The sequence below is a fragment of the Pseudomonas fragi genome (assembly GCF_002269505.1).
GTDB classification, from domain to species: domain Bacteria; phylum Pseudomonadota; class Gammaproteobacteria; order Pseudomonadales; family Pseudomonadaceae; genus Aquipseudomonas; species Aquipseudomonas fragi_D.
In genome coordinates, this window is the sequence record NZ_NQKQ01000003.1 from 57,672 (window position 1) to 115,342 (window position 57,671).

At 59.7% G+C, this 57,671-nt stretch carries 44 protein-coding genes and 1 pseudogene (2 of these 45 cut by a window edge); 14 read left to right on the forward strand and 31 right to left on the reverse strand.

Annotated features, from left to right (window positions below):
• The 4 genes from CJU81_RS04160 to CJU81_RS04175 all read right to left on the reverse strand — a co-directional run.
• Positions 1-564, reverse strand: the 5' portion of a protein-coding gene (locus CJU81_RS04160) for a SpvB/TcaC N-terminal domain-containing protein (RefSeq protein ID WP_095035609.1). Its footprint begins 3,894 nt before the window's first position; only the first 564 of its 4,458 coding nucleotides appear in the window; it begins with the start codon at positions 562-564; the stop codon falls past the left edge of the window.
• The gene (locus CJU81_RS04165) at positions 561-5,309 is read right to left on the reverse strand and encodes a neuraminidase-like domain-containing protein (protein ID WP_095035610.1); all 4,749 of its coding nucleotides are present in this window, start codon (positions 5,307-5,309) and stop codon (positions 561-563) included. Before CJU81_RS04165 ends, CJU81_RS04160 begins: the two co-directional genes overlap by 4 nt.
• Positions 5,310-5,348: 39 nt before the next feature.
• On the reverse strand, positions 5,349-7,994 hold the full coding sequence (locus CJU81_RS04170; protein ID WP_254924767.1) for a Tc toxin subunit A: 2,646 nt from the start codon (positions 7,992-7,994) through the stop codon (positions 5,349-5,351).
• Positions 7,995-8,178: 184 nt separating this feature from the next.
• A complete protein-coding gene (locus tag CJU81_RS04175; protein WP_095035612.1) occupies positions 8,179-10,362 on the reverse strand; it encodes a TonB-dependent siderophore receptor in 2,184 nt (727 codons plus the stop codon).
• Positions 10,363-10,629: 267 nt separating this feature from the next.
• On the opposite strand from CJU81_RS04175, the gene CJU81_RS04180 reads away from it, so the two are divergent.
• The 3 genes from CJU81_RS04180 (at position 10,630) to CJU81_RS04190 (ending at position 17,107) form a co-directional block, all read left to right on the forward strand.
• Positions 10,630-13,383 carry an RHS repeat domain-containing protein gene (locus tag CJU81_RS04180; protein ID WP_254924768.1) on the forward strand — a complete coding sequence of 918 codons (2,754 nt, stop codon included), beginning with the start codon at positions 10,630-10,632 and terminating at the stop codon, positions 13,381-13,383.
• 525 nt (positions 13,384-13,908) lie between these two features.
• Positions 13,909-16,026: a bifunctional mannitol-1-phosphate dehydrogenase/phosphatase gene (mtlD, locus tag CJU81_RS04185; RefSeq protein ID WP_095035614.1), complete on the forward strand. Its 2,118-nt coding sequence runs from the start codon at positions 13,909-13,911 to the stop codon at positions 16,024-16,026.
• 70 nt (positions 16,027-16,096) lie between these two features.
• Positions 16,097-17,107, forward strand: coding sequence for an Ldh family oxidoreductase (locus tag CJU81_RS04190; protein WP_095035615.1), 1,011 nt, complete (start codon positions 16,097-16,099; stop codon positions 17,105-17,107).
• Between the two features lie 162 nt (positions 17,108-17,269).
• Here CJU81_RS04190 and CJU81_RS04195 read toward each other — a convergent pair whose 3' ends face one another.
• The 7 genes from CJU81_RS04195 to CJU81_RS04225 form a co-directional block, all read right to left on the reverse strand.
• Complete coding sequence (locus tag CJU81_RS04195; RefSeq protein WP_095029416.1) at positions 17,270-18,187, reverse strand: dihydrodipicolinate synthase family protein; 918 nt, start codon at positions 18,185-18,187, stop codon at positions 17,270-17,272.
• A gap of 196 nt (positions 18,188-18,383) precedes the next feature.
• Positions 18,384-19,415, reverse strand: a complete 1,032-nt coding sequence (locus CJU81_RS04200; protein WP_095035616.1) for a trans-3-hydroxy-L-proline dehydratase — start codon at positions 19,413-19,415, stop codon at positions 18,384-18,386.
• 9 nt (positions 19,416-19,424) lie between these two features.
• Positions 19,425-20,147, reverse strand: a complete 723-nt coding sequence (locus CJU81_RS04205; protein WP_095035617.1) for an amino acid ABC transporter ATP-binding protein — start codon at positions 20,145-20,147, stop codon at positions 19,425-19,427.
• Positions 20,140-20,790, reverse strand: a complete 651-nt coding sequence (locus tag CJU81_RS04210) for an amino acid ABC transporter permease (protein ID WP_095035618.1) — start codon at positions 20,788-20,790, stop codon at positions 20,140-20,142. Before CJU81_RS04210 ends, CJU81_RS04205 begins: the two co-directional genes overlap by 8 nt.
• A gap of 10 nt (positions 20,791-20,800) precedes the next feature.
• Positions 20,801-21,466, reverse strand: coding sequence for an amino acid ABC transporter permease (locus CJU81_RS04215; protein ID WP_088377487.1), 666 nt, complete (start codon positions 21,464-21,466; stop codon positions 20,801-20,803).
• The gene (lhpI, locus tag CJU81_RS04220; protein WP_095035619.1) at positions 21,459-23,228 is read right to left on the reverse strand and encodes a cis-3-hydroxy-L-proline dehydratase; all 1,770 of its coding nucleotides are present in this window, start codon (positions 23,226-23,228) and stop codon (positions 21,459-21,461) included. The genes CJU81_RS04215 and lhpI overlap by 8 nt, the downstream gene beginning before the upstream one ends.
• Before the next feature lie 10 nt (positions 23,229-23,238).
• Positions 23,239-24,057, reverse strand: a complete 819-nt coding sequence (locus CJU81_RS04225) for an ABC transporter substrate-binding protein (RefSeq protein WP_095035620.1) — start codon at positions 24,055-24,057, stop codon at positions 23,239-23,241.
• Between the two features lie 311 nt (positions 24,058-24,368).
• Between CJU81_RS04225 and CJU81_RS04230 the strand changes: the two genes are divergently transcribed.
• Entirely contained in the window at positions 24,369-24,794 is a 426-nt protein-coding gene (locus CJU81_RS04230; RefSeq protein WP_176464795.1) for a hypothetical protein, read from the forward strand.
• A gap of 219 nt (positions 24,795-25,013) precedes the next feature.
• On the opposite strand, the gene CJU81_RS04235 is transcribed toward CJU81_RS04230, so the two are convergent.
• The 4 genes from CJU81_RS04235 to CJU81_RS04250 all read right to left on the reverse strand — a co-directional run bounded on the left by CJU81_RS04235 (position 25,014) and on the right by CJU81_RS04250 (position 28,705).
• A complete protein-coding gene (locus tag CJU81_RS04235; RefSeq protein ID WP_231386332.1) occupies positions 25,014-25,685 on the reverse strand; it encodes a GntR family transcriptional regulator in 672 nt (223 codons plus the stop codon).
• A gap of 95 nt (positions 25,686-25,780) precedes the next feature.
• Positions 25,781-26,482 (reverse strand): cyclase family protein, encoded by a 702-nt coding sequence (locus CJU81_RS04240; RefSeq protein ID WP_095035621.1) that lies wholly within the window; start codon positions 26,480-26,482, stop codon positions 25,781-25,783.
• A gap of 127 nt (positions 26,483-26,609) precedes the next feature.
• A complete protein-coding gene (locus tag CJU81_RS04245) occupies positions 26,610-27,998 on the reverse strand; it encodes an ATP-binding protein (RefSeq protein WP_095035622.1) in 1,389 nt (462 codons plus the stop codon).
• Positions 27,995-28,705, reverse strand: coding sequence for a response regulator (locus CJU81_RS04250; protein WP_095035623.1), 711 nt, complete (start codon positions 28,703-28,705; stop codon positions 27,995-27,997). Before CJU81_RS04250 ends, CJU81_RS04245 begins: the two co-directional genes overlap by 4 nt.
• 187 nt (positions 28,706-28,892) lie before the next feature.
• Between CJU81_RS04250 and CJU81_RS04255 the strand changes: the two genes are divergently transcribed.
• From CJU81_RS04255 to CJU81_RS04290, 8 genes are all read left to right on the forward strand, one after another.
• A complete protein-coding gene (locus CJU81_RS04255) occupies positions 28,893-31,271 on the forward strand; it encodes a TonB-dependent receptor (RefSeq protein ID WP_095035624.1) in 2,379 nt (792 codons plus the stop codon).
• Between the two features lie 24 nt (positions 31,272-31,295).
• Positions 31,296-31,976 carry a Fe2+-dependent dioxygenase gene (locus tag CJU81_RS04260; protein WP_095035625.1) on the forward strand — a complete coding sequence of 227 codons (681 nt, stop codon included), beginning with the start codon at positions 31,296-31,298 and terminating at the stop codon, positions 31,974-31,976.
• Between the two features lie 35 nt (positions 31,977-32,011).
• On the forward strand, positions 32,012-33,121 hold the full coding sequence (locus CJU81_RS04265; protein ID WP_095035752.1) for an ABC transporter substrate-binding protein: 1,110 nt from the start codon (positions 32,012-32,014) through the stop codon (positions 33,119-33,121).
• Positions 33,118-34,179 (forward strand): FecCD family ABC transporter permease, encoded by a 1,062-nt coding sequence (locus CJU81_RS04270; protein WP_095035626.1) that lies wholly within the window; start codon positions 33,118-33,120, stop codon positions 34,177-34,179. Before CJU81_RS04265 ends, CJU81_RS04270 begins: the two co-directional genes overlap by 4 nt.
• Complete coding sequence (locus CJU81_RS04275) at positions 34,176-34,946, forward strand: ABC transporter ATP-binding protein (protein ID WP_095035627.1); 771 nt, start codon at positions 34,176-34,178, stop codon at positions 34,944-34,946. Before CJU81_RS04270 ends, CJU81_RS04275 begins: the two co-directional genes overlap by 4 nt.
• Before the next feature lie 144 nt (positions 34,947-35,090).
• On the forward strand, positions 35,091-36,380 hold the full coding sequence (locus CJU81_RS04280; RefSeq protein WP_095035628.1) for an MFS transporter: 1,290 nt from the start codon (positions 35,091-35,093) through the stop codon (positions 36,378-36,380).
• Between the two features lie 13 nt (positions 36,381-36,393).
• Complete coding sequence (locus CJU81_RS04285; protein ID WP_095035629.1) at positions 36,394-37,869, forward strand: glycoside hydrolase family 32 protein; 1,476 nt, start codon at positions 36,394-36,396, stop codon at positions 37,867-37,869.
• A gap of 101 nt (positions 37,870-37,970) precedes the next feature.
• The gene (locus CJU81_RS04290; protein ID WP_095035630.1) at positions 37,971-38,969 is read left to right on the forward strand and encodes a LacI family DNA-binding transcriptional regulator; all 999 of its coding nucleotides are present in this window, start codon (positions 37,971-37,973) and stop codon (positions 38,967-38,969) included.
• A gap of 5 nt (positions 38,970-38,974) precedes the next feature.
• On the opposite strand, the gene CJU81_RS04295 is transcribed toward CJU81_RS04290, so the two are convergent.
• Complete coding sequence (locus CJU81_RS04295; RefSeq protein ID WP_095035631.1) at positions 38,975-40,009, reverse strand: D-cysteine desulfhydrase family protein; 1,035 nt, start codon at positions 40,007-40,009, stop codon at positions 38,975-38,977.
• 233 nt (positions 40,010-40,242) lie between these two features.
• Here CJU81_RS04295 and CJU81_RS04300 point away from each other — a divergent pair, with 233 nt between their 5' ends.
• Positions 40,243-41,130: a LysR family transcriptional regulator gene (locus CJU81_RS04300; RefSeq protein ID WP_176464796.1), complete on the forward strand. Its 888-nt coding sequence runs from the start codon at positions 40,243-40,245 to the stop codon at positions 41,128-41,130.
• A gap of 66 nt (positions 41,131-41,196) precedes the next feature.
• Here CJU81_RS04300 and CJU81_RS04305 read toward each other — a convergent pair whose 3' ends face one another.
• On the reverse strand, positions 41,197-43,620 hold the full coding sequence (locus tag CJU81_RS04305; RefSeq protein WP_095035633.1) for a membrane-bound PQQ-dependent dehydrogenase, glucose/quinate/shikimate family: 2,424 nt from the start codon (positions 43,618-43,620) through the stop codon (positions 41,197-41,199).
• Between the two features lie 243 nt (positions 43,621-43,863).
• On the opposite strand from CJU81_RS04305, the gene CJU81_RS04310 reads away from it, so the two are divergent.
• Positions 43,864-45,228: an MFS transporter gene (locus tag CJU81_RS04310; RefSeq protein WP_095035634.1), complete on the forward strand. Its 1,365-nt coding sequence runs from the start codon at positions 43,864-43,866 to the stop codon at positions 45,226-45,228.
• Positions 45,229-45,258: 30 nt separating this feature from the next.
• On the opposite strand, the gene CJU81_RS04315 is transcribed toward CJU81_RS04310, so the two are convergent.
• The 14 genes and pseudogenes from CJU81_RS04315 to CJU81_RS04380 form a co-directional block, all read right to left on the reverse strand.
• Entirely contained in the window at positions 45,259-46,230 is a 972-nt protein-coding gene (locus CJU81_RS04315; RefSeq protein WP_095035635.1) for an ABC transporter ATP-binding protein, read from the reverse strand.
• Positions 46,230-47,219, reverse strand: coding sequence for an ABC transporter ATP-binding protein (locus tag CJU81_RS04320; RefSeq protein ID WP_095035636.1), 990 nt, complete (start codon positions 47,217-47,219; stop codon positions 46,230-46,232). The genes CJU81_RS04315 and CJU81_RS04320 overlap by 1 nt, the downstream gene beginning before the upstream one ends.
• Before the next feature lie 2 nt (positions 47,220-47,221).
• Positions 47,222-48,101, reverse strand: a pseudogene (gene ddpC / locus CJU81_RS04325) (D,D-dipeptide ABC transporter permease).
• Between the two features lies 1 nt (position 48,102).
• Positions 48,103-49,119 (reverse strand): ABC transporter permease, encoded by a 1,017-nt coding sequence (locus tag CJU81_RS04330; RefSeq protein WP_086797274.1) that lies wholly within the window; start codon positions 49,117-49,119, stop codon positions 48,103-48,105.
• Positions 49,120-49,194: 75 nt separating this feature from the next.
• Complete coding sequence (locus CJU81_RS04335) at positions 49,195-50,775, reverse strand: ABC transporter substrate-binding protein (RefSeq protein ID WP_095035637.1); 1,581 nt, start codon at positions 50,773-50,775, stop codon at positions 49,195-49,197.
• A 148-nt stretch (positions 50,776-50,923) separates the two neighbouring features.
• On the reverse strand, positions 50,924-51,475 hold the full coding sequence (ddpX, locus tag CJU81_RS04340; RefSeq protein ID WP_095035638.1) for a D-alanyl-D-alanine dipeptidase: 552 nt from the start codon (positions 51,473-51,475) through the stop codon (positions 50,924-50,926).
• A 38-nt stretch (positions 51,476-51,513) separates the two neighbouring features.
• Positions 51,514-52,374: a MurR/RpiR family transcriptional regulator gene (locus tag CJU81_RS04345; protein WP_095030835.1), complete on the reverse strand. Its 861-nt coding sequence runs from the start codon at positions 52,372-52,374 to the stop codon at positions 51,514-51,516.
• Positions 52,375-52,546: 172 nt separating this feature from the next.
• Entirely contained in the window at positions 52,547-53,032 is a 486-nt protein-coding gene (locus CJU81_RS04350; protein WP_095035639.1) for a GNAT family N-acetyltransferase, read from the reverse strand.
• Positions 53,033-53,035: 3 nt separating this feature from the next.
• The gene (locus CJU81_RS04355) at positions 53,036-53,197 is read right to left on the reverse strand and encodes a DUF2986 domain-containing protein (protein WP_095035640.1); all 162 of its coding nucleotides are present in this window, start codon (positions 53,195-53,197) and stop codon (positions 53,036-53,038) included.
• 175 nt (positions 53,198-53,372) lie between these two features.
• Positions 53,373-53,549, reverse strand: a complete 177-nt coding sequence (locus CJU81_RS04360) for a hypothetical protein (protein WP_254924770.1) — start codon at positions 53,547-53,549, stop codon at positions 53,373-53,375.
• A 79-nt stretch (positions 53,550-53,628) separates the two neighbouring features.
• Positions 53,629-54,384 carry an ABC transporter ATP-binding protein gene (locus CJU81_RS04365; RefSeq protein WP_095035641.1) on the reverse strand — a complete coding sequence of 252 codons (756 nt, stop codon included), beginning with the start codon at positions 54,382-54,384 and terminating at the stop codon, positions 53,629-53,631.
• Complete coding sequence (locus tag CJU81_RS04370) at positions 54,378-55,439, reverse strand: FecCD family ABC transporter permease (protein ID WP_095035642.1); 1,062 nt, start codon at positions 55,437-55,439, stop codon at positions 54,378-54,380. The genes CJU81_RS04365 and CJU81_RS04370 overlap by 7 nt, the downstream gene beginning before the upstream one ends.
• Complete coding sequence (locus CJU81_RS04375) at positions 55,436-56,623, reverse strand: ABC transporter substrate-binding protein (protein WP_095035643.1); 1,188 nt, start codon at positions 56,621-56,623, stop codon at positions 55,436-55,438. The genes CJU81_RS04370 and CJU81_RS04375 overlap by 4 nt, the downstream gene beginning before the upstream one ends.
• Before the next feature lie 63 nt (positions 56,624-56,686).
• A protein-coding gene (locus CJU81_RS04380) for a TonB-dependent receptor (RefSeq protein WP_095035644.1) crosses the window boundary here: on the reverse strand, positions 56,687-57,671 show its final stretch. 1,430 nt of this gene lie beyond the right edge of the window; 985 of the gene's 2,415 nt are visible here — the last part of the coding sequence; its start codon lies off the right edge, out of view — the gene reads right to left on this strand; the stop codon is at positions 56,687-56,689.

A 57,671-nucleotide genomic window follows, 5' to 3' on the forward strand; every position in this document is an offset into this window, starting at 1 on the left:
AGGTGTCTGCGGATCGGCGATACGGGCCGAACGGGTTTTGCCAAACAGATGCAGGTTGCCGTCGGCGCCCTGGACCAGCCAGAACCCTGCAGTGTCTGACGCCGATGACCAGTGCTCAATGCGATCGAAGGCTGTTTCGTGACGAGGAAGGTAGCGCACTACAGTGTAGGAGCTGCCCAGTGGATGCCCGTTGAAGTGGTCGGCGGTTCTGACTTCCAGCACGCCTTGAACTGTGCGTTCGGGGACCAGTTCAGTACCTGACGGGCCGATAAATACATCTTCTCTGTTATAGGCGGGTACGCCCTTGAGCGTGCTGCGTGTAATCGAGCCGGCAGAGGCTGCCCAGCCGGTTCCGAACGGACCATTGCCCAGGGCACTGTTGTAACTCAGGCTGATGGCCGGGTCGAATCCGCGGCCCGGTGACAGAGGCAGGGGAACGTCGAACGAAGCCGCACCCGTCATCCCGACGGCTCCCCAACCGGTGCCGATACTGTGTATTGCGCCGCCGCCCTTGGGCAAAGATGGCGTGAGTACTTCATTTGTACCGGGTTGTTGAGTGGTCATCCTTGACCTCCTGCGCTTCTTGCGGTGTAGCGCACATGCACGATGATGTCGCTGAGGGAGTTAAGCATGGCTGACTGGGCTGCCGGGTTGGGGAATGCCAACCGCCATCTGGACACGGCACCGGTGTACTCGAACGGCAGATAGCGTTCGTCCGTGTCGAAATTGAGTGTGAACAGGCCGCTGTCATTGAGCCCTGTGGACAGTGCGACCTGCTCATTGACCCGCAGGTCGTCCAGGACATCACCGCTGTTCGGGGATCGCTGGATCTGGTTTCTGGTCTGGCTCAGGGTCGCGCGAATGTCCTGGTAAGGTCCTAGCGTGGCGGGCAGGGACACACTGACACTTTTGATCCGCCGCAGGTAATGCCCTGGGTAGTCGGCTTCATACAGCGCCTTGCTCAATTCAAAGTCTATGGTGCCCTGGTTGATCATCTGATCTCTGAGGGTGGTCCACTCCTTGTCAAGCAACGTGCGCAGGGACAGGGTTTTGCTGATTTCCAGTTCACGGCGGTTGCCTTGCATGTAAGCCGTGTTCATGCGCTGCAGATCCAGCTTGAGCGACTCCCCAGCAGCCATGCCCTTGAACTGATGGTTCCAGGGATGGGTCTGGATGAAGCGGGTAGCCCAGTCAGCATTTTCAAATTGCCAGCATGCCTGCGCGGTCAGGCACAGCGAATGGGCGGCGTCGTAGGCTTGATAGTAGAAATCAGCCAGATGACTATTGAGCCATTGATACAGCTCGGCGCTGGTAAAGCGTTTGTTGAGCATCTCGTAGGCCAGCCTGGCCTGCTCCATGGCCATTTCGGTGTGCCTGAGTTGCAGTCGCAGCATTGCGCTCTGTTGCGTGTGGGCCTTTAGTTGCAAATCAACCTGTTTGAGCTCCAGTCGGCTCTGCTCCAGAGCCTGGTTCCATTCCTGGGCACGGCGGTTGAACAGCTCCGTACGATCGAGATGAGCGGCATTGGCGCGTTTTTCATTGGCTGTGCTCTGCATAAGTGCCTGAGCCGCATAAAAGGCACCCTCATAACGCATCCCGCCGTTGGAGGTACCGAAGATGTTGGGCAGCAGCATCGCTATTCCTGCAGCCGATTCAGCCACCGAGGCTTTGGTGTCCCATTGTGCGCTTTCCAGGTATTGCTGGCTGGCCTGTGCCTCGACCGCTGAGATGCCTTCTGCGAGCAGGTTTTCGAAGTATTGCAGACGGCCCTCGATCAGGTGACGGCCGGCCAGCAAGGCTGCATGGCTGGCTTCATCAGCCCGCATGCCCTGGCGCTGCTGCTCGACGGCAATTCTGGCGAGATCCCACGCATGCTGTTGCTGCAACAGCAGATGCTCATTTTGTTCCTTGCGCTCAAACAGCAAGAGCAACGTATTGCCCAACTGCACGACATTTTCAACCAGTGTCATGGCATGGGCATAAACCACATGGAAGCGGTAATGGCCGATGTCCCCGGGTGGCTGATTTTCTGCGGACACAGCATCAACGCCGGCATTGCGGGCGTAATGGCTCAATAGCACGTGTGGTGCCGATGCAGGCGCGAACAAGGCCTGCTGCAAGGGCTTGCCACTGATACTGAGGTGATGTCGCAGGTTAAACAGGCGACTCTCGAGTTTGTCCCAGCGGGCAACCAGATCAGGGTTAAGGGGCAGGCACGGTTGGTTGTTGCTTGATGTGCCCAGGTCCTTCAGGGCTGCGGGTTGCCAGGGATCGGTGCTGGTGACTTGCGGTCGTGGTCCCAGCAGGTTCATTGCTCGTACGTACCAGAGCTTGGCCTCAGCCAGGCTGTCGGCAGTGGCTTGCCGATAAGCGCCATCGCCACGATTGAGCAGGATATCCAGATACAACATGTACAGCGCCTGGCGAAAGTAAAGCGGGGTGTCAAGTGCTATCTGGTGAGGGTCGTCCGGGTTGTATTGTTTGTAACCAGGGTCTGAGGCCTGGGTCAGGACATGCAGCTTCCAGTAGTCGGGGCGTATCTGCGGGTCGGTCGTTCTGTCAAGCGGGTCGAAGAGGTAGTGGAGCCAGGATTGGGCTTCGGCGTATCGCTGTTCCATATTCAACCGGCAGGCCACCAGCCAGGGCAGGTAGAGGAAAAACTCCCAGAAGTATTTTCCGTGCGCCCCGTGAAAATCCAGTAGATGGGATTTTGTATTGTTGCCTAGCACGGGTTCGCGCCATTGATCGGCAGTCATTGAAAACAGGTGATCCAGACTGACGCTGGCTGCAGCGCTCATTTGCCTGGCAACGGAGGTATTCATGCGGATCGGTGCCCGCGGCTTGTGCGTCGAGACATCATCGCTGTTTTGGATGGCTGAGTGGCTGAAGTCGATGTATTCGGCTGTTCCATCAACTTGCGCCGCACTGCGGCTGATTCTTGGGGCAACTGTGGTGACGAAAGCCGCGTACTCAGAGCCCAGGGTCAAGTTCAGGGCTTTAAGGGCATAACCCAGAATGGTACGGACGTTGCTGCGGGTGTTCAGTTTGAGGATCAGGACTCCGTGAATGATTGTGATCGGTCGTGGCTCGGCAGTCGCTGGATTGCTTTGCTCCCCATACGGGCGCAGGGTGTCTGATGTCAGTTGAATATGTGCATTGAAGGCGTGAGCGGCACCCAGATTTGTCGAGAACCCCTTGAGTGCGCGGCGGGATATATTAGGTTCGCCGGCTATATAGCTGTTGTTGTTATGAAGTTGAAGTGGATGAGAACTGTGCTCAAACAAAGGCATCATGACGACAGGTTTGAAAAGGCGAGTGTATAGCGTTGCTTTGACGTTATCGAATAGCCAGTTGTTCTTATTATCTACGGGGTCGTTTTGTTGTGTGTGAAAGTGGATGGCCATGCTGTAGTCGGTATTGGTATTGTCGAACAGGAAGTTGAAGGTTGCATATTCGACGTATTTGCCAGTGAGTTGCACTTCCCAAAATGCTGTTTCCTTTTTGGCCATCTGCGGTTTTGGAGTATCGGCAGGATCATCCGCGCTGCCATAGAGCAGGTTTGGAAACACCAGGGAGGTCTCGTGGCAGGTAATGGACAGAGAAACCCAATTGCACGGAATATTGCCTGAATACCTGATGATCAGCCTGGAGCCATTTTCCAGCGCCAATTTGTCTTTGCCATTAGTCGGCGTGCTCTGCAGTATCAGATCCAGCTCCAATCCGCCCCAGCCGTTGGACCCGCGCAGTGACACGGTCCGGTGCTGGGGGATGGCTCTGGTCAGCCTGGAAGTGAGTTCAAGTGCACAGGACGTTTTGTTGTAGGCAATGTCATTACGAAAGTCCGGTTCGCTGATATGACTATGCATGCCATCGAAATTCCATCCGTCAGGGACGGGATGAGGTGTGCTGCCGCGGATATTTGTCAACTGGACAATTTCGCTGGCTGAAGGCCGGAAATTGAAGTTGCAGATGTCATTGTCGGATTTGTCGGATTTGCCGGATTTATTGTTGTAAATAAACATGGATTTATAGCGATTTGCCAGTTTGGCATGCTCTTCATCTGACGGTAGATCTGCCACAGTGCCCTTTGAGTACAGCCGGGTTATGGCAAAGTCCGGATCGATCCTGACAGCCTGGTAAAAATGGTCGGAAAGCCCCTCCTTCAACGGATTGGCAGGCTGGGGGGCAGGGGCGGCCAGCCCCAGGAACAGTGAAGGCGGATGGGTGGTGGAGTCGAGTACTGCAATAGTTTGAATATCCTTTCTTAAGGCCTCTTTGCTCAGGATGTCGGGATTGGTTAAAAAAAAGTATTCGTCACTGCACTTCTGCGGCGTACTCCAGGAACCATCGAATTTCATATGGGAGATGTGAAGGCGCAACTGGGTAAATCTGCTTTTAAGGTAGCTGTCCAGGCGATCCTTATAGTCAATATCCGACTCATCTGGTTTTTTTTTATCGGAAAGCCTAATGACTCTGTTACTGATCGGGGCTGTGGGGGACGTGCACTGCGCCCAGACCACAAACAGGCGATTATTGAAATAGACCGGACGAATACTTTGTTCCGGAATGTCTTCAGATATTGGCAGGGGGATTCTTTTCCATTCGGACCAGGCACCGGACTGTGGGGCGTCCTGCTTGAAAGGTTGGGTGTGCCCGTCGCCCGGGCTCAGGGTACGGCTGGCCATGTTCAGTGAGCGCCAGAAGAGTGTGTTGTCTACATTCGAGCGGGCAACAAAGTAGTAAGTGCTCTCGGCGAAGTGGCCTTTATCGCCATCGACATAGCCATTGATGGTTCTGAGGGTAGAAATCTCCTCGAATCGGCTCAGATAGCGTTGAATGGCAGGCAGTACATCATTCGATTGAATTCGGCACTGGTTTATATCGTTTTCAAGTTGCAGGAAACTTTCGGTTTTTTGACTGCGTAGCATGGGGTTCAGGTAATTGGCCGGGAAGTTGCGCAATTGTTGAACCGCGCGCCAGATCGAATAGGCATGCAGGCTATTGCGCCAGGTGTTCTGTTGGGCTGATGTCATACCCTGTTGTTCATAACCGGGTTCCAGGCCCATTGAAATGGCATTGATATATTGCTGAAGGCTGGCAATGGCACTGGCGACACGACTGGTTGGCACAGCCTGGCCGACCTGCACATCCAGTAGCCAGTAGCTGTAGAGGTCATCGGCATTGTTGATTTTATCTTTGAATGCCGATGTTTTCAGGCTGCTGTCTTCAGGCAGTACATAGGTCAGGTAGAACGCGACCATGGCATCGCGCAGTTGCTCATTGAGTTGCTGGTGCAGTTGTTCTGGCATGATCATTCCTTCGATGGCGCAGTGGGCGCTACACTCATGTTAAGGGTGGGTGGCAAGGACGGCGCTGGCGACTTTTTGCCAGTTATCGGAGCTGGAGGTGGCCGTTAAACCGGTGGCCATCAGCAATATTTCTGCTGAAAGGCCTGTTATCCGGGCGGTGTCATGGCAGCGCATCAGCCAGTCCAGTCCGGCCATGGAGCGCACTGCATTATTTGGCAGATGCGATATCAACCGCTCTATCTCGTCGGGAATCCAGCCCATCATCCGGGCCAGTTGCTCGTGGATTGGCGAGGGGCCACTGTCCGCGGGCGGGCGATTGGCCAGTTCCAGATAATTGAGGAGCGCAGCGTGGCTGACCTCATAGAGCTGACTGAATTGGTTGAATCGCTGAATCAGGTACAGGGTGCCAAGCGTCAACTTGAGGGTTGAGCCTTCCGAGAGCTCGGCGTCAAGCCAGAGAGGGTTGAGCAGAAAGACCAGCAGGGCCTCGCGGTTGAGGGGTAGTTGCAGTTCGGCCTCGATGCCGGGAAACAACAGCAGCAGGTGTTTGAGGTTGTCACGGGGCATTTTGCTGCCAAGCGCATTGGCGAAAGCCCGCGATACCTGTCGGAATATCAAGCTCAACAGATGTGCCGCCTCACCGGCCAGAGAGGTCTCCTTGAGCAGCTGTTCTATTTCCTCCCTCAAAGGACGCAGTTGCGAGTAGGCCGCCGACAACTGTGTCTTGAGCCTCTCTTTGACCGTGGCCTTGAGCGCTTTGTCGCGCTCGATATCCTGGCTCATGGTCACTTTCTCATCGACCAGGGTTTCCACGCTCTTTGCCAGATTATCGGTGTTCGGTTGCTCTGGCAGCAGGGGTTCTGCTTTCAGCAGCGCTTTGGCCAGCAGCACGTTCCAGGCGAACGCAAGAGGCTCATCGGGTTGTGGCAAGTGCAGACCGTCGATCGCGGCCTGGTTCAGCAAGTACCGGGGCATGCTTTGTAATACTTTGTCGAGCTGTCCGATCCTTTGTTGCAAGGGCGCGGATAGAGGCAGGTCATCCGTCAACAGTTGCTGGCGTAACTGCTGAACGCTTATGCCGCTGTCCTTGAGCCAGGTGACAGCCCAGTCCAGATGCATCAGAACATCGAGAAAATCCGTCGGCTCGTTTCTGCCGGATTTGCGTAATCTCGGTTTGACCAGGTACTGACGGTAAACCTTGCCGCCCAGCAGTTGGCACAGATGATCGCAGTCCATGACGGACAGGCCGAACAGGGCCGGCAGTGTTGCCTGGCGATAAAAGCTGGAAAATGTTCTGGTATCCCTGCGGGGAGAGGTGAAATGCTGTTGCGTGCGGGTTTTGAGCAGTCCCAAAGACTGTGGCGTATCTTCAAGCCCCAATGCCCCGCAGACCCGATACAGGGTGGGCTCTGTGATTTTGAGGTCAAGCGGCTGGTTGTCGAGAGCCAGGACCGGATCGAGCCCGTGTGCGGGGTTGAATACCTGATCGAACAGAGACGGTGCCTGCCCCGATCCATGGACAGGTATCTGGTACAGCCATGCTGAAAAGATTTGCGATTTGAGACCATACCGGCGGTTCAGATAGCGAAAGACTCCCAGTGCCCGCAAGCTATTTTCGTTGATAGTGATCGGCTCGGTGGTCGGGCGGCCTTCGCAGCCCATGATGCTGTAGAGCAGGGTGTCCAGATCAGCGAAAGGCATATCGAGCCAGCGCTGCAGGCGGATCATCCTTTGTAGCCGGTCTTGACGTTGCGCGGTGGTGTTTTGCAGGTGGTTTTGCCCGGATGCATCGGTACCGAGCCCCATGGAAGGCTGTTGTCCGTTGGATTCGACATCATTGATAAAGCGCGCACCCACATTGCTGTCCCTTGCCCTCTGGGTTGCATTGGGCATTACGTTTTTGGACCGGCCGGGCCGGAAACTGCCCTGGGCTAGCAGCTCATGCAACTGCTGTGTGGTCAGGCCGGTATGCCGCATAAACTGTTGTTGCTCAGTGATCGGCTTGCTGTCGCCATAATGCTTTTTGTAAAGGTCCTCAAGCTCGGTGCCGGTAACTTTCCAGTCGCTGTTATCGGTCAGCAGGTCTTGCTGCGCCGGGCTGAGCAGGGTGAGCAGGGTGAGCAGGGACTGTGCGACATGAACACCCTGATGCACGATGCCGTATTTGCTCTCTGCCTGCGCGCTGCAGGGCAACTTGAGGCTGATGCGGTAGTTCAATTCACCCAGCCCGGGTTTGTTGCCTGCCAGTCCCAATACGCATTGTCGATGGGCAAGGTCAAAAGGCAGTTCAAAGGGGTAGCGCAGATAGGCTAGCACCTGATGGGCCGTACGCTCGCCATAAAGCGGGCGGTTCTTGTTCAGATAAACTTCGACAGGTGCTTGCAGGGCTTCATTGATCAGCGTCAGCAGGGGCAACTGGCGGGTAGTGCTTTCAGCGTCCACCACCAGGTTCTTGAGTGTCGGTCGTCGTTGTTCGAGGGTAATTTTATCCTGGGTACCTTTGCCGGTTTTCTCCACCTCCAGGGCAAAGCTGTAGAGCGCCTGCAGGTAGGTAGCGGGAGAGTCGACTGCGGCCAGGGCAGCAGGCTCGCAGCAGGCATTCAGGTTGTCCTTGAACAGGTCTGTCCAGGTGGGGCCTGAGTGGGGAGAGGGGGTGTCCGTTGGCATGTTAAAACTCCTGTTCACGCAGTGGGTGATCCACTGCGCGTGCAGAAAATTAGCATTGCCCGGCGTGATTTCTCGGCCAGCCGAAAGCGCCGAAAAGCTTGGGAATTGTCGCTGAATGAGATGCCTGCGCGTGTCTCGGACGCAGGCTTTTTATGCTGCGGGGTGAAGGCAGGGGACTACATGCCCCCGCGCTGCTGCATGATCAAAAGTTGATCGAGGCACTTAACCTTGCCGTCAGCGGCGCCCCCTGGAAGACATAGTTGTCGCCCATATATTCGCCCACATCGCGCCAGTAGCGCTTGTCGAACAGGTTGTCGACGGTCAGGCGAAACACTGTGTCGTAACCCTCGATACGGGTGCTGTAGCGGCTGCCGATATTGAATATTGCGTAGGCGTCGGCCTGTACCGAACCCACCTGGCTGGCGTACTTCTTGCCGCTGTACTGCACGCCGCCGAGCAGGGCCAGGCCATCGACCCAGGGCAGGGCGTAGTCGCCATAGAGGCTGGCGCGCAGGGTCGGCACATTGATGGCCTGGTGGCCTTCGTATTCCGGGGTACCGCTGCCGGTGACCCGGGCGCGTATGGCCGCGACACTGGCGGCGATCTGCAGACGATCAGTTGCCTGACCGTTGGCCGCCAGCTCAATGCCGGTGTTTTTCTGCTGGCCCTGTTGTACGTAAGTGAACTCGCCATTTTCGGGGCGAGCATACTGGTACGCCTGGCGGATCTGGAACAGCGTGGCGCTCAGGCTGAGGCGCTGCCAGTCGTATTTGATCCCGGCCTCGATCTGCCGCGACACGGTGGGTGGCAGGATGTCAAATTTATTGCTGGCAAACCACGGCGCTGTGCCACCCAGGGACAGGCCTTTGCTGTAGCGGGTATACAACGTCATGTTTTGCACCGGCTTGTAGATCAGTGCGGCCTGGGGCAGGAATTCATAGCGTTGGGTGTGGCGGGTGGTGTCGCCCTGATTGTCGAAGGTCTTTTCATCCAGACGCACTTCGCGCCCGCCGATCAGGGTCTGCCATTGCTCGTTGAAGCTGATCAGGTCATTGAAAAACACCCCGTACTGGCGGCTGTCCAGGCGGCGATGGCTGTCGTTGAGGGCGCCGTTGTAGCGCTCGAGGTTTTCAGGCTCGCTGTCGATATTGCCACTGCCGAGCCCATGATTGATCGCATCACGATTATTCACCACGCGCCGGAATGCACTGCTGCCCAGCGTCAGCTCATGGCCTATAGCACCGGTATCAAAGCGGCCGCTGAGCGCTGCCTGTACCTCATTATTACGCCGGGTATCGTCCGGGCTGCGGAAGTCGTAGATGTCGTACCCACCCTCGGGGGTGAAGTAGTTGCCGACATTGGGAGCCACACAGCCGACCGTGCAGCCGCCCCAGGCAAATGAGCTGTAGTCGTCGATCACCACCTTGCTGCGCGAGGCGCTGAGGCTGCCTTTCCAGTTGTCGCTGAAGCGGTACTCGAAGTTGCCGTTGATATTCAGCGAATCAATGGTCACCGGTTTTGAGCCGCTCTGGTGGGCCAGCAGTTTTTTCGGCGAAGCGTGGTGCGGCAACTCGCTGCCGCCGAGCAGTTGATAACCCGGTACCGAGCGTTGCTCTTTGTTCTGATACTCCACATCCAGTTGCAGCAGTGCGTCGGGGCTGATGTTCCAGTCGAATGCCACAGAAGCAAAATCGCGCTGGCCATTGGCGTGTTCGACGTAAGAGTGGATGTCTTCATGGGCAACGTTGGCCCGCAGGCCGAACTGCTGTTCGCTGCCGAACCAGCCGCCCACATCGGTGGCGATGTAACCGCTACCGCGATCGTCGGTAGACACCGTGACAGAGCGCACATCGGCTGCCCGCTTGGTCACGTAATTGACCGCGCCACCGGGCTCGGAGACGCCGCTTTGCAGGCCTGAAAGGCCCTTGAGCAGCTCTACCTGCTGCTTGTTTTCCAGGCCAACGTTCTGCTCGCCGGTGATGGTGCGGCCATTGATCTTGTAGCTGCTGGCCGAGTTCAGCGAAAAGCCGCGCACGACAAAATTTTCGTAGTAGCCGACTGGCGCATAGCTTTCACCGACCGATGCGTCGTTTTTCAACACATCGCTGAGCAGGCGGGCTTGCTGGTCTTCAATCAGCGCATCGGTAAACACTGAAATGGCGGCCGGAGTATCGAGCAAGGGCGCCGCCTCGAAACCACCTATCCAGGCGTTGTCGGCCTGGTAGGCACTATTGTCCCGGGCGGTCACGGCGGTGGCGGGCAGTTCGGTTTTGGCTGCGTGTGCCGCAGGCATGGCGCTGCCCAGCAGCAGGCCGAGGCTGAGCAAACTGAGAGTGAATCGCGGGGCGGACTCTCCCTCGTTGAAAGTCCGGTAAAGCATGTTCATGCACAGCTCCTGAACGATGGGCAGGCTTGAGACCCGAGCCTGTTTCTCAAGTGCGTCATCATACAGGTGACTGCGGGCTGGCAATCTATCTGCGCGTGCTCAATTTGTCACTGACGGAGCGCCCGTCAACCGTTGGACTATCAGGGTTGGTCGCCATGAATGAGAAGAGGGTTATTCAGTCAAACGAAGACATATAAGTACTGCCGACGAAACCGGCTCATTGGATTAATCTGCCAGGAGGAACATTGTGCCAATCAGGTCAAACCTATGCCTTCCTTGCATCGACACACCCCTTCACTCACGGCACTCGACCCCAGAGGGGCCAATGTGCGCGCGGTGGCTTACCACCGCTTGAGTGCTGAGGATGAACCTGTCGCCCGGGTGACGCGAAATGTGTTCGGCGCCACAGGGTTCTTGCAGCAACAGTGGGATCCGCGCCTGCATGCGCTGCGGGTGACAGATGCTCGGGTAAAACCCAATCTGAGCCATCGTTACAGCCTTTGCGGGCAGGTGTTGCACACAGGCAGTGTCGACGCCGGATGGCGTGTATCGCTATTGGGGTGCGCCGGTCAGCCGGTTCAATACTGGGACGGTCGCGGCGGGCGACAACGCCATGAATACGACCCTATGCTCAGGCCGGTTGCAGTATACGAGCAGACGCACAACGAAAGCTCGGAACGCTGCGTCGAGTATTTGACGTATGCCGAAGCGACACTCGAACACGCGGCGCTTAATTGTTGCGGTCGGCTTGTGCGTCATGAAGACCCTGCAGGCCGTGTGAGCTACGAGCATTATGGGCTTAATGGTGCCATCACGGGGCAGTCCCGGCGTATGGTAAAGGCCCAATCCTTGCTCTCCTGGCCCAAACCTGAAAAAGAACGCGAACGGTTGCTGGAGTCGGAGTCATTCACCACTGCCTGGCACTACAACGCGGTGGGTGCCTTGCTGGAGCAGGTTGATGCCAAAGGCAACAGGCGGTTTTCTCAATACGCCGTAGACGGCAAGTTGTCCCGGATGGAACTGCAATTGCGCAGTGGTATACGCAAAGTGCTGGTGGAGCACAGGGTTTATAACGCGCAGGGCAAGTTAACCTCCGAGCGCGCCGGAAACGGCACCGTCACCTTGTCCAGCTACAATGAGCGCGATGGCCGTTTACAGCGGCTCCAGGTCTATCGATCGCAGAAAATGGACAGCGTGCTGCAAGACCTTGCCTACGGCTATGACCGCATCGGCAATGTGACTCGTATTCATGACGCGGCCCAACCGAGCGTCTGGTTCAGTAACGCCAGAATCGATGCCGTCAGCCGGTTTGGGTACGACACGCTGTATCAACTGGTCAAGGCCACCGGCCGCGAGAACACTCAGAACCTGCACGGGGCAGACTTGCCGGGTGTAGTCCTGTTCGGCACAACGCAAAACGCCATCTGGGGTAATTACACCCGTCATTATCACTACGATACCGCGGGCAATTTGTTGCAGATGCAGCACGTACCCTCCGCAGGCCCGGGCTATACCCGGCGCATGAGGGTGGCGGCCCGAAGCAACCACAGCCTGCTGGAGATACCGGGGAGCGGGCCGGTACTGGCAGAAGGCTTCGATCCGTGCGGCAATCAGCAAACCCTGGCTGCGGGGCAGGCGATGAGCTGGAACTTGCGCAACCAGCTGACGCAGGTGACCCAGGTGCGGCGCGAGGACGGTGACCCCGATGAGGAAACCTACACCTACGATGGGGCCGGGCAACGCGCACTCAAACGCAGGTTGAGCAAGGCCAAAAGCCAGATCCATACCCGTGAAGTCGTGTACCTGCCGGGGCTTGAACTGCGCCGCGACCACGCCAGCGGGCAATGGCTCACGGTGCTGTCGGTCGAAACGGGTCGCAGCACCGTCAGGGTGCTGCAATGGGAGAAGGGTCGGCCAGCGAAAATAGACGATGAGCAACTGCGCTTCAGCGTGTCGGACATGACTGGCAGTAGCACACTGGAACTGGACGAGCAGGCTGCGTTGCTCAGTCAGGAGGGTTATTACCCTTATGGCGCCACGGCCTGGTGGGCGGCCAGAAGTGCGATTGAAGCCACATTCAAGACCATTCGACATTCAGGCAAGGAACTCGATGCCACAGGCTTGTATTACTATGGCTATCGCTACTACGCACCGTGGTTGCAGCGCTGGATTAACCCAGATCCCGCTGGAGTCATTGACGGGCTGAATCTATTTTGCATGGTCAGGAACAATCCAGTGAGCTTGCGCGATAGCCATGGCAGGCAGTCGCAAGAAAATGATGACGACTACTCGGAGTATGCTCCCGGCGCAATGAGTTCGGGTTATCAGCAAAGCGCGCATTCGTTCCGGCGCCGGGACATTGATGAGCATGCGGCGTCAGCTCGCCAGGCGTCTGTTGTGAGTGGCCTGTCTCACAAGGTGTATCGCACCCATACAGTTGAATCAGTCTATACGGCGCCTCTTGTACCTGGAGCATATCGTTTCAAAAATGAGTATTTGCCGGGGCGTTGGAGAATGATGGAAAACTTCCGTGCCCCCGGCGAGGGTCCCAACGCGACGGATGTGACCTGGCATCAATATGAACAGGTTTCAAGACAGAACAATTTTTTCGGCGTCCTCCCGAAAGTCATTGTGCGCTGGGACGTGATCAATAAAGAGGCGCTACGCGCCACCAACGAGCAGGATGGAATGCTGGAGCGTTTTCTGGCCAGTGAAGGTAATGGTCGGTCTACCCAGAAAATCATGAATGCATTCGGCCTGCGGGCCACCGGCATTGAAAGGCGAGAAGTTCATGATGTCCGTAAAGGGCTGGATGTCGACATCATTGCAGTGCATGTCGAGCCGGCTCCTCTGCCTCGAAGCAAGTCCCAGGATTCACTTTACAAAAAGGATTTACGCAAGGAGGTAGAGCGAGACTTGAGACGGATGAGCCGTCATCCACTCTCACGTGCCGCACATGCTGTATGGCGAGCGGTCAAGCGGGCAGTGTTGCCACATTTGCCCCGTCCTGGATTACGCTGATGCGTGGCTCAATGAGACCTCGAACTGACTCAGTGGGGCTTAATCACAGACAGAAAAATCCTGTAATCCCTGCACCCTGCGATCTGAATAAAACCTTGATCTAGACATGTTGCATGGGGTATAGCTAAAAAGGTCACTCGTAGTATTACAGGAAATTACAACGCCCTTATGGATGGAATCACACGTATCAATCGCCAGTTGGGCTCACACTTCGCATCCCTGATTGCAAGCTGTGGGCCTCACGTCAAATGCTGCATTCGTGCAGTCACAGGGTTTGTTTCCCGCCATCTCGCAGACTTCGCTTTTCCCCACCTGAGACCCTGTTTCTCGGGCAGCTGCGCCAACTGGCGCCATTGTTACGTCCCTCCGCCTGACTCTTTCTGACCACCAGCCGTTCCGGTGCACTCACGCCCCGCTGTCATTGGTGCGTTCTGCTGCCTGGAATTTGTATTTGAAACCACGTTTTTGATCCAGAGCGTTTCCGCGGGCAGCCAATAATCGCTCGCGCTACAAGGAGCTGTGTTGATGATTTATTTTCAGGGTAAAAGAATTTTCAGTGCCATCTTCGATATGGATGGCACCATGTTTGACACCGAGCGCTTGCGCTTCAAGACGCTCAAGCAGGCCGCCGAGGAAATTTACGGCACGCCGCTGAGTGAAGAAACACTGATCGGCTCATTGGGCCTGAGTGCCAAAAAAGCCGAGGCACTGGCCAGGGCCAATCACGGCGATGACTTCCCCTATGCCCAGGTTCGCCAGCGTGCCGATGAGCTGGAGCTTGCCTATGTACGCAATCACGGCGTGCCGATCAAGGATGGCCTGCTCGAAGTGCTGGAGCGCTTGCGCAAGTACGGCCTGACCATGGCCGTAGCCACGTCGAGCCGCCGCGCCATCGCCGAGGAGTACCTGATCAACGCCAATGTGCTCAAGTACTTCGACGTCACTGTGTGCGGCGATGAAGTGGACCAGGGCAAGCCCCACCCCGAAATCTTTCTCAAGGCGGCCAGCGCGCTCAATTGCCTGCCAGAGCATTGCCTGATGCTGGAAGATTCGCAAAACGGTTTGTTGTCAGCCATTCGTGCCGGCGGCCAGCCGATCCTGATCGAAGACATCAAGCCCCCGGCACCTGAAGTCGCGGCCTGTGCCCTCAAGGCCTACACCGGCATGCACGGGTTTTTGGGTGACCTCAACGAATGCATGCCCGATCTCGGCACCCCTGCGCTGACCGAGAGTTTTCCGCCCACCCTTAATCAGTTCAGCGCCGGTATTCATGGCTTTGGCGCAATGGGTGGTGGCTACCTGACGCAGATTTTCTCCCACTGGGATGGCTACACCAGACCTTGCGAGATCATCGCCGCGACCCGCTCACGCATGCTGCGCGAGACCATTCAGGCGTTTGGCCGCTTCAGTGTGCGCTACAGCGCCACGTCCTTCGACCAGACCATCGATAACCTGCGCATGATCGATATGGATGACGCCGAAGCGGTGATCCGCATGTACGACGTGGCGGAAATCGTCGGCCTGAGCCTGCCCGAAACCGCCATTCGCAAGCAGGCCGGGGTGATTGCCCGGGGCTTGATCCGCCGCTACGAGCGCCGGGGGCGTGAGCTGACCATTCTGATTGTGCTGAACAAGGTCGGCGGTGCGGACTTTGTGAGCCGCCAGGTGCAGGCGCAACTGGAACTGCTGGTCTCGCCCGAGCTGTGTCGCAAGATTCTGGACAACAGCCATTTTGTTGAGACGGTGGTCAGTCGCATCGTCTCCAAGCTGTCCAATGAAGCATTGGTGCGCCAGTTGCGGATCAAGTCGAAGATGTTTCAGAACAGCCTGAACGACGAGTCCGACGCCCCTCGGGCCGTACCGCGCACCCCAGTGCCCGAGTACGAGCGGTTGATCAGCCGCTTTCGACCTTTTGCCCAGTCGAGCAACGCCTTGAGCCAGCTGCACCTGATCCTGTTCAACAGCGAGCCGGACATGCCCCTGTATTCCCAGCGCTGCAGCAATTTGCTTGAGCGCTTGCGTCAGGTGAAGACGGTGGACGACATCACCCAGACCCAGGTGATCAAGAACCTGCTGTGGAATGGTCCGCACGCGATCATTGCCTGGTACGCCAGCCTGTTGGGGTACTCGTGGCTTGGCCAGGGCATGGGCGATCCGCGGGTCAATGAGCTGGCGCAGCGCTTGATCGGCGAGGCCGTCGGCCCGGCACTGGTGGCTGAAAACCCGCATATGGCGGATGCCGTGGCAGCGTTTTCAACCACCTTTCTGCAGCGTTGCGCGACCTCCTTCAAGGACCCTTGTGCCCGTGTCGGGCGAGATCCGCTACGCAAACTGCAGCGCAACGAGCGGATTTTTCGCAGTATCGACCTGGCCAGAAAGCACGGCATTGACAGCAGTGCCCTGGAGTTCGGCACCGCGCTGGCATTGCACTATGCACTGCGCACAGCCGACAGCAAGGATCTGGAGTGCCAGCAGATGCGCCGTGTGTATCAGGACAGTGGCAGCATCGAAGCGGTGCTGACCTGGACCGGCAACTACAACGGCCAGCCGTATCCGGGGTTGGATCCGGTGAAAGATGCCGCGTTGATCGCGTCTGTGAGCAGCCATTTCCATGGCCCGCTCTGTGCTGAATTCGTCATGTAAGCAGACTGAACCGATCAAGCTCTGAGCCCCTGGATGGTTCAGTCTGGAAGGTCTGTTCAAGGAGCTGACCATGAAACGACTGACCCTGGCCCAGGCTTATGAGCTGGCCGAATCGATCTTGTTGCACAACGGTTTCAACCTGGACCATGCCCGTGCGGTGAGTGCCACGGTACTGGCCGGGGAGCGCGATGGCTGCGCGTCCCACGGTTTGTATCGGGTACTGGGCTGTGTCAATTCACTGCGCGCGGGCAAGGTTTCGGCCGATGCCGTGCCGCGAGTGATCGACCAGGCGCCGTCGATTGTGCGTGTGGATGCGGCGGGCGGTTTTTCTCAATTGGCGTTTCAGGCGGGTTTGCCCTTATTGCAGGAAAAAACCCGGGCCAACGGTATTGCGGCGCTGGCAATCAACCACTGTGTGCATTTTTCGGCATTGTGGGTGGAGATCGAGCAACTGACCGCGGCGGGGCTGGTGGCGCTGGCCTGCAATCCGAGCCATGCCTGGGTGGCGCCGGCGGGGGGCAGCGAGCCGGTGTTTGGCACCAACCCCATTGCCTTTGGCTGGCCACGGCCTGGGCGCGACCCGTTTGTATTTGACTTTGCCACCAGTGCCATTGCCCGTGGTGATATCGAATTGCATCGCCGGGCAGGCAAGGCTATTCCTGAGGGCTGGGGGGTTGATGCGCAAGGGCAACCCAGCACCGATGCCAATGTGGTGCTCGACAGTGGCGCGATGCTAACGTTTGGCGGGCATAAAGGTTCGGCGCTGGCAGCGATGGTTGAATTGATCGCCGGGCCCTTGATCGGCGATTTGACCAGTGCCGAATCCCTGGCCTGGGACGCGGGGAGCAAATCGTCGCCGTATCATGGCGAGTTGATCATCGCGTTTGATCCGCAGCGCTTTCTGGGTGCAGCGACCGAAGAGCATCTGGCCCGTGCCGAAGTATTGTTTGCCGGTATCGAAGGGCAGGGCGCGCGGTTGCCGTCCCAGCGCAGGTATGAGGCGCGGGCGCGCAGCGAGGTGGAGGGGGTACAGATTCCGCTAGCCCTGTTCAATGACTTGCAGGCGTTGCTGAAGGGATAGGTGTGCGGGCTGGCGCTTGTTGTGGGAGCGGGCTTGCTCGCGATGGCAGCGCCGCGGTTTAACTGAAACACCGTAGCGATTCCATCGCGAGCAAGCCCGCTCCCACATGGGGGTGAATCCCCTGTTTTCGCAATCTCTATAGCGGCTACAGTGGGCAGTCGATCAAAGACCGACGTCAGGCAAGTGGGGGCGGTTGGCCAGGGCCCTGGCCATGATCTGCTCGACAAACTCACGATCCTCGCGAGGCAGGGCCAGGCGCGGCGGGCGGGTCAGGGCGCTGCCGCGACCGGCAATCGCTTCGCACAGCTTGATGCACTGCACCAGGTCGGCGCGGGCGTCCAGATGCAGGATCGGCATCAGCCACTCATAGATCGGCATGGCTTCAGCGAAGCGTCCGGCCTTGGCCAGGCGGAAGATGGTTTCGCCCTCCTTGGGGAATACGTTGGACATCCCCGAGACCCAGCCTTCGGCGCCCACGGCGAGGCTTTCCAGAACCACGTCGTCGAGCCCGGCAAACAGCACAAAGCGGTCACCGACTTGATTGCGGATATCGATAAAGCGCCGGGTATCCCCGGATGAATCTTTGAAACACACCACGTTGTCGCAGTCAGCCAGGGAAATCAGGATGTCGGGGGTGACGTCGTTTTTGTAGATCGGCGGGTTGTTGTAGACCATCAGCGGCACGTCGGCATTTTTCGCCACATAGCGATAGTGCTCGGCAGTCTCGAAGGGTTTGGAGCCATAAACCAGTGCCGGCATCAGCATCACGCCATCCACGCCGACCTTGCGTACCGCATTGGCCACTTTGGCCGCCTGCACGCTGGTGAATTCGGCCACGCCGCAAATGACCGGCACCCGGCCGCGGGAGGCGTCCACTGCCACTTCGGTTACGGCAATTTTCTCTTCGGCGCTCAGCGAGGTGTTTTCCCCCACGGAACCGCAGACCACCAGGCCTGAAACACCGTCGCGGATCACGTTGGAAATCACCTGGTGGGTCTTGTCCAGATTGATGCTGAAGTCATCGTTGAATTGAGTGGTCACCGCAGGGAAGACGCCACTCCAGTTGATGCGCTTGCTCATGTTTGTTGCCTCCGGTTGTTTAAAACGTATTTCGTATACGTTTTTTTCTAAAGAAAATTGGCTGTATCCGTAGTCGTTGCCGAGGAACGATGGCTGCGAGCTTTCGATCTTGCTGCTTCGTGTGCCAAGGGCTCGCAGCCATCGTTCCTCGGAAGCGACTACAAGGGGTGCGTGGTTTTCGGTTGTTTGCGAAAAGTCAGTTTGCACCCGGCCAGGTATCCGACAGGCGATAGCCCTGGGGCCACGGATCGCTCGGGTCGAGCAGCAACTGGTGCGTGCCGGTGATCCAGGCCCGCCCGGATATGCACGGGTAAATGGCCGTGCGCCCGGCCACTTCGGTCATGGAATCGATACGGCAATGGAATTCGGAACCGATGATCGAACGGCCAATAAAGCGCTCGCCCACCTTGAGCACGCCCTTGGCCTGCAACACTGCCATGCGTGCCGAGCAGCCGGTGCCACAGGGCGAGCGGTCGATCTTGCCCGGACGGATCACCACCGCGTTGGCGCCACTGGCCACCCCATTCTCGTATTGCACGGGTGCAGCAATCTGGCAGAAGGAAATATGCGACCAGTCCGGGTTCAGCGGGTGCACAAAACCCAGTTGCTCGTTGGCGGCACGGGTGATTTTCAGGCCGATTTCAACGATATCTCTGGCTTCATCCGGGCTGATCGAAAAGCCCAGCTCCTTGGCATCGGCGAGCACGAAGCTGTCACCGCCATAGGCCGTGTCAACTTTGAGCGAGCCCAGGCCTTCGACCTCGATCCAGGCGTCCAGGCGGTCGGCGAAGGAGGGCACGTTTTTGATCTCGACCCGTTGCACCTTGCCGTCTCGACAGTCGGCCACCGCCTCGATCAGGCCGCCGGGGGCTTCGAGCACCAGCCGGGTTTGCGGCTCGGTCATCGGCAAAATGCCGCTGTCGAGCAACACCGTGGACACGCATATCGAATTGGACCCCGACATGGGCGGGGTGTCGGCCGGCTCCATGATGATCCAGGCCATTTGCGCCCGCGGGTCCTTGGCCGGCACCAGCAGATTGACGTGGCGGAACACGCCGCCGCGAGGTTCGTTGAGCACGAAGTTGCGCAGGGTTTCATCCCTGGCGATCCAGCGCGACTGCTCCCACACCGTGGCACCCGGTGGCGGTGCCACGCCGCCGACGATCACGTCACCGACTTCGCCCTCGGCGTGACAACTGACCACATGGATGATTTTCGATGAACGCATGCTCTGCTCCTATTTGACCGACTTGAGAAAGGCCGCGGTTTCCGCGTGCACAGGGTTGCCGATGACTTGATCGGGGGAGCCGATTTCGTGCACCAGGCCGTTGCGAAAAAACGCCACGCGGTCGGAAACATCCCGCGCGAAGCGGATTTCATGGGTCACCAGAACCATGGTCATGCCGTCTTCAGCAAGCATGCGCATGGTGTCCAGTACCTCACCCACCAGTTGCGGATCGAGGGCCGAGGTGGCCTCGTCGAACAGCATGTAGTCCGGTGACATGGCCAGGGCGCGGGCAATGGCCATGCGCTGTTGCTGGCCGCCGGACAATTTGCCGGGGAAGGTCTTGAGCTTGTCGCCCAGGCCCACATGGGTCAGTTGCTGCACTGCCAGCGCCTCGGCTTCGGCTTTGCTTTTACCCAGGACTTTGCGCGGTGCCAGCATCACGTTTTCGAGCACGGTCAGGTGGGGGAAGGCGTTCCATTGCTGGAACACGATGCCGATCTTCTGCCGCAGGTGGTTGAGGTCGGTGGCGCGGTCATGGACTTCGATGCCGTCGACGCGGATATGACCTTTCTGGATCGGTTCCAGGCCGTTGATGCACATCAGCAGGGTCGACTTGCCGGAGCCGGAGCCGCCGATAATCGAAACCACTTCGCCCTTGTTCACCGTCAGGCTGACGCCCTTGACCACCTCAAGGTCGCCGAAGGATTTGTAGACGTTGTCGATCTCAATCATTTTCTTGCCACCTTTTTTCCAGGCGAGCACCAAGGCGCGCAACCACCAGGCTCATGACGTAATAGATAAGGCCCGCAATGCACAGCACCAGCATCGGTTCCTGGATGCGGGTGACGATGGTTTGCGAGGCGCGCAGCAGTTCGACGATGCCGATCCACATCACCAGCGCGGTGTCTTTCATCACGCTGAGCACCAGGTTGAGCCAGCCGGGGAAGGCTACGCGCATGGCGATGGGCAGCACGATATAGCGCAGGTCCTGCAGGTAGCTCAGGCCCAGGGAGCGACTGGCACGGCGTGTGGTAAATGGCACGGCGAGCACACCGCTGCGCACGATCTCGGTGAAATAGGCGGCGGCGTAGACCCCCAGCACGATGCAGCCGACGCTGAAGGCGCTGATGTTCAGGCCGACGATGCTCTTGAGCGAGTTGAACAGCACGAACTGGATCAGCAAGGGTACGCTGCGAAACACATCCAGCACCCACGCCAGCGGCAGGCTGGCCCGTGGCAGCAAGGCGCGCAGCAGGCCGAACAGCAGGCCGGCAACGGTGCCGAGCAAAATCGCCCAACTGGTCAGTTGCAGGGTGACCCATGCCCCCTGCAGCAAAAACAGAAAATCGTTCCAGGTAAAACTGGTGGAAAACATGGGCTAGTCCTCAGTAACGAAACAGTCGCCAGGCCATCAGCCGGGCTACTGCAACGATCGCCTTGGCAATCAGGTAATACAGCACCGCGGCAATGGCGAAGTATTCAAAGGTGCGGAACGTTTTGACGTTGTAGTCCTGGGTCACGCCGGTCAGGTCGTTGTTGAGCCCCACGATCACCCCCAGCGAAGTCATCAGCACCGCCCAGACCATCTGGTTGGTCAGCGGGTAGAACACGATGCGCAGCAACTGCGGGACGACGATCATGCGGTAGGTCTGGAAGGCGCTCATGCCCAGCGAGCGGGCGGCGCGTATCTGGGTGTCGGGCACGGCCTTGAGGCCACCACGAAAGTTCTCCGCCAGATAGCCGGCGTTGTTGAACGTGATCCCGGCCAGCAGGGCAATCCAGGAGCTGACATGCAGGCCAAGGGACCCCAGGCCGAAGTACAGGACATAGATCTGGAACAGCGAAGGCGTATTGCGGGCGATGGACACCCAGGCATTGCCGGTGCCGCGCAGCAGCGGGTTTTTGCTTTCGCGCATCACTGTCAGGGCGAGGGCGATCAAGACGCCGAAGATCATCGACAATGCCGCGGTCTCGAAGGTCACCAGGGCACCGGCGAGCATGTCCGGCAAGGCGCGCAGGGCTGAGCGCCATTGGAAGGTGTAGTCAAACATGGGTTGCGTTCTCCAGTGAGGCAGCGGGTTGCAGCCACTGTGGCAAGCGCCCGCTGGCCGTGGCGCTGCACGCCGCATCCACACACTCGCTGAGGCTGGCGAAGTGAACTGTGCGGCCCACCAGGCCGGGGGCGTAATGGGCGTATTTGCCCGAGTTGGTCATCAGGTTTCTGGCCGCCGGAGGAATCACCGGCTCACCGAGCATGCACCAGCAGGTGTCGCTGACGATCACGGCGCCGAAGGCTTCGATCACCCCGACATGCCCGGCGGTACGGGCCTGTTCCAGCACGACACGGCCACAGGTAATCGCCAGCACCACATCAGGGTGCCGCTTGCGGCCCTGGCACAGGCGCGCCAGATGGGCGAACTCGCTGAGGGAAAAGTGCGGGTTGCCCAATGACACCACATCGACTTTCGGGTCGCGGGCGCTGTTGAGTTCGTGCCAGCTGAGCAGCAAGTCTTCAAGGCTGACCTTGAGCACCGGCAGCGGGCCATCGAGCACCTGAGCCGGGTCGAGGGCTTCGGGGGTGACACCGGCGATATGAAACAGGGGCGCGGCGCTGGTGGTGGCAAAGGCGGCGCCGAATGCCTTGAGGTCGTCCAGGTCCGGATGCTGTTGCTTGAGCCCCATCACCAACGGGATCCGGCTGCCGGCCAAAGCGCCGATGTGATAGCCCAGCAGGGGGTAAAACGCGTCATCAAGGTTGCCCAGGGTTGGCAGCTCGATTTGCAGGCGGGCCTTGCGCTGGTCCTCCAGATGGCAGCCAATCAGCGGTGCCCGACCCGTGAGGGCTATGCAGATATCCAGATAGTCGGGGTACTTGAGTGTGCGTGCGCCGAGCACGCTGTTGGCGTAAACCACCGCGTTGGATTCGGCCCAGACAATTTGCTCGCCCGCCTTGGGCGCACTGTCGAGCAGATAAGGGGCACAGGTGAAGCTCAGTTGTGCACCCATGGCCATATAAGCATCGCCCAGGTCACTGGCAGGGACGCCAAGTGCCGGGTCGATACCCAGTTCGCGCCAGCGGCGCTGGTCAACGGAAATTGAATTGAGCGTGGTGGGCACCCGTACCCTGGCGCCCCATGCCACCAGTTGCTGCGCAAAGCGCAGACTTGCCGGCCCGGTATAGATGCAGCCGTCGATATGGGCCTGGGTAATGTCAACCAGCTGCGTGGCACCTTGCAGGTGGGCCATGCGCAACACGATCTGCATCGCAACCTGTGCGGCCTTGCCGTAACTGCCAGCGAGCAGTGCGCGGTCATGTTCGCTCAGTTCGACCGAGGCGTGTGTGTCTGCCGCCGGGGTGTCGTGGCGTGGTGGCGCAGTATAGTCAGGCGCTGCATCGTAGAGGCTCAGATGTGTGCCATCGACCCTGGCGAACGCCTTGCCGTGCAATTGGCCAAAGGCTTCCTTGCCGATGCACAGCACCGGCAGGGAGCGCTGGAACAGGGTCTGGGCGACCAGCACGCCAAGGGTCAGAATCTCGTCGGCTTCAGCCAGCACCAGCGCAGCGGGGGCATGGCCATTGCTGATCAGTTCCATCAGCACACTGCTGCCGGTGCAGGAGCCACGCCCGCTGGGAATCGCCAGTACGCGACCCGCCAGGCACTGCCCGCTGAGCGGGTGATGGCGGTCGATCACCTCGCCGCTGAACGGGTCGACGCCGCCCCAGAAACTCAGGCCGACATCGGCGTACAGCAACGGGGCGAAGGCAGCGCCATCGACCAGGCTGCGACCTGCAAGAGAACGAGTCCCGGACATGCTGGATACCTCAGTAGTAGACGTGAGGTACGGTCAGATCAGCCGGTGGAATCTCGGTCCCGACCCATTTGGTCCACAGCTCCTTGTAGCGTCCGGTGCGTACTTGCTGGTTAACAAACAGGTTGAGGTAGTTGAGCAGGCCGTACTCGTTGCGCTTGGCGCCAAGGGACACGTAATCAACCACGTAAGGCGCGTTACCGGCGACCTTGAGGTTTTTGTACTTGCCTGGTTTAAGGGTAGCTGCGGCCACGGTATTGGTCACCACGGTGGCTTCGATATGGCCTTGGGCGACGGCCAGCAGGGTGTCGTTTTGCGACTGATAGGCACGGAACGAGCCGCTGCCCCAGTTTTTCACGTCTTTTTCCAGGGCGATGGCTTCATAGGTGCCGCTGGTGTTGCCCAGCGCCTTGCCCTTGAGGTCGTCGAAGCTGTTGATGCCGGTGTTGTCGCGGGTCAGTACGACCATCTGGAAGGCGAAGTAAGGGATGCTCAGGCCAACGGTCTTGGCGCGTTCAAGCGTGTCGGAAGTGGAGGCCACAATGACATCGGCACGCCCGGAGACCAGTGCCGGAATCCGGTCAGGGAAGGGCGTTTCCACGATTTCAGCATCGACGCCGAGCACTTTTGCCAGGTCGTTGCAGTAGTCCACATCGAAGCCGACGGGCTTATTGGCCTCGTCGCGGGAGCCCATGGGCGGGAAGTCCAGGGTGACGGCGCAGCGCAGCTTGCCCGAACCGATAATGTCGTCGAGCTTGTCGGCCTGGGCCGTGGCGATAAAGGAGGTACTGAGAACAGCGCTGAGGGCTACGGCAAATACGGGGTTTTTCATGGAAGCCTCGGAGTCGTTGAAGTGCTGTTGAATAACGTTCTTTGGATTTCGTATACGATATTTGTTTAGCAAGTCGTATGCCGATTTTTCCTACACGGTCGCAATAAGTGAGCGAGTGAGGTGTTTACGGGCTTGCGTGATGGCACTCTGGGTTCAGAGGGGGTGTGGGGTAGCAGGGGGGTGTTACAGAAGGGAGCATTGCTGTGGGAAATGCCCCACAAAGGAACACTTGCTGGCTTTTTGGCGGTATTTGCAATGCTATGCCTTGCGGGCAGTATGGGCGGGGTACTTTTCCTGGGAGAGTGAACGCCATGCCTATCGATGATGTAAACGGGGTGTACTACATCAATACAGACCTGATGCTGACGGCCCCCGTTGACCTGGCACCCTTGGCACAAGCGATGGCGCCCGAGGATCTACCCGATGTCTCAATCAGTTGCCTGCATGACAGTCAGGCTGACGGCGATCTCTATCATTCGGTTTTTGAAGCCTTTGGCCCGCAAGGGAGTTACTCCACGCCTGATGAAAGCATCAAGGCCTTGCTTGATGTCGTTGAGCAATTGCCACAAGCACTCCAGCCGCTGTGGCGAGCCTGTACAAAAAAGACCCTGGATATTGGTTACAACAGCGGTGTGACACCCGGTTACGTCAGCCACCCGATTCCGATCGATACCCTGCTGCGTATGCAGTCATTGGGAGTCGACCTGTGCATTACGGTGTATTCGCTGGAGGAGTGAGGCAAAAATCGCGAAGCGGATGACGTGAAACGGTGTAGTTGCTGAGGAGCGCAGCGAGGCTGCGATCGATCGCGAAGCGGTCGTAAACCCTGAGCCCCGGATGTACCTGGCGCAACACATTCACCGATTTCACGACTGCTGTGTCGCAGTGGTGCACCAAACCGATCGCAGCCTCGCTGCGCTCCTCAGCGACTACAAGCTAATGCGTTCTGTACAGGCTCAATGGCTTTGTGGCAAATGCTCGAACAGGGTCTTGCAGACACCGGCAATATGCTCATCCAGCAATTTGACGGCCAGTTCCACGTCGCCGGCGCGGCAGGCGTCAAGGATTTCCCGGTGTTCGTGGTCGGCGCGGTGTTTGCCTGCCGACAGGCTCATTTGCATGCGCAGGTAGCGTTCCAGCTTGTCATTGACCGAGCGGATCAGGCTGATCATGAATGGCCGCTGCGCAGGCTCATACAGGCAGGCGTGCAGTTCCCAGTTGAGCTCGGCCCAACGGCCCACATCATCTTCGCCGACAAACTCCTGGCAAATGCGCTCGGCCCGGGCAAAGGTGTCTGCGGTCATGTTGGGAATGGCCAGGCGCAGCAGCTTGTCTTCAAGGAGCATGCGCACTTCGAACATCTGCGCCAGTTCTGCCTCGGAAATGCGCGTGACCATCGCGCCGCGGTTGCGCTGGAACATCACCAGCCCTTCAGCTTCAAGCCGCTTGAGGGCTTCGCGCACGGGGATCTTGCTGACATTGAACTGGCGGGCGATATCATCCTGGCGAATCGGTTCGTCTTCAGCGAAATGCCCGGCGACAATGGCATCGCGCAAATGCAGGGTGATGATTTCCGACGTGGAAGGTGAATTGCCCAGGTCGGGAGCATTGAGTTTTGGGTGGGCCACGGTGGTCATCGTTCGCTGGTGAAAGATATATGGTATACGAAATTTAGACGGCAAGCCTTGTGCCAATAGTGCTGGGGTTTGTTATCCGGCTCGCATCAGCCTACGAATGCCAGCACACTGACAGGTGAGCCTGAGCCCGCCTGCAAGCGCAGCACACCGATTACCAGGGTAATTCCGGTTGGCGGCAGCCGGTCGAGGTTGGCGAGGCATTCGAGGATAATACCTTCGCGCCCGAGCACCCGCTTATTGCAGGCGAAGGATGTTTCCTGGCCCGGATCAACGCCGTGGGTATCGATGCCAACCCCCGCGATAGCGCGCTGTTCAAGTAAAAAATCGCTCGCCGCGGCACCGACCCCCGGGAAGTGCAGGCCCCGGTCATCGGCATTGATATAGCGTGCAGGCTCTGACCAGCGTGATTGCCAGCCCGTATGGAAAAGCACCACAGAGCCGCTCTGCACGGGGCCGTGCACAACCTCCCAACGCTCGATATCCTCAAGGCTGATAACGTAGTCGGGGTTGTCCTGGACCCTGGTTTGAACATCAATGACCACTGCAGGCCGCACAAGCGCTTCAGGCGCGTAGCCGTCTATTCCGATTGCGCTCGCAAAAAAGCTGTTGGGAGCATTCATATGGGTGGCGCTGTGTTCACCCAGGCTGAAGCTGCGCAGGTAATAGCCGTCTGCTGGAAGTGAGGCTTGAGGGGTAAACCTCACAGGAGGGTCATTGGGCCAAACCGGGATGTCGGGGGTAATCAGATGGCTGAGGTCGACAATTCGATCAAACTGGATGTTTCGCATGCTTGATTTCCTGTTCAGGATGTTCCCGGCATGGTGCCAAAAAAATAGATGATCAGGCACCGCGCAATTGAGACCTGATATGAGCACTCGGCGGCGCTGTTCAATATTGCCCGGTGCCGTATGCACCTCAATCAACTGCCGTGTTCAGTTTGAGCACGGCATCCAGTCCGCCTTCGGGCCGGTTGTGCAGTTGCAGTGTACCGCCATGGGCGGCCGCGACGGTGTGGGCGATGCTTAGCCCCAGACCGTAGCCCCCCGTGCTGCTGTTACGCGATGACTCCAGCCGGTAGAACGGTTCCAGCACCTGGGTCAGTTGCCCGGGTGCAATTCCCGGGCCGCTGTCCCTGACCGTGATGACCAGCACGCCGGGCTGTTCGTCGACAATCACCTGTACGTCCCGGGCATAGCGCAGGGCATTTTCCAGCAGGTTCTGCACGCAGCGTTTCAGGCTGCGGGCATAGCCCGAGAAGGGCCGGGTAGCGTGACCGCTGAGGCTGACAGGTGCGCCGATATCTTCCAGATCGGCTTGCAGGCTTTGCAGCAGGGCGTTGATATCGATGTTCTGGCGCGGCTCGTTGATTTCGCCGCTGCTGACAAAGTCCAGGGTGGTAGCAACCAGTCCCTCCATATCGCTCAAGTCCTTGCGAAAGCGCTCTTTGAGTGCTTCGTTGTCGAGCATTTCGGCACGCAGCCGCAGGCGCGTGATAGGCGAGCGCAGGTCATGGGACACGGCCGCCAGAAAGCGCGTGCGCTCAGCCAGACTGGCCAGCAGGCGCTGCTGCATCAGGTTGAATGCCTGGGCCGCACGCTGCACTTCCAGCGGCCCTTTAATCGACAGTGGTTGGCGGCGGATATCCTGGCCCAGTGCCTGCGCGGCTTGCGCCAGTTGATTGAGCGGACGAACGGCCAGGCGTACCGCGAGCAATACGATGATTGCCACCACGATGATGCGCACCAGATAGATGCGCAAAAAGTAATCGAGCAGCACATCGGCCGGCGCCATGCTGGTCCAGCCCTGATCCTCGGTGGCTTGCACGTGCAGCCAACGGCCGTCGGCCAGGCGCAGCTCAAGGGTAAATTGCCCGGCGGCCGGGCTGGAACCGAACAGGGTATCCACCCCGGCCTTGTGCCCCTGGCTGTCGAGCAGGGTGAGGTTGAGCAGGTTCAGGGCCGTGCGCGACGCGGTTTTTTCATCGACCAGGCTGCGCAGCAGCGATTCAGTGGCCTGGTCCTGGAGGGGCAGTGTGCCGCGCTGCATATCGGCGGCGTTGCGCAGTTCGAGGTTGAAGGCCGGGGTGCTGAGGTTGTGCAAAAAAAGCTCGATGTGCTGCGGATCAGTGCGGGCAACCCGCACGATATCGGCCAGGCGGCTGGCAATCAGGCGCGTGGGGATTTCCAGGACCTGACTGTGGCGTACGTCATACCAGATGCTGCTGGTCAGCACCTGGGCGGCGAGCATGCCCGTGATCAGGATCACCACCAGCCGCCCGTAGAGGGTACGCGGCAACAGCGTCATGATTCGCTCGTCACGCAGGCGCAAGTGAGCATGTAGCCTTCATTGCGTACGGTCTTGATCAGGCCGGGGGCCAGTTGCTGACGCAAACGGCTGACGCACACATCAATGGAGCGGTCGAAGGGCGTGCTGTCCTTGTCGAACACATGGTTGAGCAAAAAGTCCCGGCTCAACGGCCGGTTCGGGTGCTGCAACAGCAGGCGCAGCACGCGGTAGTCGGAGTTGCCCAAGGTGATTACCAGGCCTTCGGCGGACAGCACCTGGCGGGCGCGGGTGTCGAGGCGCCACTGATCGAAGCGGACAAAGGGCGCCTCATCGACACGGGCGCGCTCAGGGAAACTCTGCGCCCGACGCAACACCACCTTGATGCGCACCAGCAATTCACGCGGATCAAAGGGCTTGGGCAGGTAGTCATCGGCGCCGATCTCCAGGCCGACGATGCGGTCGATCAGGCTGGCGCGTGCGGTGAGCATGATCACCGGGATATTGGAGCTGGCGCGCAGGGTTCGGCACAGGCTCAGGCCGTCTTCGCCGGGGAGCATCAGGTCGAGCACGATCAGGTCGATCACGTTCAGTTCCAGGCGCCGGCGCATTTCCTTGCCGTCGCAGGCGGTGGAAGTCTGGTAGCCGGCGTCGCGCAGGTAGTCGGCCAGCAACTGGCGGATTTCAGGGTCGTCATCGACGATGAGTACATGGTCTTGCTTGGACATGGGCTTCGGGTACGCCTTGGGGCTCGCAGCAATAGCGGATTTAACGGGGTGGAGCCAAACGAAATGTAATGAAATGTTGTAGGCGCCGGATTCGTGCAGCAGCAATACAAAGTCGGACCATCCGCGGCAATGACGCTCTTTAGAATGGCGAATCTAAATGCGAGTCATTGTAATTAAGGAAGGCCCGATGTCATCGTCACCCGATGCGGCAGTAGTTCGCAATACCCCTTGTGCATTGAACGGTACCCTTGCACCGGTGATCAGCCTGCTGGCCCTGGGGGTTTTCAGCCCGGCCAGCGAGGCGGCGCAGCCGGCAAACGATGTGCTGACACTGCCTGCGTCGAACGTCGAGGGGACTTATGACTCGCCGTTCAAGGTTGATGAAGTGTCATCGCGCAAGGTCATGACCCCGCTGCTCGATGCCCCGCAAAGCATCACCATCGTGCCGCAGCAGGTGCTCAAGGAGCAGAACGCGCAAAGCCTGCAGGACATTCTGCGCAATGTGCCGGGTATCACCTTTATGTCGGGGGAGGGCAACCTGGGCTGGGGTGACCTGTTTTCCATTCGCGGTTTTTCGTCCGAGCAGAGCCTGACGGTCGATGGCGTGCGCGACGCGGGCATGTCCAGCCGCAACGACATGTTCAACCTGCAACAGGCCGAGGTGTTCAAGGGCACCGGCGCCATCGAGTCGGGCATTTCGGCGGTGGGCGGCAGCGTCAATCTGGTGAGCAAGGAGGCCCATCTTGGGGACGCCAATCGGGTCTCTGCCGGGGTCGGTAGTGATGGTTACAAACGCCTGACCGCCGATATCAACCACGAGCTGAACGACACCAGCGCTCTGCGTGTCAACCTGATGAAGCACCAGAGTCAGGTGGCCGAGCGTGATGAGGTGGATTACGACCGCTGGGGCATTGCCACCTCCCTGGCCTTGGGGCTGTCGACGCCGACCCGGGCCTTTGTCGATTTTTTCTATCAGAAGGATGACAACACCCCGGACGGCGGCCTGCCGATCTTGCGCGGCACCGACGGCAAGCGCATGCCCGGCGTAAAGCGCAGCAACTGGTACGGCGATTCCAGCCTGTACACCCAGCAGACTGAAACCACCTCGTTGACCGGACGCCTGGAGCACGACTTTGACAACGGCGCGCTGCTGACCAACCAGCTGCGCTGGCAGCGCACCGATAACTTCTCGGTGCTGTCACCGGCGCGCTTCAACGCCGCCAGTGCCGACGGGGCGAAAACCTGCACCGGCAGCCGCTGCGCCACCCTCGGCTATGTGGGCGTCGGCCCGGCGTCGACGGTCAACGGGGTCAAGGTTTACAGCGACTACAGCAATACTGGCAGCACCGCCTACGGCATTCTGCGCGGCAGCGATTTCGGCCTGTCAAAACGCTATACCATCCTCGATAACCAGACCGACCTGAGCTTTGCTTTCGATACCGGTTCCATCAGCCACAAGGCCGTGACAGGGCTGGATGTGTACCACGAAACCTACGGTGGCCTGGAGCGCAATGCCAAGGTACCGGCGGCCAACATGTTTTTCGACATGGCCAACCCGCAACATGACTTTGCCGTGGAATACACCACCAAGGGCGTGGGCGAGCCGCGTTCAAGCATCGACAACGCCGGGCTGTTTTTTGGCGACACCCTGACCCTCAACCCGTGGTGGCAGGTCATGGGCTCGCTACGCTACGACCACTGGAGCGCCGAGACCACCCAGCGCGGCCAGGACGATGTCAAGGACACCTCGGGCGCCTGGAGCGGCCGTGCCGGGATCGTGTTCAAGCCACAACCCAACGGCACGATCTACGCCTCGTACAGTGAGTCGACCCAGCCTTCGGCCATCGGTGCCTCTACCAACAACCAGATCTATGGCGCCGCCAGCACCAGCCGCTACACCCCGGCCAAGTCCAAGACTTACGAGTTGGGCACCAAATGGGACTTGCTGGACAAGGGCATCAGCGTCACGGCGGCGGTGTTTCGCACCGAGCTGGTCAACTCCTGGGAGTACACCGAGGGCGAAGCGTCGCCGGTGCGTGCCTTGCCTGCCAAGCGCGTTGATGGCGTAGAACTGGGCCTGCAGGGCAACCTGACCAATCGCTGGACGGCCTACAGCGGCTTCTCGGCACTGAAAAGCGAGCAGACCAAGGGCGTCAACAAAGGCGCGGAGGCCAAGAACGTCCCCGATCTGACCGCCAACCTGTGGACCACCTACGCCTTTACCGACGACTTGAGCCTGAGCTACGGCGCCAACTATGTAGGGCGCCGGCGTTATACCGACAACAAGTATGTCGGTGGCCTGAACAACAACAGCAGTTACTCCGACGGCCCGTCCGGGGTGCTGGCGATCTACACGCAAGACAAGGAAAAAGCCCCCGGCTACTGGGTGCATTACCTGGCCGCGCAGTACCAGGTCAATCCTCAGACCACCGTCCACGTCAACGTCGACAACCTGTTCAACACCTTCTACTTCAGCCGCATCGGTGCTTCCCTCGATGGCTTCCAGCTGTATGGCGTACCGGGGGCCGGGCGCACGCTGACGGCGAGCATCGACTATGACTTCTGACCGCGACCGGTTGCGGAGCGCGCCATGATGATCGAAATCGCCGAGGTGTTCAGCGGCCGTGAGTTGGACGAGATGCGCGACCTGTTGCTTGCCCGTCCGTGGGTGGATGGCAAGCAGACGGCTGGCGTGGGCTCGGCGCGGGTGAAATGCAACCGCCAGTTGGCCGAGGACGACGCCGTCGGCGTCAACCTGGGCCAACGCATTTTGGCGCGGCTGTCCGACCACGGGCTGTTTATGTCCGGCGCGTTGCCCAAACGCATCTACCCGCCGCTGTTCAATCGCTACAGCGGCGGCGAGACGTTCGGCTTTCATATCGACAATGCCATTCGCGGCATCAAGGGCGTGCGTGAGCGCGTGCGCACCGACCTGTCCGCCACCCTGTTTCTGAGCGATCCGCACAGCTATGACGGCGGTGAACTGGTGATCCGCGACACCTTCGGCGAACGCAGCGTCAAGCTGCCCGCCGGGCATCTGGTGCTCTACCCCGGCAGCAGTGTGCACAAGGTTAACCAGGTGACGCGGGGCGAGCGGCTGGCGGCGTTTTTCTGGATCGAAAGCCTGGTGCGCGAAGACAGCCAGCGCAGCCTGTTGCTGGACATGGACGTGGCCATTCAACGCCTCACCGCCCAGCAGGCGGATGACGAATCACTGCTGCAATTGAGCGGCGTGTACCACAACCTCTTGCGCCGCTGGAGCGACGTATGAGCCCTTTATTGAGCGGGAGATTAGCCGTGTCCAAGCTGTTATTGCGTCAATCCTGTGTGCGCCTGGGCGCCCTTATCGTCCTTCTGGGCATGGCGGTATCGACGGCCTGGGCCAGGGACGTTACCGATGCCCTGGGCCGTGTGGTCAAGGTGCCGGACACCGTACAGCGGGTGGTGCTGGGGGAGGGGCGGCTGATTTCGGCCTTTGCCCTGCTTGACCGCGACCGGCCGTTCCAGCGCATCGTGGGCTGGCAGAACGACCTGCGCAAGCTCGACCCCAACACCTATGCCGCCTATGTGGCGAAGTTCCCCCAGGTCAAGGACATCCCCTTGATCGGTCAGGCGTCGGAGCAGAGCGTCAGCGCCGAGCAGATCCTGTCGCTCAAGCCCGATCTGGCGGTGTTCAGCATCTCCGGGCATGGCCCCACCGAACACAGCCCGGTGGCCGACGTGCTGGAAAAGGCCGGTATCGCGGTGTTGTTCGTGGATTTTCGGGTCAACCCGCTGCAAGGTACCGAGGCCAGCATGACGGCCCTGGGGCAGGCGCTGGGGCGCGAAACTGAGGCGAGCGCCTTTGTTGATTTCTACCGCCAGCATGTCGAACGCATTACCCGCACCCTGGGCACGATCGATGAGCAAAAACGCCCCGGCGTGTTTCTCGAACTGCTGGCCGGGGTCTGGGCCAACCCCGGACACACCACGGGCAAGGGTGGCATGGGCGAGCTGATCCGCCTTGTGGGCGGGCGCAATATCGCCGAGGGCGTGGTGCCCGGTGCACTGGGGGATATCAGTGTGGAATATGCGCTCAAGGCCGATCCCGATGTGTACATCCTGTCGGGCAACCAGCAGCCCGGGGTGATGCTGGGCGCGGGCATCGATGCACAAACGGCCCGAACCTCACTGATGCAGGTGTTGAAGCGGCCGCAGTTCGCCGATTTGCGCGCGGTACGTGAGGGCACTGTGCATGCCCTCTGGCATGACTTCTACAACTCGCCGTACAACATCCTTGCCATTGAGGCCCTGGCCAAGTGGATTCACCCCGAAATGTTTGCTGACCTTGATCCGCAGTTGACTCTTGATGAGCTCAACAAAGCGTTTCTCGACACGCCGCTGGCAGGTCAGTACTGGATCAGTGAACAACCATGACCGCTATCGCCAACCCGGCAGTGCTTGCGGCCAGTCACGGTTACCGACGCCTGCTGGCGCGGCGAGTGTGCCTGTTACTGGTGATCGGCTGTGCGCTGCTGGGCAGCGTGCTGCTGGACCTGTCCACCGGCTCGTCCGGCATGGGGCTGGGGCAGCTGCTGCAGGGCCTGTTGCATCCGCAGACCCTGGATGTCACGGACCGCGTGATCATCTGGAATGTGCGCTTGCCCTATGCGCTGATGGCGGTACTGGTGGGCGCGGCCCTGTCGCTGGCCGGGGCAGAGATGCAGGCCATCCTTAATAACCCGCTGGCCAGCCCGTTTACCCTGGGTGTGTCTTCGGCGGCGGCGTTGGGGGCTTCGCTGGTGATCGTGTTCCCGCTGAGCAGCGCCTTGTTGAGCCGCGACTCGCTGGTGGCACTGGCAGCCTTCGTATTTGCCTGCGCCTCGATGTTCCTGCTGCACGGCATGTCGCGGCTGCGCGGGGCCGGGGTCGAGACCCTGGTGCTGTTTGGTATTGCCCTGGTGTTCAGTTGCAACGCACTGGTGGCGCTGTTGCAGTTGCTAGCCACCGAAGATGTGTTGCAACAACTGGTGTTCTGGAGCCTGGGCAGTGTGGCCCGGGCCAACTGGGACAAGCTGGGCATTCTTGCCCTGGTGCTGGGGTTGACCGCGCCGTTTTCCCTGCATGCGGCCTCGCGCATGACCTTGCTGCGCATGGGCGAGGAGCGGGCGCAGAGTTTGGGTGTGGACGTGCGGCGGCTGCGATTTTTCGCCTTGCTGCGCATCAGCCTGCTGTCCGCCACGGCGGTGGCGTTTGTCGGCACCATCGGTTTTATCGGCCTGGTGGGGCCGCATATTGCGCGGATCCTGATTGGCGAAGACCAGCGCTTCCTGTTCCCGGCCAGTGCCCTGGTGGGGGCGTTGTTGCTGTCGCTGTCCTCGGTGGTGAGCAAAGTCATCATGCCGGGGGTGATTGTGCCGGTGGGTATTGTGACCGCGCTGGTGGGCGTGCCGATTTTTGTCGTACTGGTATTCAAGCGGGGCAGGCAGTTATGAGTGAGCAAGGGTTGTTGATCGAGCACGCCCAAGTCAAATACGGGCGCAAGGTAGTGATTGCCGACGCTTCGCTGCCGCCACTGCGCCCCGGTACATTGACCGCCCTGATCGGCCCCAACGGGGCAGGCAAGTCCACCCTGTTGCGCGGGCTGGCGGGGCTTGAGCCCATGACCGGCGCAGTCACCTTGCACGGTCAGCCATTGGCGCCGATGAGCGTAGCGCAGCGCGCCCGGCGGGTCACCTATATGCCCCAGCACTTGCCGCCGGGGCTGGGCTTGAGTGTTATCGAGAGCGTGATGGCGGCACTGCGGGTGGCGGGCAGTGGCGGTGATTATCTGGAGCAAGCCTATGCGGCTTTGCAGCGCATTGGCATTGCACCGCTGGCTGACCAGATGCTCAACGCGCTGTCCGGCGGCCAGCGGCAACTGGTCAGCCTGGCGCAACTGATCGCCCGCAGGCCCAGGGTCATGCTGCTGGATGAGCCCACCAGTGCGCTGGATTTGAGCTACCAGTTGCGGGTAATGGAGTGCGTGCGCCAGATGGTTGGCCAGCACCAGTTGATTGCCGTGATCGTGCTGCACGACATCAGCCTGGCGGCCCGTTTTGCCGACCATATTGCGGTGTTGCGCGAAGGGGCGGTGGTCGGTTTTGGCGCGCCAGAGCAGGTACTGACTGGGCAGCTGTTTGCCGAGGTATACGGGGTCAGGGCACGGGTTGAACGGTGTTCGCAGCAGACCCTGCAAGTATTGGTCGATAGCCCGGTTTGAAGCCTTATTCATCAGCCTGCACGGCGGTTGCTGCTTGTTTTACCAGCCGCTCCCCAGCACCCGGTACTTGACAGCAATGCCATTGGCACCCGTAATAGGAGGGAATGTTAACGTTAACTTAAATAAAAACAAGAGGGGCAACCCATGCACCGGACGGTCAAGCGTGATTACTGGCTTATCAGCGGTTTACTGTTTTTTTTCTTCTTTTCGTGGTCTTCCAGTTACTCGCTTTTTTCCATCTGGTTGCATCAGGTCATAGGCCTTAATGGTGCGCAGACCGGCTATGTGTTCGCCGCCAATGCGATCGCTGCGCTGCTGATCCAGCCGTTCTACGGGGCCTTGCAGGACAAGCTCGGCCTGTCGAGAAAACTGCTGGTGTGGATTGGTCTGCTGCTGTGCGCTGCCGCACCGTTCGCGATTTATGTCTACAGCCATTTGCTGGCCCAAAACGTGGTGCTGGGCGCTGTGGTGGGGGCGATTTTTCTGGCCTTTGCCATGCTGGCAGGGGTGGGCGTGATCGAGAGCTATACCGAGCGCCTGTCCCGGCATGTTGGTTTTGAATTTGGTACCAGCAGGATGTGGGGTTCCCTGGGCTGGGCGGCGGCCACCTGCATTGTGGGCGTGGTGTTCAATATTGATCCGAATATTGCTTTCTATATGAGCAGCGCTGCCGGCGCGGTGTTTTTGCTGATCCTGTTTCGGCTGGACTTGAGCCGCTTCAACCAGCCCGGAGGCAGTGGCGCAAGTGGCGCGGCGCCCGTAACCGTCAGCGATCTGTGGCTATTGCTCAAGCTGCCGCGGTTTTGGGCCTTCAGTGTTTATCTGACCGGGGTTTGCGGGATCTACATGATCTATGAACAGCAGTTTCCGGTGTATTTCTCGTCGTTTTTTGCGACGCCGGAACAGGGCATCCAGGCCTATGGTTACCTGAACTCATCCCAGGTCCTGCTGGAAGCGGGCCTGCTCCTGGTTGCGCCCTGGGTGGTCGGCCGTACCGGGGCGAAATACGGGCTGATCCTGGCGGGCAGCATCATGTTCTTTCGCATAATCGGCTCAGGTCTGGCCACTGAAACCTGGGCCATTGCCGTGTTCAAAATGCTGCATGCTGTAGAAGTGCCGATCCTGCTGGTCTCGGTATTCAAATATATCGCGTTCAATTTTGACCCGCGCCTGTCGGCCTCAATCTATCTGGTGGGTTTTCATTTTGCCCAGCAGCTCACCGCCATGCTCCTCTCGCCACTGGTGGGCTACGGTTATGACCAGTACGGGTTTGCCGATGTTTATCTGCTGATGTCCGCGCTGGCCGGTGCCTGCCTGCTGCTGTCCTGGACCCTGCTGCGCAACGACCCGCAGCCACCGCCGCGCAAGGCCAGTGTTGCAGAGGCGCTGGCATTGCCCGCCATTACTCAATCCGTTACCCGTTATGAACCCTGACAAGGACCATCCCATGCACGCTGTACGGCTGGACAAGGCCCATCGCGCCATCGCGCAAACACTGCCCGAGCGCGGTAACGACTATCGCCTCGCGTATCACCTGGCCCCTGCGGCCGGGTGGATGAACGACCCTAACGGGCTGGTGTTCTTTCGCGGCCAATACCATGTGTTTTATCAGCACCATCCGTTTTCTGCGCAATGGGGGCCCATGCACTGGGGGCATGCCAGCAGCGACGATCTGGTGCATTGGCAGCATTTACCTATCGCCCTGGCGCCCGGTGACAGCTATGACCGTGATGGCTGCTTTTCAGGCTCGGCAGTGGTGCTCGATGACACCCTCTACCTGATCTATACCGGCCACATCTGGTTGCAAGAGCCGGGTGATGACCAGCACATCCGCCAGGTCCAGTGTCTGGCCAGCAGCACCGATGGCATTACGTTCACCAAGCTCGGGCCGGTCATCGAGACACCGCCGGACCCGGCCATCATGCATTTTCGCGACCCCAAGGTGTGGCAGCGTCACGGTGCATGGTGGATGGCACTGGGCGCGCGGCATGGCGATGACCCGCAGTTGTTGATCTATCGTTCTGCTGATCTGATGCACTGGGACTTTCTGGGCTGTGCGCTGCAAGGCCAGCGCGAGCCGGATGGCTATATGTGGGAGTGTCCGGACATCTTTGAACTGGATGGCCGCGATGTGCTGCTGTACTCGCCCCAGGGTTTGAAGCCCGATGGATACGACAACTGGAACCTGTATCAGAACAGCTACAGGGTGGGTCAACTCGACGACAAGGGCGTGTTCAAGCCCGGCGGACCGCTGCATGAACTCGATCATGGCCACGATTTCTATGCCGCCCAGACCTTGCTGGCTCCAGATGGCCGTCGCCTGCTATGGGCCTGGATGGACATGTGGGAAAGCCCGATGCCCAGCCAGGCCGAGCACTGGTGCGGCGCGTTGACGTTACCCCGCGAGTTGAGCCGCGACGGTGATCGGTTAATGATGCGTCCGGCCCGCGAGCTGGTGGCGTTGAGGCAGTCCGGGCAGGTACTGCAGATAGGCGCGGTGAAGTCTGCCAGCCAGTTGCTCGATACCTGGGGTGCGTTGCTGGAGCTGGAAATTGAGCTGGATATTGCCGCCAGCAGCGCCGAGCATTTTGGTCTGGCATTGCGCTGCAGTGAAGATCAGCAGGAGCGAACCTTGCTGTACTTCGATGCCATGGCCCGCCGCCTGGTGCTCGACAGGCAGCACTCGGGTGCCGGAGTGAGCGGTGTTCGCAGCGTACCGATTGCGGCGGACCAGACACGCATCGCTCTGAGAATTTTTCTCGATCGATCATCCATTGAAGTGTTTGTCGACGATGGTGCCTGGTGCCTGAGCAGCCGGATTTACCCGCACGCCAACAGCCTTGCGGTGCGGGCATATGCCGTCAATGGTACAGGGCACTTTGGTGAAGCCCTGGTGTGGGGGCTGGCTGATCTGAAGCTATGAAGCCAGGGCATTTTGCACAGGGCGCGCCGCCCTGGTTGGCGCTGTTCTGCCGCTGGCAGGCATGACATCATGCCCGGCCAGACAGGTAATGGCGCGCACCGATGGCTTCAGTAAAAGATGTTGCACGGCTGGCGGGGGTTTCCCTGATGACCGTTTCCAGGGCCCTCAACACCCCGGGAAAGTTGAACCAGGAGACCCTGGCCAAAGTGCTGCAGGCCGTCGCAACGCTTGGCTATGTGCCCAGCCTGTCGGCGCGCAAGACCCGTGGCGGGCACTCCAGTGGCAAGACCATCGGCATCTTTGCCCTGGATACGGCCACCACGCCTTTTGCCGTTGAAATGCTGCTGTCGATGGAGCGCACGGCCCGCGAGCATGGCTGGAACGTGTTTATCCTCAACGTGTTTGAAACCCCGCCAGATCAACAGGCCATCGAGTTGATGCTCTCCCATCAACCGGACGGCATCATCTTCAGCGCCATGCAGCTGCGGCGGGTGGACATTCCTCAGGTGCTGCGCAGCTTGCCGCTGGTACTGGGTAATTGCGTCAGCACTGACCCCGGCATCGCTTGCTATATATCAGACGATGAAGACGGGCAGTATCAGGCGGTCCGCCAGGCGCTGCGACCGGGTTATCGTCGTCCGCTGTGCATAAACCTGCCGCAAAGCAGCATGGCCTGGGGGTTGCGCCAGCGCGGGTTGGCCCGTGCCCTGGCCGAAGCCGCGATCGATACCGCGCAAGTGCTGCAATACGACCTCTCCAGCGATGACGGCTACCACGAAACAATGCAGGTGCTGGAGCAACAACTGCTCACGGGCAATGCAACCCCGCCCTTTGACCTGCTGATTTGCGGCAACGACCGGATTGCCCTGGTCGCGTATCAGTATCTGCTCAGTCGCGGCTTGCGTATCCCGCAGGATGTGGCGGTGCTGGGGTTTGACAATATGGTGGGGGTTGCCGAGCTGTTTTACCCGCCCTTGAGCACCGTGCAACTGCCGTATTACGACATGGGCCGGCGTGCGGTGCTGCACCTGATTGAAGGTCGGGACGATTGCGCCGTGCACAAGGTTGCCTGCCCGCTGGTTGAGCGCGAGTCCTGCTGACCCTGTCAGCGGGCGATAAACGTATCCCGGTAGGCATACAAACCCGGTGTTCCGCCAGTCATCACGAACAGCACGCTGTCACCCGAACGGTAACGGCCCTGACGAAGATCACCGAGCAGCCCGGCAAAGGCCTTGCCTGAATAGACCGGGTCGAGCAGCAAGCCTTCGCATCTGGCCATCAACTGCACGGCTTCGAGCATGGCCGGGGTCGGCAAGCCATAACCTTCACCCAACTGGCTGGCGTCGATATCGATGGCGTCTGTGCGCAGGGCCGCCGAACTGCCTAGCAGGGCCAGGGTCTGGCGGGTCAGTTGCAGGGTTCTGGCCGCAGCCGTGTCACGGTCCGTGAGCACCGACCATGACCTGACCGTGGCTGCACCGCGCCCCAACAGTTCGAAACCGGCGGCCAGTCCGGCATGGGTGCCGGCACTGCCGTTGGCGATCATCACCTGGGTGAACTGCACGTCCAGTTCTGTTTCCTGGCGGGTTATTTCCGCAGCACAGCGTGCATAACCCAGACTGCCCACCGGCGTCGATCCGCCGGTGGGAATTACCAGCGGTTTGCGCCCTGCAGCCCGCAGTTGAGCTGCCCTGATTTCGGCCTGCACCTGTGCGTCTTTACCCTGTGGCAGCACGTGCACCCGGGCGCCAAACAGGTGGTCGAGCAGCCTGTTGCCGTTTAACTCGTAGTCGGCCTCGCGCTTGGGCACTGCGCGGCTCAGGATCAATTCACAGTCGATGCCCTGGCGAGCGCACACCGCCGCCGTGAGCCGGGCATGATTGGACTGGATGCCGCCCACGGTGATGATCGTATCAATACCGTCCTGAAGGGCTGCGCCCAGGTGAAACTCAAGTTTGCGCAACTTGTTGCCGCCACCCCCGATCAGCATATGGTCATCGCGCTTGATATACAGCTGCACTTGCTGCTCATGCAAACCCAGTTGTTGTTCAAGGCGGCAGGCCCGTTGAATCGGGGTAGGGCCCTGTAACAGGTCGGCGCGGGGGAACGCGCTCAGCGCCTTGTCCAGTACGGTTTGCATGGGTTGATACCTGAGTGCTCAATTGAATGGGGCCTAACTGTAGGGGTTAAACGGGCGGCAATAAATGCAGTAAAAGTTAGTACTGGTGGAACTGAAAGTGTGTAATGGACGGCCCGGGTTTTATTGATAAAAAGCCCGTTTAATTTATGCCTGACAAGCGCTTACACTTATTTAAAAAGCACGGGCGTGCCGATGGGCCGTTTATTTTTCAAGCGTGGCCTCAGGGCGGTTTTATGAGCAAGCTCAGGCAGATGGAAGTTTTTGTGGCCGTGGTCGAGGCCGGCAGTTTTGCCGACGCGGCAGTCCGGTTGGACATGTCGGCGGTGATGGTGGGGCGCCATATTCAGAGCCTTGAAACAGCGCTCAACAGCAAGCTGATTCAACGAACTACCCGCCGCCAGTCGGTGACAGGCGAGGGGCGGCTGTTCTATGAAGAGTCGAAAAAGGCCCTCGAACAGATCAAGTACGCCTGGAACCGGGTCCAGGCGTCCACTGGCAAGCCGGGCGGGCTGCTGCGCATGACGGCGCCCATGACCCTGGGCGTCACGCTGGTGGGGCCGCTGGTGAACGAGTTCATGCAGCTGTACCCGGACGTGCAAGTGGAGCTGATCCTCAGCAACGACGTGGTGGATTTGCACGAAAGCTCATTTGATCTGGGTTTCAGGATATCCGAGCTGATTGAGGTCAACCTCGAATCAAGGCCGCTGCCACCGTACCGAATGGTTATTTGCGCGGCACCCGGGTACCTGCAAGCGCACCAGGTGCCGCAGACGCCGGAGCAGCTGGACCAGCACCGAATCCTTACCCACACCTCATGGACCAACCGTTTCGCCTGGCCCTTGCAGCACGGTAATAAAACCATGCCCTGGCCCGATCACGCGGTGCTCAGAAGCAACGACGGCCAGGTCCTCCTGCAAGCGGCCATCGCCGGCAACGGCATCTTGATGCAACCCGACTTTCTGGTCGCCGATGCCCTGGCCAGAGGCGAGCTGGTAACCATCATGGATGCCTGTGTGCCGGCACCCAAACCGGTACAGATGGTCTATCCACGCAGCAAAAAAACACTGCCCAAGCTCAATGCCTTTGTGACGTTTATTGTCGAGCGTTTGCAGTCGGCATGAGCTGGCGGGATGCCGGGAGAGCGAGCCTGCTCGCTCCCACAACAAAGTCGCTACAAGGCCAAAGCCTTACTCTTTGCCAACAGCATCCGGCAGGGCATAGGCAATGATGTAGTCGCCCACGTCAGGCGAGTGGCTCATGCCGCCTGCCGAGATGACCACATACTGCTTGCCCGTGGCCGGCGACTTGTAGATCAACGGCGCCGCAACTGCACCCACTGGCAAACGGGCTTTCCATACTTGCTTGCCGGTTTTGGAGTCCAGCGCACGCAGGTAGTAATCCTGGGTGCCGGCAAAAAATACCAGCCCGGATGCGGTCGACGTCGGCCCGCCCAGTGTCGGCATGCCCAGCGGAATCTGCAGATGAGTCTTGATCCCCAAAGGCCCGGTGTCCTGAACGGTACCCAACGGCACCTGCCAGACCAGTTTACGGGTGTTGAGGTCAATCGCACTCATGCTGCCAAACGGCGGGGTGTTGCACGGCACGCCCAGTGGTGACTGGAGGATGTCGATTTTCACCCCACCATAAATCCCGGCGACCTGTGGGCGGATGGTGCCCATAAAACCCGGAACCTCATCGGTCGAGACTTTGAATTTTTTTGTCTCTTCCTTGGTCACCAGCGCCATGCGCAGTGGCATGCGCATGTCATTGACGAACATCATGCCGGTGTTCTCGTCAATGGTAATACCGCCCCAGTTCATGCCGCCCAACAAGCCTGGCCATTCGATATACGGCTTTTCGCCAGGAGGCGTGAACGGACCCAAATAGACCGAATCCTTGAACATGATCCGGCAATACAGTTGGTCAAATGTACTGACCCCCCACATGGATTTCTCAGTCAGTGGTTCGGCGCCAATCATCGGCATACCGGTCGAGAATGGCTGGGTCGGCGACAGATGCTCGCCTGCGGCTGCAGGTGAAGTGGGTACTGCACGCTCCTCAACCTCGGTGACCGGCTGCCCCGTGCGACGGTCCAGCACAAAGATATTGCCGGTCTTGGTGGTCTGGATCAGCACCGGGGTTTTTACCCCTTGGGCATTTTTGATGTCATACAGCACAGGCTGCGAGGGCAGGTCATAGTCCCAGACATCGTGGTGTACGGTCTGGTAAACCCATTTGGCTTTGCCGGTCGAGGCATCCACAGCCACTACGGCCGAGCCGTATTTTTCCTTGGCCTGGTTGCGGTCACCGCCCCAGTAGTCAGGCGGGCCGTTGCCGGTAGGCAGGTAGACCAGATTCAGTTCCTTATCGTAGGTCGGAATGGTCCAGACATTGGGTGTTTCCAGGGCAAACTGGTGATCCGCGTCTGTCACGTCCTGGTTTTGCGGCGCACCGACGTCCCAGGCCCAGACCAGCGCACCGTTCAACACATCGAATGCACGCACGGCACCGGAAGGCTCACCCGCCACAATGTCACGCACCCAGCCGCCAACCACGGTGAGGTGGCCCATGACCACCGGCAGGGAAGTCGGGTGGTAGCGCTTGCTGTTTTCCGTTGGGCCCATGCCTTTTTTCAGGTCAACGTAACCGTTGTCGCCAAAGTTCGGGCACAGATTGCCGTTATGGGCATCCAGGGCAAACAAACGCGCATCGACAGAAGATACAAGGATGCGCTGACGGCACTGCTGCTGATCGTTGTACGACGCTTTGACCGTTGCACTCAGCGTGTCGTCTTTGTCGATGTCGTAATAGCCCACGCCGCGGCAAGTCACATGCTCTTCGCTTTTGGCATGCGGGTCGAATTTCCACAGCGGCTTGCCGGTATCGGCGTCAAGGGCGGTGATCAGGTTTTCCGGCGTGCAGGAATACAACACATTGCCGATCTGCAGCGGGGTGTTTTCGTCCACACCTGCGCCCGCACCGGTAGTGCGCCGGCCAGTCCGGTAGATCCAGGCAACTTGCAGGTCCTTGACGTTTTGCGGGGTGATCTGGGTGTAAGGCGCAAAGCGCGTGCCCGAGGCATTGCGGCCAAAGAACTCCCAGTTTTGCTCAGCCGGTGATGGCTCTGCGGCCTGCGCCGGGTCAGACGCAGCAACAGGGTTGGAGATAGCTCCGTGGGGGTAAAACGCTGCGATCAAGGTGGCGATCAACGCCACGAACACCACAACACCGCTGCGGTTGGCCGCACGCCGGGTGTTCAGGGGCATGCCTGGCAAGGCCGCGCCGACCCACAAACTGAGGGTCAGGATAATGGCCGGCACGACCAGGCGTGGCAGCAGTTCCCAATAGCTGAACTGACCCACTTCATAAAATGCCCACACGCAAGTCGCGAGGAAAATGGCCACCGAAAGGCTTATGCCGATGCGCTTGCGCAATAAAAACAGGACCGCCAGCAGCAAATAAGCCAGGCCCGCGATCAGGTAGTAACTTGATCCTCCCAGAGCCATCAGCTTGAACCCGCCATACATCAGGGCCAGCGATACGGCCAATACCAGCAGGGAAAAAAGCACCCGCGCAATAGTGCCAGCGGGGCGCTGTTTACTGTCCGTCATGTTGTTAAATGCTCCTTGGTTGATACACAAATATCGGTCTTCAATAATCAAGAGCAGTTTATGCGGATGTTTTTTTCGATAAATCCGCAGGCCTGAGAAACATTGTTGGTAAAGCAGCAACAATCCGTTAATTGATCGCACGCATCAACGAACATGAAATTTCGCCCGCAAGCGTCATTGGCCGCTGAAAAAATCCCCTGCAGCCCTTAATCTTGACGTCTTTGTTTTGTGCGCGGATTGCCCATGTCTTCAACTGTCGACGGCTTGCCCAGTAACAAACGCCTGCCCGCCGTGATCGCGATCTCCCTGGGGATCGGCATGGCGACCCTCGATACGGCCATCGTCAACACGGCCTTGCCAACCCTGGCCGAAGGTATCGGTACTGACTCGGCCTCGGTGATCTGGGTGGTCAACGCCTATCAACTGGCGACCATTGCCGCGGTGCTGCCGTTTGCTTCGCTCAGTGACGTACTGGGCCATCGCCGGGTATTTCTTGGCGGCCTGCTGGTGTTTATCGTGGCTTCACTGTTCTGCGGGCTGGCCTGGTCGCTGCCCACGCTGACGGCGGCACGGGTGGTGCAGGGCCTGGGTGCGGCCGCGATCATGAGCGTGAATATCGCCCTGTTGCGGCATATTTACCCGGCGAAAATCCTCGGTCGGGGACTGGGCTACAACTCGCTGGTGGTGGGGTTGGCCTTTACCCTGGGGCCGACCGCGGCGTCGGCCATTCTGGCGGTGACCACCTGGCATTGGCTGTATCTGATCAATGTGCCGCTGGGGTTGCTGGCGGTTGTGCTGGGCTTGCGCTCGTTGCCGGAAATTCCCAGAAGCGGGCACGCCTTCGACCGCTTGGCCGCGATCTTGTGTGCCGGTTTGTTTGCCTTGCTGGTACTGGGGCTGGGTTCGGCGGTACATGGCGCCGAGGGCGATTTAAGCCTGGGCCTGGTCGCAGTGGCACTGGCATGCGGGGTGTGGCTGATGCGACGTCAGGCCGATCATCCGGCGCCGATGCTGGCGATTGATCTGTTCAAGCGGCCGCTGTTTGCCTTGTCGTCATTGACCGCGATTTGCGCGTTTTGTGCTCAGGGGCTGGCGTTTGTGTCGTTGCCCTTCTTGCTGCAAACGGCGTTGGGCCACAGCCAGGTGGCTACCGGGTTCTTGATGACGCCGTGGCCGGCGGTGGTGGCGGTCATGGCGCTGATCGCCGGGCGCCTGGCCGACCGCGTTTCGCTGGCATTGCTGTGCGGTATCGGTCTGTTGATGTTGAGCGCAGGCATGGCGGCGCTGGCGTTATTGAGCGACGGCGCTTCGAGCTTTGATATCGGCTGGCGCATGGCGTTGTGCGGTGCTGGTTTCGGGTTTTTTCAGTCGCCCAATCTCAAGGCGATCATGACCAGTGCGCCGCTGGTCCGCAGTGGCGGTGCCAGCGGCATTGTCGCGACGTCGCGGTTGCTGGGGCAGACGCTGGGCGCGTCACTGGTGGCGCTGTGTTTTCATCTGTCTACCGGCAGCGGCCCGCAGTTGGCGTTGTGGCTGGGGTGCGCTTTTGCTCTGGCGGGTGCGCTGGCCAGCGGTCTGCGTCTGCTGCAGAGCTCCGATCGTGATTGATGTTCAGGATGCTCGCTGCCAAAGCAAGTGTCAGCCCATAACGTGGCATCGCACCCGCTGATGCTCACCGCCACGCATCAGCTGCGGCCGTTGGCAGCCGTCTCCGCTTGAGCCACAGCGCTCCAGAAAGAAGCACCCCTCGGGTAGCTGGCGGTTGCCGGGCAATTCGGTCGGCGCAGCTACCTGTTCAGCCCGCAAGGGCACGCCCAGCCGCGGAACAGCTTCGAACAGCAGGCGTGTGTAAGGGTGGCGCGGCTGGTCGAGCACCTGGGCGGCGCTGCCCAGTTCGACGATCTGCCCCAGGTACATCACCGCCACGCGGTCGGCCATATGGCGCACCACCGAGACGTTGTGGGAGATCAGGATATAGGTGAGGTTACGCGCCTGCTGCAATTCGGCCAGCAGGTTGAGGATCTGTGCCTGCACCGAGATATCCAGCGCCGAGGTCGGTTCGTCGAGGACGATGATGTCCGGGTCCGATGACAGTGCCCGGGCAATGGCGATGCGTTGGCGCTGGCCACCGGAAAACTGGTGGGCAAAACGGTCCAGATACTCCGGGCGGATACCTACTTGAGCCGCCACTCTGGCGGCAATGCTGCGCATCTGTTCGTTCGAGCGCATGCCCCGGGCGTACAGCGGTTCGGTGATGATGCGCCAGATCGGCAGGCGCGGGTTGAGCGACGATTGCGGGTCCTGGAATACGATCTGCACGTTGCTGCTGCCTTCACCTTGGCTGCCATTGGCCCACTTCAGTTCACCGCTGCTGGGTTTGAGCAGGCCCATCAGCAACTGTGCCAGGGTGCTTTTGCCACAACCGGACTCGCCGACAATGCCCAGGGTTTCACCGGCCCGTACCTGCAGATCGATGCCATTGAGCGCGTGAGCATAGCCACGGGGGCGGCCCAGCCAGTCGTTGCTGACAGGGAAACGCACGCGCACATCGCTCAGTTTGAGAATCTCGGGGGCGATTACGCTGGCGGGGTAAATCAGCGCACTGTTCATTACGAAAGCTCCTGTTGCGGCAACCAGCACGCACTTTTGCGTTGGTCGTCCAGGTTGATGGCGGTCAGCACCGGGCGCTTGGCGCACACTGGCATGGCATGTACGCAGCGCTCGGCGAAGGTGCAACCGGCGGGCAGGCGTGACAGGTTGGGTACTTGCCCCGGGATGGTCAGCAATGGCTGGCCCGGCTCGACCATCTCCGGCAGGCCGCTGAGCAAGCCCCGGGTATAGGGATGCTGCGGGTTGTTCATCACATCGGCGGTAAGGCCCTGTTCCACCACTGCACCGGTATACATCACATAAACCCGGTCGCAGAACTGCGACACCAACGCCATGTCATGGGTGATCAGCAGAATCGCAGTGCCTTTTTGCCGGGCCTTTTCGCGCAGCAGCAACAGCACCTGGCGTTGTACAGTCACGTCGAGGGCTGTGGTGGGCTCATCGGCGATCAGCAGTTGTGGCTCGCAAGAAAAAGCCAGGGCAATCATCACCCGCTGGCGCATCCCTCCCGACAGCTCGAAGGGGTAGCTTTCCAGCACCTGCTCGGGGCTGGCGATATGCATATCGCGCAGCAGGGCGACAGCCTTGGCATGGGCCGCGGCAGCACTGATTTTCTGGTGGTGGATGATCACATCGAGCATCTGCCGGCCGATACGACGGGTCGGGTTGAGGGCGGTCATGGGCTCCTGGAAGATCATCGCGGCATCGCGGCCACGGATTTTCAGCAGGTCCTTTTCGGCGGCATTGAGCATGTCGCGGTTGAGCATGCTCAGGCTGCCGGAGGTGATGCGATAGCTGCGCTCGGGCAGCAGGCGCATGCTCAGCATGGCGGTCACCGACTTGCCCGAGCCGGACTCGCCGACCACACCGACAATCTCGCCGGGGTTGACGTGCAGCGACACGCCGTTCAATGCCTTGACGCTGCTCTTGTAGGCCGGGAATTCAAGGCTCAGGTTGTCGATGGCCAGTACGGGTTGCGAATGAGTCATGGTCATTTCCCCTGTTGCCGCGGGTCGAGCAGGTCGCGCACGCCATCGCCCAGCAAATTGAAGCCGGTGGCGGTGATCAGGATCGCCAGCCCCGGAAAGGTCGAGTACCACCAGTTGTCGAGGATGTAGTTGCGCCCCGTGGCGACCATCGCGCCCCATTCCGCTGTGGGCTGTTGCGCGCCCAGGCCGATAAAGCCCAGGGCCGAGGCCATCAGGATGGCGCTGCCGATATCCAGGCTCAGTTGCACCAGCAAGGGCGGCATGGCGTTGCGCGCCACATGCCAGTGCACCATGTGCCAGCGCCGGGCGCCGAAGGTTTCGGCGGCCTTGACGTAGCCCATCTGGCGGATGCTCAGGGCCTGGCCGCGGGCCAGGCGCACATAGGACGGGATCCGTACCAGTAATGGCCAGCATGGCGTTGAACAGGCTGGCACCCAAGGCCGCGGCCAGGGCCATGATCAGCACCAGCGATGGTACCGACAGCATGATGTCCATCAGGCGCATGGTCAGGGCGTCGAAGCGTCCGCCGATCACTCCGGAAAAACAGCCCAGCAGGCCGCCGATAAAGCACGAGGCAAAGGCCACGAACAGGCCGACACCCACCGATTGCTGGCTGCCGTACAGCACCCGGCTGAACAGGTCACGGCCCACTTCGTCGGTGCCGAACCAGTGTTCGGCGGAAGGTGGCGCCAGGCGCTCGGCAAGATTCAGGGCATTGGGGTCGTGACTGGCCAGCCACGGAGCGAAGATCATGCACATCACCACCATCAGGGTGATCAACAGGCCGGCCATGGTCAGCGGGCTGCGGCGGATCTGGTAAGCCAGGTAGGTGAGTTTTTCACGCCATTGCGGGCTGTGTGTTGCGCTCAAGGGTACCGACATTTCAATTCACCTCGCCGATACGCGGGTCGATCACCCGGTACAGCAGATCGATGGCCATGTTCAGCAGTACATAGATAAACGACACCAGGATGGCGAAGCCCATCACCGCCGGGAAATCCAGGGACTGGATCGACTTGACCACATAGGCACCCATGCCCGGCCAGGCGAATACGGTCTCGGTCAGCACCGCGCCGTAAAGCAGGTCGCCCAGGGTCAGGCCCAGCACGGTCACAGACGGAATCAGCGCATTGGGCAGGGCGTGGCGCAGGATCACGGTCCATTTCGACAGACCATAGGCGCGGGCGGTGCGAATATAGTCTTCGCCCAGCTGGTCGAGCATGGCCGAGCGGATCTGCCGCGAAATCACCCCGAGGGTCACAAAACCCAGGGTGGCTGCGGGCAGGATCAAATGCTTGAGCGCATCGACAAACAGGCTGAAGTTGCCCGCCAGCAGCGAGTCAATCAGGTAGAAGCCGGTAATGGTCGACGGTGGTGTCAGCCCTTCGGACAGGCGCCCGCCACCGGGCAGCCAGCCCAGATGGCCGTAGAACAGCACAATGGCGCCCAGGCCCAGCCAGAACGCCGGGGTGGAGATACCGGTCACGGCCAGGGTGCGGGCAATCTGGTCAATGGCGCGGTTGTGGTACACCGCCGACAGCACACCCAGCGGCACGCCGACCACAATGGCGAGAAACAACGCCACCAGGGCCAGCTCCAAAGTGGCCGGGAAAAACGCCTGCAAGTCTTCCAGCACCGGGCGATTGGTGCGGATCGAGGTGCCCAGGTCGCCCTGCACCAGGTCGAGCACGTAACGGCCGTATTGCTGGTACAGCGGCAAATCCAGCCCCAGTTGATGGCGGATGCCGGCCACCAGCGCATCGCTGGCCCGGTCACCGGCGATCAACCGGGCCGGGTCGCCGGGAATCAGGTGGGAAATGGTAAAGGTAATCAGCGAGACACCGAACACGACCAGTAACAGGCCAAGCAGGCGCTTGCGCAACAACGTCAGGAAGGCCATAGGGCACCTCAGTCACTCTAACGACAGAAATCCAACGCCATGCGCGCCATCGCTGGCGCGCACGCAGCAGCAGGTTTACTTGCTCATGCTGCCCAGGTTGAACACCTGTTCGAGCATCGGGTTGAACACATAGCCCTTGACCGAGTCACGCATCGGCAGGGTGTAGCTCTTCTGATAGAGGTACACGTAGGCACTGTCGTTAAGCACGGTTTTCTGCGCCTGCTGGTACAGCTCGGTACGCTTGGCGGTGTCGCTGGTGGTGGCGGCCTCACGGATCAGGGTGTCGACCTGGGGGTTGCTGTAGAACGAGCGGTTGCCCTGCAGGCCCTGCATTTTTGAGTCGAACCAGAAGTTCATAAACATGTAGGGGTCGGCGAAGTCCGGGCTCCAGGTGCCGACGGCGATGTCGTAGTCGGCCTGGCCGACACGTTCGCGCAGGGTGGCGTTGGCGGTCTTTTCCAGCTTGAGGTTGATGCCCAGGGGCATCAGTGCCGCTTGCAGGGTCAGGCCGATCGGTTCCCAGTTGGCGTCCTTGTCCGAGTACACGTAGCTCAGATGGGTGATCTTTTTCGGCACCTTGGCCAGGCTGTCGGCGGCGGCCTGCATATCCTGTTTCATGGCCGGCAGCGAGCTGTCGTAGGCCCACATGCCGTCCGGGATCGGCCCGTTGAGCAGTTCGGCCTTGCCCTTGAGAATGCCCTTGACGATACCGTTGTAGTCCACCGCCTCGGTAATGGCCCGACGCGCATCGACGTTGGTCAGCGGGCCTTGCTTGTTGTTCAGGTACAGGTAGGTGACGCGCAGCGACGGGTACTCTTTGACCACTACGCCCGGTTTGCTGGCGAGTGAACCCAACTGGTCTTCGGGCATGTCTTCGATGATGTCCAGATCACCGCGCTCCAGTTGCAAGCGGCGTACCGAAGGTTCGGCGATGATTTTCAGGACCACGGTTTTCAGTTCAGGCTTGGCCCCGGCGTAGTGGGGGTTGGGCTCCATGGTCAGGGACTGGCCTTTCTGCCAGCTGGCCAGGCGGTAGGGGCCCGAGCCTGCGGTATGGCTGGAGAGCCAGGCGTTGGCGTCAGCGCCCTTGTTGGCCACCAGCGGGTTGACGATGGACGCGCCGTTGTGGGCCAGGGTGAACAGGAAGGGCGCGAACGGCGTCTTGAGGGTAAAGCGGATGGTCTGCGGGTTGACCACCTCGACCAGCATGTCTTCGGGGAATGCACCGGACGGCCCTTGCTTGAGGGTCATCAGACGGTCGAAGGAAAACTTGACGGCATTGGCGTCCACCTCGGTGCCGTCATCGAACTTGTTGCCGGGCTTGAGCTTGAATTCCCAGACCAGATTGTCCGGGGACACCGTCCAGCTTTCGGCCAGGTCGCCCTGGACTTCGGTGCTGCTTTTTTCGCCGTCGGTTTTGTAACCCACCAGGCGCTGGTACGACGGGTAAGTGATGGTCCAGTCGTTGTTGTCGAACGTCACGGCCGGGTCGAGGGTCTGCGGGTCGGCGGGCTTGCCGATGATCAGCGTGTCCTGGGCGGTGGCAGCGGTTGCGGCTTGCCAGGCGCCAAGGCTGAGGGCAGCGCAGAGCAGGCTCGGCAACAGTGTACGGGTGCGCGAAGCGGTGGTGCGGGTCACGGTGTGTAAGAGGGTCATGCCGGTTTCCTTCAACATTGGATGTCTGGAAGTAGGTTTATTTTTGGAATCTATAACCGGGCAGTAGCAGGTAAAGCTGTGCAGCCTTTTTGTTGTTGTGTTCAAACCGTCTCGGTGGCCTCGAAACTCTGTGGTTTCGTGGGCCGGCTTACGCGTTGATCAAGGGGTAGTCGTCAGCATCGGGCAACTCGAAATGCCACCATTCCGTGGGAATGGCCTGAAACCCTGCGCTGAGCATGATCCCCAGCAACAGCAGGCGATTGCGCTGCACGTTCACCGGCAGGTCGGGGTAGAACTGATGGGACTTGTCATGCATCGCGTCGAACGCGGTGCCCATGTCCAGCGGTTGGTCGTTGCCGTCCACCAGGGTCAGGTCCACGGCAACCCCGCGACTATGGTGCGAGCCCAGGTGCGGGTCGCGCACATAGTCGCCGTTGGGCAAGGCTTCCCATAACAGGAACTGCGCGTAGGGCGGGCGATAGGCGTCGTAAATCCGCAGGCTGTAGCCCGCCAGGCTGGCCAATTGGCTGGCCTTGAGCAAACAGACGGCGGCATCGCGGTGCAGCATGCAGCGGTCGGTGGGGTAGATGATTTTGCCGGCCAGGTTGTCGGCCGTGGCATAGATCATCTCGATCTGCACCTGATACTGCTCGGCATCGATATCAACGAGCGGGCTTGGGTATGCAACGCTTTGATTCACACAAACACTCCAGTGGTGATTGGTTTCGGGCGACAGGCTCAGCCTTCAAACTGGCCGAAGGCTTTTTGCAGTTGACGGTTTTTCGCCAGGCGCGCATCCAGGTGCTCGCCGTATTTTTCTGCGACGGCAGACACCATCAGGTTCAGCAGGCACGCCAGGGGGGCCGGGGAATCCCAGAACTGGCCGACATCGGTTTTGATCTGCAGCAGGTCCAGCGGGTAATCCCGGGCCCAGGGGCATTGCAGATCGGTAATCAGGGCCAGCGGCAAATGGTGCTCGACAGCCGCGTCACAGAAGGTCTGGGTCACGCTGGAGTACGCGCGAAAGTCGGCAATGATCGCGTAGGGGTTGGTGAACCCGGAATTCAGGGTTTCGGCATAGATACCGGACAGGCCGTCGACGTAATAGACCTTGGGCCGGATGTACTCAAGGTGACTGTGAAAGGCGGTGAGGATGCCGCGGGTGGACTGAATGCCGAGGATAAACACGGCATCGGCCTGGTGAATACGCTGCACGATGCGGGCAAAGGTTTCGCTGCGGGCCAGTTCATAGACCTGCTGGATGGCCTCGATTTCACGGTGCATGGAGCGCTCAAGGGCGTCGTCGCTGCTGTTCTCGGCACGAAACGCGCCAATGCGGTCGGTGATCAGCCAGGAGGTGGGTGCCTCGCCGCGCAGGCTCTGCTTGACCTCATCGAGGTTCTGGTAACCCAGCGAGCGCAAGAACCGCCCCACGGAAATACCGGTAGTGCTGGTCTGTTGCGCGATGCTGTCGGCAGACTCGAACGGCAACTGCTGCGGATTACCCAGCAAGTAACTGGCGATGCGCTTGCCGGTGGGGGTCAGGTTGGAAAACTCGTGTTCCAGCAACTGAAGAAAACTGTTTTTTTCCAGGGACATAAGAGCACGCCAAGAGTGTTTCTGTTATTGGCGTGTCATTTACGCGCCTTGTGTTAGCAACATAACATTTGTTTTCGAAGCAACACAATGCCTTTTCTGCGGGGTGCGTGGTTTTCAGGTAAGGGGTGTTATTTGCGGGCGTAACGAGCGCCGTGGGCGCTCGTCAAGGCAGTCAGAGTGCCATGACCATTTCATGCCATGCCATGCCTCCATGTTCGGAGGGCGAGGGCTGAACGTATTCATAGCCCATTTTCGCGTAGAGCTGGACATGCTGCTCTTTGCACATCAGGTGGATGGTTGCTTTGCCCTGGCTGCGCATCTGCCCGATAAACTCGTTCATCAGCAGCCTGGAAAAGCCTTTGCCCTGATGTGCGGGGGCAACCACCACGGACATGATCACCACATTGGGGGCCACGGGATCATGGCCGACCAGCTCCTTAAAAGCTTCATCCGACATCACGACAGAATGGGCGCAGCCGCTATTGATAAACCCGACGACTTCACCCGCCTGCTCAAGAATCAGAAATCCCTGGGGGTACTGGGCGATGCGCGTGGCAATCTTCGCTAGCGTGGCGGCTTCATCACCTTCGTAGGCTGAAATCTCGATTCGATAACAGCTTTCGGCGTCCTGGGGCGTTGCCTGTCTGAAGAGGGGCATGGCTCAGCTCTCGGAGGACGGGGTTGCGTCCTGTTCAGCTTGCTCGGCCAGCTTGAGGCGGTCAGCCTTGCTGATATACGGGTTCTTGTTCTTCGGGGCCAGCTTGGCGTTGGCCTTCTTGGCATTGGCCTTCAATATCTGGTTGATTTTTTTACGACGGTTCATGGTTGCTGCTCGGTGTGTGGGGCGTAGGGCGGTGATTTTACAGGGGTTGTGTTTATTGTCTGAAAAATTTCACATCGAGCCCCGGATTGAGTTTTGCACTCTGTAGTCGCTGCCGAGGAACGAAGGCTGCGATCGAGGACTACGTCCTCGCAAAACCGGTAATGCACTGGCGTGACTACAAATAACTCATGGTAAAGGTCATGGACGTATTGGCGGTGCCGAACCCCAGCGGTTGATCTTCGAGGTGAATATAGGCGGCGCTCAGCGGAATCTTGAAGTCGCCGCCCTGTACATCGTAAGCGCTGAAAGCATGCGCCTTGTCCAGAGCCAGTGGGGTGCCATCGCCATCCATTCGATATCCGGCGTATCGCCGAACAGGGTCATGCCGAATCAGCCCCCCCACGCATGCTCGACAGGCATATCGTGCAGTATCAAACGATATCGTCGATGAGTATGTGATGCAGACCGCGGCTGCACTGCTCGATGCGCGCCTCAACCTGGTATACGTTGCGCAGCATTTGTTTGGTAATTACCTCGTTGCTTGGGCCGCTGCCTTGAGTGGTGCCGTCCGCGATAACTAGCACCTGATCGGAAAAACGCAGTGCCTGGTTCAGGTCGTGAATGGCGATGAACACAATGACCTCGCGTTTGCGGGCCAATTGGCGCATGAAGTCCAGCACCTGCACCTGCCGATACATATCGAGGGCGCTGGTTGGTTCGTCCATCAGTAGAATTTCCGGCTCGCGCACCAGCGTTTGTGCGATCGAGACCAATTGTTGCTGACCTCCGCTCAATTCGCCGAGGTTGCGCAACGATAGTCCCGTGATGCCCAACGCCGCGAGAATCTCTTCGACCCGGTTTAATTCGTGGTCGTGTACGACCCAACCCGGTGTCAGTTGTTTACGCGCCAGTAGCACTGATTCGTAGACCGTCAGCCGGGCACTGGCATTCAAACCCTGAGGCATATAGCTGATGCCCTGAGCGCCTTTTTTTGAGTCTTGCAGGATGACCTGCCCGGGGCCATCGATCAGGCCGGCCATGCGTTTGAACAAGGTCGACTTGCCTGCGGCATTGGGCCCGATCACCGCGACCACCTGACCACCGAGAAAAGTCGCGGTCGTGACACCGCGAATGATCTCGCGCTTTCCGTAACGGGCACCGAGATTGTCCAGTTGAAGCGTTACCATGAATTTTTCTTCCCGCCGAGAATCAAGGATATGAAGAGCGGCACGCCGATCAGCGAGGTGACGACCCCGATGGGGAATATCGCGCCCGGTATCAGGGTTTTGCTGACCACAGAGCTCGCCGACAGAATCAACGAGCCGGCCAGCAACGAGGCCGGCAAAAAGAACCGTTGGTCTTCACCAATCAGCATGCGGGCGATGTGCGGGCCAACCAGCCCGATGAATCCGATGGTGCCGACAAAGGCCACCGGAAACGAGGCAAGCAGGCTGACCATGATCAGCGTCTGAAATCGCAGGCTGCGCACGTTGATGCCAAAACTGGCGGCCTTGTCATCGCCCAGTCGCAGGGCAGTCAGGGCCCAGGCGCGTTTGGCGAAGACCGGCAGGATGATGAGAATGACCAGGCAGATCACCCCGAGCTTGGGCCAGGTGGCCTTGGTCAGGCTGCCCATCGTCCAGAACACCACGGCGGCCACGGCTTGCTCGGTAGCGAAAAACTGCACCAGCGCCAACAGCGCATTGAACGTGAACACCAGCGCAATGCCGAGTAGCACGATGGTTTCGGCGGTGACGCCGCGACGCATGCTCAAAAAGTGGATCAACAGCGCTGACAACATGGCCATGATGAACGCGTTCAATTGCACCATGAACTGAGCTGCCAGCGGAAACAGCGCTACACCGAACGCCAGCCCCAAAGCCGCACCAAAACTGGCGGCGGCGGAAATGCCCAACGTAAACGGGCTGGCCAGCGGGTTGTTGAGGATCGTCTGCATCTGGGCGCCAGCCAGCGACAACGCCGCGCCGACGGCGACGGCCATCAGGGCCACCGGCAGGCGGATGTCCCACATCACCACGCGCACTTGCGGTGAAGCGCTGTCTGGCGAGAACAGTGCGCCGAGCACTTCGCGCAAGCTGTAACTCGCCGGCCCCAAAGCCAGGTCGAGCAATACGCTGCACAACAGCAAGATCACCAGCCCGATGAGAATCAGGCGTTTACGCAGCACCAGGCGACGATAGGTTTCGCGCTGGACGACCACGGCGTCGGTCAATGAGCTCATGGTTTTACCTCAGGCTGGCGCAAGCTGACAAAGTAACCGGACTCATAGGGCACCGGCAGGAAGCGCTCATGCAGTTCGCGAAATGACGCGTCCGGATCCAGATCGGCAAACAGCGTCGGATGGAACCATTTCGCCAATTGCTGGATGGCCACGAACTGGTAGGGGCTGTTGTAGAACTGATGCCAGATGGCGTGAAAGGCGTGATCATCCCGAGCCTTGATCCCGGCGTAGGCTGAACGCTGGGTGTACCAGGCGAGTTTTTTCCTGGCTTGCGCCATGTCCGCACCCGGGCCGACACCGACCCAATGGCCGCCGGGGGCGAAGGCTTCCCAGTTGGCGGTGGTGACGACAACATGCGCCGGGTTGGAGACGACGACTTGCTCGGGGTTCAACTGGCCGAACGTGGTGGGAATGATGCGGCGGGCGATGTTGTTGCCGCCGGCCATATCGACGAACAGTCCAAAGTTTTCGTTGCCGAAACTCAAGCAGCAATCATCGGTGTAGCCTGCGATGCGCTCAATGAATACGCTGGGGCGGCGCGGGTGTTGTTTCTCGATGACGTCGGTCACGCGACGAATCTGCTGGTTGCGAAAATCGATGAAAGCTTCGGCGCGTTGCTCTTTGCCGAACAGCTGGCCGAACAGGCGCATGGTCGGCTCGGTGTTCTGGATCGGGTTGTTGCGAAAGTCGACGTAAACCACTGGGATGCCCAAGGCGTCGAGCTTCTCGGTGTAGCGCGCATCTTCGGTCGCATGCTGCGCTTCAATATTGAGGATGATCACGTCGGGGCGCTGGGAGATGGCTTGCTCGATATTGAAGGTGCCGTCTTCAAACCCACCAAAGGTGGGGATTTTTGCGATGCTGGGGAACTTTCGCAGGTAGGCAGCGTAGGTGTCCGGGTCCGACTGGATCAAATCCTTGCGCCAGCCGACGATGCGCGCTATGGGGTTTTGTGTGTCTAGTGCGGCGACCAGGTACAACTGGCGGCCTTCACCCAGAATCACGCGTCTGACCGGTAAATGCACCTTGACCTTGCGTCCCAGCAGATCGGTCACCTCGGTGAGCACCGGATCCGCGTGTGCGGCGAGCACGCTGCGCGGTGCAAGGGAAAGCACTACCAGGCTCAGCAGTCCTGCCAGTAGCAGCGCAGCGAACGAGTGGCTGCGTCGATCAAAAGTCACCATGGTCAAAGCCTTTTGCAAAAGCCAGAACGGTCAACGGCTTATACCGCTGCCGGGCTGAACGTTTCAGAAGTCGACAGTTGCCGACAGTAATAAGGTACGCGGTGAGCCTTGGGAGAACGCGCCGTAGGAGGCAACGCCCGACCAGTACTCGTGGTCGAGCACGTTTTGTACGGTGGCGCGAAACGTGGTCGGTCGTTCATCGATGCGGGCGGTGTAACGCGCGCCGACATCGAAGCGGGTCCAGTCATCCAGTTGCTGGGTGTTGGCCTGGTTCACGTACTGGCTCCCGGTATGAATCGCCCCACCGGTGAGCGTCAGGCCTTCGACCCACGAGGTATCCCATTCGGCCCAGAGGTTGGCCTGCACCTGCGGCACGCCGACCGGTTTATTGCCTCGGTTGGCGGCAACCCCGGTATTGGTCAACTCGGCATTGAGCAGGGTCACGCCACCGAGCAGCCTTGTGCCTGGGGCGACTTCGCCGAACACATTCAGCTCCAGCCCGCGGTTGCGCTGTTCGCCCTGCACCGAAAACACACCGGATACCAGTTCGCCACTGGGTTTGTTGATTTGGAACAGGGCAAATGTCGAGGTGAACGTGCCGTTGTCGACCTTGACCCCGAGTTCCTGTTGCCTGGAGACATAAGGGGCAAAGATCTCGCCGGCGTTCGACGCGGCGGAGGGCGCGATGTCACCTTTGCTGAGGCCTTCGACATAGTTGAAATAGAACGAAACGTAGTCCCAGGGTTTGACCACCACACCGAACAGCGGCGTGGTTTTGCCGTAGTCGTGAGAGGTGGTGACCGTGCCGGACGCGTTGTAGTTATCGGAGTTGATGTTCTGTTTGCGCAGGCCGATCGTTACCTGAATGCGCTCATCCAGCACCAACAGGGTGTCGGCGAGGGCCACGCCGGTCAGTTCGCTCTCGGACACTTTGAGCATGTCCGGCTTGGGGATGGCGGGTTCCGGGCGATCCACTGGGTGATAGATATTCGACAGCATGGGCGGTCCGGAAATGATCCCCCGGGACAGTACATCCCGATAACGGCTG

Coding starts and splice junctions, on each gene's coding strand:
- CJU81_RS04165 (WP_095035610.1), bottom strand. CDS start 5,309: ATGCCAGAACAACTGCACCAGCAACTCAATGAGCAACTGCGCGATGCC.
- CJU81_RS04175 (WP_095035612.1), bottom strand. CDS start 10,362: ATGAACATGCTTTACCGGACTTTCAACGAGGGAGAGTCCGCCCCGCGA.
- CJU81_RS04180 (WP_254924768.1), top strand. CDS start 10,630: ATGCCTTCCTTGCATCGACACACCCCTTCACTCACGGCACTCGACCCC.
- mtlD (WP_095035614.1), top strand. CDS start 13,909: ATGATTTATTTTCAGGGTAAAAGAATTTTCAGTGCCATCTTCGATATG.
- CJU81_RS04190 (WP_095035615.1), top strand. CDS start 16,097: ATGAAACGACTGACCCTGGCCCAGGCTTATGAGCTGGCCGAATCGATC.
- CJU81_RS04195 (WP_095029416.1), bottom strand. CDS start 18,187: ATGAGCAAGCGCATCAACTGGAGTGGCGTCTTCCCTGCGGTGACCACT.
- CJU81_RS04200 (WP_095035616.1), bottom strand. CDS start 19,415: ATGCGTTCATCGAAAATCATCCATGTGGTCAGTTGTCACGCCGAGGGC.
- CJU81_RS04205 (WP_095035617.1), bottom strand. CDS start 20,147: ATGATTGAGATCGACAACGTCTACAAATCCTTCGGCGACCTTGAGGTG.
- CJU81_RS04210 (WP_095035618.1), bottom strand. CDS start 20,790: ATGTTTTCCACCAGTTTTACCTGGAACGATTTTCTGTTTTTGCTGCAG.
- CJU81_RS04215 (WP_088377487.1), bottom strand. CDS start 21,466: ATGTTTGACTACACCTTCCAATGGCGCTCAGCCCTGCGCGCCTTGCCG.
- lhpI (WP_095035619.1), bottom strand. CDS start 23,228: ATGTCCGGGACTCGTTCTCTTGCAGGTCGCAGCCTGGTCGATGGCGCT.
- CJU81_RS04225 (WP_095035620.1), bottom strand. CDS start 24,057: ATGAAAAACCCCGTATTTGCCGTAGCCCTCAGCGCTGTTCTCAGTACC.
- CJU81_RS04230 (WP_176464795.1), top strand. CDS start 24,369: ATGCCTATCGATGATGTAAACGGGGTGTACTACATCAATACAGACCTG.
- CJU81_RS04240 (WP_095035621.1), bottom strand. CDS start 26,482: ATGCGAAACATCCAGTTTGATCGAATTGTCGACCTCAGCCATCTGATT.
- CJU81_RS04245 (WP_095035622.1), bottom strand. CDS start 27,998: ATGACGCTGTTGCCGCGTACCCTCTACGGGCGGCTGGTGGTGATCCTG.
- CJU81_RS04250 (WP_095035623.1), bottom strand. CDS start 28,705: ATGTCCAAGCAAGACCATGTACTCATCGTCGATGACGACCCTGAAATC.
- CJU81_RS04255 (WP_095035624.1), top strand. CDS start 28,893: ATGTCATCGTCACCCGATGCGGCAGTAGTTCGCAATACCCCTTGTGCA.
- CJU81_RS04260 (WP_095035625.1), top strand. CDS start 31,296: ATGATGATCGAAATCGCCGAGGTGTTCAGCGGCCGTGAGTTGGACGAG.
- CJU81_RS04270 (WP_095035626.1), top strand. CDS start 33,118: ATGACCGCTATCGCCAACCCGGCAGTGCTTGCGGCCAGTCACGGTTAC.
- CJU81_RS04275 (WP_095035627.1), top strand. CDS start 34,176: ATGAGTGAGCAAGGGTTGTTGATCGAGCACGCCCAAGTCAAATACGGG.
- CJU81_RS04280 (WP_095035628.1), top strand. CDS start 35,091: ATGCACCGGACGGTCAAGCGTGATTACTGGCTTATCAGCGGTTTACTG.
- CJU81_RS04285 (WP_095035629.1), top strand. CDS start 36,394: ATGCACGCTGTACGGCTGGACAAGGCCCATCGCGCCATCGCGCAAACA.
- CJU81_RS04290 (WP_095035630.1), top strand. CDS start 37,971: ATGGCTTCAGTAAAAGATGTTGCACGGCTGGCGGGGGTTTCCCTGATG.
- CJU81_RS04295 (WP_095035631.1), bottom strand. CDS start 40,009: ATGCAAACCGTACTGGACAAGGCGCTGAGCGCGTTCCCCCGCGCCGAC.
- CJU81_RS04300 (WP_176464796.1), top strand. CDS start 40,243: ATGAGCAAGCTCAGGCAGATGGAAGTTTTTGTGGCCGTGGTCGAGGCC.
- CJU81_RS04305 (WP_095035633.1), bottom strand. CDS start 43,620: ATGACGGACAGTAAACAGCGCCCCGCTGGCACTATTGCGCGGGTGCTT.
- CJU81_RS04310 (WP_095035634.1), top strand. CDS start 43,864: ATGTCTTCAACTGTCGACGGCTTGCCCAGTAACAAACGCCTGCCCGCC.
- CJU81_RS04315 (WP_095035635.1), bottom strand. CDS start 46,230: ATGAACAGTGCGCTGATTTACCCCGCCAGCGTAATCGCCCCCGAGATT.
- CJU81_RS04320 (WP_095035636.1), bottom strand. CDS start 47,219: ATGACTCATTCGCAACCCGTACTGGCCATCGACAACCTGAGCCTTGAA.
- CJU81_RS04330 (WP_086797274.1), bottom strand. CDS start 49,119: ATGGCCTTCCTGACGTTGTTGCGCAAGCGCCTGCTTGGCCTGTTACTG.
- CJU81_RS04335 (WP_095035637.1), bottom strand. CDS start 50,775: ATGACCCTCTTACACACCGTGACCCGCACCACCGCTTCGCGCACCCGT.
- CJU81_RS04345 (WP_095030835.1), bottom strand. CDS start 52,374: ATGTCCCTGGAAAAAAACAGTTTTCTTCAGTTGCTGGAACACGAGTTT.
- CJU81_RS04350 (WP_095035639.1), bottom strand. CDS start 53,032: ATGCCCCTCTTCAGACAGGCAACGCCCCAGGACGCCGAAAGCTGTTAT.
- CJU81_RS04355 (WP_095035640.1), bottom strand. CDS start 53,197: ATGAACCGTCGTAAAAAAATCAACCAGATATTGAAGGCCAATGCCAAG.
- CJU81_RS04360 (WP_254924770.1), bottom strand. CDS start 53,549: ATGGATGGCGATGGCACCCCACTGGCTCTGGACAAGGCGCATGCTTTC.
- CJU81_RS04365 (WP_095035641.1), bottom strand. CDS start 54,384: ATGGTAACGCTTCAACTGGACAATCTCGGTGCCCGTTACGGAAAGCGC.
- CJU81_RS04370 (WP_095035642.1), bottom strand. CDS start 55,439: ATGAGCTCATTGACCGACGCCGTGGTCGTCCAGCGCGAAACCTATCGT.
- CJU81_RS04375 (WP_095035643.1), bottom strand. CDS start 56,623: ATGGTGACTTTTGATCGACGCAGCCACTCGTTCGCTGCGCTGCTACTG.